At 63.7% G+C, this 57,671-nt stretch carries 42 protein-coding genes and 3 pseudogenes (2 of these 45 cut by a window edge); 16 read left to right on the top strand and 29 right to left on the bottom strand.

The features are described from left to right. From hydA to FJ953_RS02990, 4 genes are all read right to left on the bottom strand, one after another. On the bottom strand, nt 1-1,085 hold the 5' portion of the coding sequence (gene hydA / locus FJ953_RS03005) for a dihydropyrimidinase (RefSeq protein WP_140557476.1). 367 nt of this gene lie to the left of the window's left edge; only the first 1,085 of its 1,452 coding nucleotides appear in the window; it begins with the start codon at nt 1,083-1,085; its stop codon lies beyond the left edge, outside the window. 64 nt (nt 1,086-1,149) lie between these two features. Beyond that, nucleotides 1,150-2,400, bottom strand: coding sequence for a Zn-dependent hydrolase (locus FJ953_RS03000; RefSeq protein ID WP_140623102.1), 1,251 nt, complete (start codon nt 2,398-2,400; stop codon nt 1,150-1,152). After that, entirely contained in the window at nt 2,401-2,814 is a 414-nt protein-coding gene (locus tag FJ953_RS02995) for an endonuclease domain-containing protein (RefSeq protein ID WP_281405103.1), read from the bottom strand. Nucleotides 2,815-2,953: 139 nt separating this feature from the next. Beyond that, nucleotides 2,954-4,282 carry an aspartate aminotransferase family protein gene (locus FJ953_RS02990; protein ID WP_140521238.1) on the bottom strand — a complete coding sequence of 443 codons (1,329 nt, stop codon included), beginning with the start codon at nt 4,280-4,282 and terminating at the stop codon, nt 2,954-2,956. 227 nt (nt 4,283-4,509) lie between these two features. Between FJ953_RS02990 and FJ953_RS02985 the strand changes: the two genes are divergently transcribed. Beyond that, the gene (locus FJ953_RS02985) at nt 4,510-5,145 is read left to right on the top strand and encodes a TetR family transcriptional regulator C-terminal domain-containing protein (protein WP_140495120.1); all 636 of its coding nucleotides are present in this window, start codon (nt 4,510-4,512) and stop codon (nt 5,143-5,145) included. 15 nt (nt 5,146-5,160) lie between these two features. On the opposite strand, the pseudogene FJ953_RS02980 reads toward FJ953_RS02985, so the two are convergent. Further along, nucleotides 5,161-6,032: pseudogene (locus FJ953_RS02980) on the bottom strand (helix-turn-helix transcriptional regulator). 102 nt (nt 6,033-6,134) lie between these two features. Between FJ953_RS02980 and FJ953_RS02975 the strand changes: the two are divergent. Further along, nucleotides 6,135-6,974 carry an SDR family NAD(P)-dependent oxidoreductase gene (locus FJ953_RS02975; protein ID WP_140516716.1) on the top strand — a complete coding sequence of 280 codons (840 nt, stop codon included), beginning with the start codon at nt 6,135-6,137 and terminating at the stop codon, nt 6,972-6,974. After that, complete coding sequence (locus FJ953_RS02970) at nt 6,937-7,692, top strand: SDR family oxidoreductase (protein ID WP_224680255.1); 756 nt, start codon at nt 6,937-6,939, stop codon at nt 7,690-7,692. The genes FJ953_RS02975 and FJ953_RS02970 overlap by 38 nt, the downstream gene beginning before the upstream one ends. 9 nt (nt 7,693-7,701) lie before the next feature. Here the strand turns inward: FJ953_RS02970 and FJ953_RS02965 are convergent, their stop codons facing one another. From FJ953_RS02965 to FJ953_RS02945, 5 genes are all read right to left on the bottom strand, one after another. Beyond that, entirely contained in the window at nt 7,702-8,079 is a 378-nt protein-coding gene (locus tag FJ953_RS02965) for a DoxX family protein (protein WP_140516666.1), read from the bottom strand. A 69-nt stretch (nt 8,080-8,148) separates the two neighbouring features. Beyond that, the gene (locus FJ953_RS02960) at nt 8,149-8,607 is read right to left on the bottom strand and encodes a carboxymuconolactone decarboxylase family protein (protein ID WP_140495113.1); all 459 of its coding nucleotides are present in this window, start codon (nt 8,605-8,607) and stop codon (nt 8,149-8,151) included. Nucleotides 8,608-8,618: 11 nt separating this feature from the next. Continuing rightward, nucleotides 8,619-9,137, bottom strand: a complete 519-nt coding sequence (locus FJ953_RS02955; protein ID WP_140623098.1) for an Rrf2 family transcriptional regulator — start codon at nt 9,135-9,137, stop codon at nt 8,619-8,621. A 109-nt stretch (nt 9,138-9,246) separates the two neighbouring features. Next, complete coding sequence (gene preA, locus FJ953_RS02950; protein ID WP_140495109.1) at nt 9,247-10,560, bottom strand: NAD-dependent dihydropyrimidine dehydrogenase subunit PreA; 1,314 nt, start codon at nt 10,558-10,560, stop codon at nt 9,247-9,249. 2 nt (nt 10,561-10,562) lie between these two features. After that, a complete protein-coding gene (locus FJ953_RS02945; RefSeq protein ID WP_140495107.1) occupies nt 10,563-11,927 on the bottom strand; it encodes an NAD(P)-dependent oxidoreductase in 1,365 nt (454 codons plus the stop codon). 300 nt (nt 11,928-12,227) lie between these two features. Here FJ953_RS02945 and FJ953_RS02940 point away from each other — a divergent pair, with 300 nt between their 5' ends. Next, nucleotides 12,228-13,004, top strand: a complete 777-nt coding sequence (locus FJ953_RS02940; RefSeq protein ID WP_140567426.1) for a VOC family protein — start codon at nt 12,228-12,230, stop codon at nt 13,002-13,004. 73 nt (nt 13,005-13,077) lie between these two features. Here the strand turns inward: FJ953_RS02940 and FJ953_RS02935 are convergent, their stop codons facing one another. Continuing rightward, the gene (locus FJ953_RS02935) at nt 13,078-13,566 is read right to left on the bottom strand and encodes a hypothetical protein (protein WP_140495103.1); all 489 of its coding nucleotides are present in this window, start codon (nt 13,564-13,566) and stop codon (nt 13,078-13,080) included. Between the two features lie 200 nt (nt 13,567-13,766). On the opposite strand from FJ953_RS02935, the gene FJ953_RS02930 reads away from it, so the two are divergent. Next, on the top strand, nt 13,767-14,159 hold the full coding sequence (locus tag FJ953_RS02930; RefSeq protein ID WP_140516674.1) for a DoxX family protein: 393 nt from the start codon (nt 13,767-13,769) through the stop codon (nt 14,157-14,159). Nucleotides 14,160-14,180: 21 nt separating this feature from the next. Here FJ953_RS02930 and FJ953_RS02925 read toward each other — a convergent pair whose 3' ends face one another. Both FJ953_RS02925 and FJ953_RS02920 read right to left on the bottom strand, forming a co-directional pair. Beyond that, nucleotides 14,181-16,607 (bottom strand): FAD-dependent oxidoreductase, encoded by a 2,427-nt coding sequence (locus FJ953_RS02925; RefSeq protein ID WP_140623096.1) that lies wholly within the window; start codon nt 16,605-16,607, stop codon nt 14,181-14,183. Between the two features lie 66 nt (nt 16,608-16,673). Next, nucleotides 16,674-18,212, bottom strand: coding sequence for a trimethylamine methyltransferase family protein (locus tag FJ953_RS02920; RefSeq protein ID WP_140623094.1), 1,539 nt, complete (start codon nt 18,210-18,212; stop codon nt 16,674-16,676). On the opposite strand from FJ953_RS02920, the gene FJ953_RS02915 reads away from it, so the two are divergent. Next, nucleotides 18,211-18,414 carry a hypothetical protein gene (locus FJ953_RS02915; RefSeq protein WP_140623092.1) on the top strand — a complete coding sequence of 68 codons (204 nt, stop codon included), beginning with the start codon at nt 18,211-18,213 and terminating at the stop codon, nt 18,412-18,414. The two genes, FJ953_RS02920 and FJ953_RS02915, sit on opposite strands and share 2 nt — an antisense overlap. Before the next feature lie 16 nt (nt 18,415-18,430). Next, a complete protein-coding gene (locus FJ953_RS02910) occupies nt 18,431-19,021 on the top strand; it encodes a transglycosylase SLT domain-containing protein (protein ID WP_140495095.1) in 591 nt (196 codons plus the stop codon). A gap of 544 nt (nt 19,022-19,565) precedes the next feature. Here FJ953_RS02910 and FJ953_RS02905 read toward each other — a convergent pair. From FJ953_RS02905 to FJ953_RS02880, 6 genes and pseudogenes are all read right to left on the bottom strand, one after another. Further along, a pseudogene (locus tag FJ953_RS02905) lies at nt 19,566-21,767 on the bottom strand (ABC transporter ATP-binding protein); the annotation flags it as partial. 53 nt (nt 21,768-21,820) lie between these two features. Continuing rightward, nucleotides 21,821-22,978: an ABC transporter permease gene (locus tag FJ953_RS02900; protein WP_140495091.1), complete on the bottom strand. Its 1,158-nt coding sequence runs from the start codon at nt 22,976-22,978 to the stop codon at nt 21,821-21,823. Between the two features lie 12 nt (nt 22,979-22,990). Next, a complete protein-coding gene (locus tag FJ953_RS02895) occupies nt 22,991-24,025 on the bottom strand; it encodes an ABC transporter permease (RefSeq protein ID WP_140521245.1) in 1,035 nt (344 codons plus the stop codon). A gap of 149 nt (nt 24,026-24,174) precedes the next feature. Continuing rightward, nucleotides 24,175-25,833, bottom strand: coding sequence for an ABC transporter substrate-binding protein (locus FJ953_RS02890; protein ID WP_140495085.1), 1,659 nt, complete (start codon nt 25,831-25,833; stop codon nt 24,175-24,177). Nucleotides 25,834-26,095: 262 nt separating this feature from the next. Beyond that, nucleotides 26,096-32,149 carry a translocation/assembly module TamB domain-containing protein gene (locus FJ953_RS02885; RefSeq protein ID WP_140623089.1) on the bottom strand — a complete coding sequence of 2,018 codons (6,054 nt, stop codon included), beginning with the start codon at nt 32,147-32,149 and terminating at the stop codon, nt 26,096-26,098. 2 nt (nt 32,150-32,151) lie between these two features. Next, nucleotides 32,152-34,077 carry an autotransporter assembly complex family protein gene (locus FJ953_RS02880; protein ID WP_140623087.1) on the bottom strand — a complete coding sequence of 642 codons (1,926 nt, stop codon included), beginning with the start codon at nt 34,075-34,077 and terminating at the stop codon, nt 32,152-32,154. 273 nt (nt 34,078-34,350) lie between these two features. On the opposite strand from FJ953_RS02880, the gene FJ953_RS02875 reads away from it, so the two are divergent. The 6 genes from FJ953_RS02875 to FJ953_RS02845 all read left to right on the top strand — a co-directional run bounded on the left by FJ953_RS02875 (nt 34,351) and on the right by FJ953_RS02845 (nt 46,483). Continuing rightward, nucleotides 34,351-39,849, top strand: a complete 5,499-nt coding sequence (locus tag FJ953_RS02875) for an alpha-2-macroglobulin family protein (RefSeq protein ID WP_140623085.1) — start codon at nt 34,351-34,353, stop codon at nt 39,847-39,849. Nucleotides 39,850-40,005: 156 nt separating this feature from the next. Continuing rightward, complete coding sequence (pbpC, locus tag FJ953_RS02870) at nt 40,006-42,099, top strand: penicillin-binding protein 1C (protein ID WP_140623083.1); 2,094 nt, start codon at nt 40,006-40,008, stop codon at nt 42,097-42,099. Between the two features lie 558 nt (nt 42,100-42,657). After that, nucleotides 42,658-43,683, top strand: coding sequence for a sulfate ABC transporter substrate-binding protein (locus FJ953_RS02860; RefSeq protein ID WP_140516694.1), 1,026 nt, complete (start codon nt 42,658-42,660; stop codon nt 43,681-43,683). Between the two features lie 21 nt (nt 43,684-43,704). Beyond that, nucleotides 43,705-44,556 (top strand): sulfate ABC transporter permease subunit CysT, encoded by an 852-nt coding sequence (gene cysT / locus FJ953_RS02855; protein WP_140623081.1) that lies wholly within the window; start codon nt 43,705-43,707, stop codon nt 44,554-44,556. Then, nucleotides 44,549-45,430, top strand: coding sequence for a sulfate ABC transporter permease subunit CysW (gene cysW / locus FJ953_RS02850; protein WP_140623079.1), 882 nt, complete (start codon nt 44,549-44,551; stop codon nt 45,428-45,430). The genes cysT and cysW overlap by 8 nt, the downstream gene beginning before the upstream one ends. 12 nt (nt 45,431-45,442) lie before the next feature. Further along, a complete protein-coding gene (locus tag FJ953_RS02845; protein WP_140580039.1) occupies nt 45,443-46,483 on the top strand; it encodes a sulfate/molybdate ABC transporter ATP-binding protein in 1,041 nt (346 codons plus the stop codon). A gap of 2 nt (nt 46,484-46,485) precedes the next feature. On the opposite strand, the pseudogene FJ953_RS02840 reads toward FJ953_RS02845, so the two are convergent. Then, nucleotides 46,486-46,895: pseudogene (locus tag FJ953_RS02840) on the bottom strand (type II toxin-antitoxin system VapC family toxin). After that, nucleotides 46,895-47,170 carry an antitoxin gene (locus FJ953_RS02835; protein ID WP_140562394.1) on the bottom strand — a complete coding sequence of 92 codons (276 nt, stop codon included), beginning with the start codon at nt 47,168-47,170 and terminating at the stop codon, nt 46,895-46,897. Before FJ953_RS02835 ends, FJ953_RS02840 begins: the two are co-directional and overlap by 1 nt. A gap of 168 nt (nt 47,171-47,338) precedes the next feature. Between FJ953_RS02835 and FJ953_RS02830 the strand changes: the two genes are divergently transcribed. Both FJ953_RS02830 and FJ953_RS02825 read left to right on the top strand, forming a co-directional pair. After that, on the top strand, nt 47,339-48,325 hold the full coding sequence (locus tag FJ953_RS02830) for a sulfate ABC transporter substrate-binding protein (RefSeq protein WP_140623075.1): 987 nt from the start codon (nt 47,339-47,341) through the stop codon (nt 48,323-48,325). Nucleotides 48,326-48,583: 258 nt separating this feature from the next. Beyond that, nucleotides 48,584-49,033, top strand: coding sequence for an Rrf2 family transcriptional regulator (locus tag FJ953_RS02825; protein ID WP_006202816.1), 450 nt, complete (start codon nt 48,584-48,586; stop codon nt 49,031-49,033). A 62-nt stretch (nt 49,034-49,095) separates the two neighbouring features. Here the strand turns inward: FJ953_RS02825 and FJ953_RS02820 are convergent, their stop codons facing one another. The 7 genes from FJ953_RS02820 to FJ953_RS02790 all read right to left on the bottom strand — a co-directional run bounded on the left by FJ953_RS02820 (nt 49,096) and on the right by FJ953_RS02790 (nt 57,126). Next, a complete protein-coding gene (locus FJ953_RS02820; protein ID WP_140500149.1) occupies nt 49,096-49,578 on the bottom strand; it encodes a gluconokinase in 483 nt (160 codons plus the stop codon). 69 nt (nt 49,579-49,647) lie between these two features. After that, nucleotides 49,648-50,634 (bottom strand): ABC transporter permease, encoded by a 987-nt coding sequence (locus tag FJ953_RS02815; protein WP_140499839.1) that lies wholly within the window; start codon nt 50,632-50,634, stop codon nt 49,648-49,650. Next, nucleotides 50,631-51,611, bottom strand: a complete 981-nt coding sequence (locus FJ953_RS02810) for an ABC transporter permease (RefSeq protein ID WP_140499841.1) — start codon at nt 51,609-51,611, stop codon at nt 50,631-50,633. Before FJ953_RS02810 ends, FJ953_RS02815 begins: the two co-directional genes overlap by 4 nt. Nucleotides 51,612-51,624: 13 nt before the next feature. After that, on the bottom strand, nt 51,625-53,172 hold the full coding sequence (locus FJ953_RS02805; RefSeq protein WP_140623073.1) for a sugar ABC transporter ATP-binding protein: 1,548 nt from the start codon (nt 53,170-53,172) through the stop codon (nt 51,625-51,627). Nucleotides 53,173-53,251: 79 nt separating this feature from the next. Beyond that, entirely contained in the window at nt 53,252-54,379 is a 1,128-nt protein-coding gene (locus FJ953_RS02800; protein WP_140515835.1) for a sugar ABC transporter substrate-binding protein, read from the bottom strand. A 309-nt stretch (nt 54,380-54,688) separates the two neighbouring features. Then, a complete protein-coding gene (locus tag FJ953_RS02795; protein WP_140623071.1) occupies nt 54,689-55,717 on the bottom strand; it encodes a LacI family DNA-binding transcriptional regulator in 1,029 nt (342 codons plus the stop codon). A gap of 164 nt (nt 55,718-55,881) precedes the next feature. Then, a complete protein-coding gene (locus tag FJ953_RS02790; RefSeq protein ID WP_140500151.1) occupies nt 55,882-57,126 on the bottom strand; it encodes an MFS transporter in 1,245 nt (414 codons plus the stop codon). 198 nt (nt 57,127-57,324) lie between these two features. On the opposite strand from FJ953_RS02790, the gene FJ953_RS02785 reads away from it, so the two are divergent. Next, on the top strand, nt 57,325-57,612 hold the full coding sequence (locus FJ953_RS02785) for a DUF3175 domain-containing protein (protein ID WP_140521564.1): 288 nt from the start codon (nt 57,325-57,327) through the stop codon (nt 57,610-57,612). Nucleotides 57,613-57,645: 33 nt separating this feature from the next. Here FJ953_RS02785 and FJ953_RS02780 read toward each other — a convergent pair whose 3' ends face one another. Then, a protein-coding gene (locus FJ953_RS02780) for a FadR/GntR family transcriptional regulator (protein WP_140623485.1) crosses the window boundary here: on the bottom strand, nt 57,646-57,671 show its final stretch. The gene runs 751 nt beyond the window's last position; the window shows 26 of its 777 coding nt (coding positions 752-777); its start codon lies off the right edge, out of view; it ends in the stop codon at nt 57,646-57,648.

Raw genomic sequence — 57,671 nt, 5'->3', positions numbered from 1 at the left:
GCGACGAATTCGTTCATCGTCAGCCGCCCGGTGTTGACGCCCCTGGTCCACAGCACCGGCATGCGATCCTCGAGGCCGCCCGTGCCGTTCGGGATCTTGGTGAAATTGCCGACGCCGAAGCGCTTCTGGTCCGTGGTGAAGGCGCAGTGGTCGGTCGCCACCACCTGCAACGATCCCGCCTGCAGGCCGGCCCACAGCGAATCCTGGTGTAATTTGTTGCGGAAGGGCGGGCTCATCACGCGGCGCGCCGCATGGTCCCAGTCCTTGTCGAAATACTCGCTCTCGTCCAGCGTCAGGTGCTGGATCAGTGGCTCGCCGAACACCCGCATGCCTTTCTGACGCGCCCGGCGGATGGCCTCGTGCGCCTGCTCGCAGGAAACATGCACGACGTAGAGCGGCACGCCGGCCATGTCGGCAATCATGATGGCGCGGTTGGTCGCCTCGCCTTCCACTTCCGGCGGGCGCGAATAGGCGTGCCCCTCCGGGCCATTGTTGCCGGCGGCAAGCAACTTCTGCGAGAGCGCCGCAACCACGTCGCCATTCTCGGCATGCACCAGCGGCAGCGCGCCGAGCTCGGCGCAGCGCTGGAACGACGCATACATCTCGTCGTCGTCCACCATCAGCGCGCCCTTGTAGGCCATGAAATGCTTGAACGAGGTGATGCCCTTGTCGACGACGGTGGCCATCTCGTCGAACACCTGCTTGCCCCACCAGGTGATCGCCATGTGGAAGGAATAATCGCAGGACGCCTTCGAGGTCTTGTTGTCCCACATCTGCAAGGCCTCGAGCAGCGACTGCTGCGGCGACGGCAGGCAGAAATCGACCACCATCGTCGTGCCGCCGGCTAGTGCCGCGCGCGTGCCGGACTCGAAATCGTCGGCCGAATAGGTGCCCATGAACGGCATTTCGAGATGGGTATGCGGATCGATACCGCCTGGCATGACATAACAGCCGGTGGCGTCGAACTCATGGTCGCCGTGTAGGTCGGAGCCAATGGCGACGATCTTGCCGTGCTGCATCAGCACGTCGGCCTTCCATGTGCGGTCGGCGGTAACGATGGTGCCGTTTCTGATGACTTTGGTCATTTTTCTCGTTCCCTTGTTCCTTCGCGCTTCTTGCGAGCAGCGTTTGGAAATCCAGCTTTCCAGCTTACTCCACGATGACCGCTGTCTCCACCACGGCATGGAACAGCACGTCGGCTCCTGCCGCCGCCCATTCCTTGGAGATCTCCTCGGCCTCGTTGTGGCTGAGACCGTCGACGCAGGGGCACATCACCATGGCGGTCGGCGCGACGCGGTTGATCCAGCAGGCGTCGTGGCCCGCGCCCGAGACGATGTTGCGGTGCGTGTAGCCGAGCCGGTCGGCGGCATCACGGATCGCCTTGACGCAGCCCTTGTCAAAGGTGACCGGATCGAAATGGCCGACCTGCTCGATCTTGTACTGGATGTCGAGCGCCTCGCATATCGTGTCGATGCCTTCGCGGATGCGCCCATCCATGGCGTCGAGCACTTCCTTCTCCGGCGAGCGGATGTCGATGGTGAAGACCGTGCGCCCGGCGATGATGTTGCGCGAGTTCGGATAGACTTCCATGTGGCCGACCGCGCCGACGGCGTCCGGCTGGTAGTCCATGGCAATCTCGTGCACCAGTTCGATCACGCGCGCCATGCCGAGCCCGGCATTGCGGCGCTTGGGCATCGGCGTCGAGCCGGTATGCGCCTCCTTGCCGGTCAGCGTCACCTGCAGCCATTTCAGCCCCTGTCCATGGGTGACGACGCCGATGTCGATGCCTTCGTCCTCGAGGATAGGCCCTTGCTCGATATGCAGTTCGAAAAAGGCGTGGATCTTGCGATCGCCGACCTTCTCCGTGCCCTTCCAGCCGATACGCTCCAGTTCCTCGCCGAATTTCTTGCCGTTCTTGTCCGTATGCTCGTAGACGTCGGTCTGGTCGAGCACACCGGCGAACACGCCGGACGCCATCATCGCCGGGGCAAAACGCGAGCCCTCCTCGTTGGTCCAGTTCGTGACCACGATCGGATGTTTGGTCTTGATGCCGAGATCATTGAGCGAGCGGACGATCTCCAGGCCGCCGAGCACGCCGAGCACGCCGTCATACTTGCCGCCGGTCGGCTGCGTGTCGAGATGGCTGCCGACATAGACCGGCGGCAGGCTGGGATCGGCGCCTTCGCGCCTGGCAAACATGGTGCCCATCTCGTCGACGCCCATTTCGAGCCCGGCCGCGTCGCACCAGCGCTTGAACAGATGCCGGCCCTCGCCGTCCTCGTCGGTCACGGTCTGGCGATTGTTGCCACCGGCAATGCCGGGGCCGATCTTCGCCATCTCCATGATGGAATCCCACAAACGGTCTGAATTGATTCGCAGATTCTCGCCGGGTGCGGCCATTCAAAACCTCTCCAATTGCGTGGCGTTCCCCTCCCCCTCGAGGGGAGGGTGGCCGCGAAGCGGTCGGGTGGGGTCGCCGGACATGCGCTCGACCTTCCCTTTGACCACCTGCGCAACATGCCAAGGGTTGTTTATGACATCGGGCACATCGACGCGAAAGACATCAAAGCCGAGCGAGCGCAGATAGGCATCACGAACGGCATCATGCCGCTTGCCCTTCTCGTGTTCGTGCAGATCGCCATCAACTTCAACGATCAGCTTCACGGCGAGGCAGGCAAAGTCAACGATATAAGGCCCGATCGGACACTGACGACGAAACTTGATGCCGGCCGATTTCAGCTCGCGCAGTTCATACCAGAGCAAGGATTCACCCCTGGTTGCGTGAACTCGAAGCGCGCGCGCCTTTTGGCGCATTTCGTAGCTCACGCGAGTGCGGGGCATCAACGGCAGCCTCGCGGCAACAGATCAGGTCGGCACCCCGTCGCACCGACCCCACCCGACCGCTTCGCGGCCACCCTCCCCTCGAGGGGGAGGGATATCCGCGCCCAGTTCTTCAATCGATCGACCTCAGTACCTCACGCACATGATCGATCAGTTCGTTGATCTGGCCCTTGGTGATGATCAGCGGCGGCGACAGCGCGATGATGTCGCCGGTGGTGCGGATCAGCGCGCCGCGCTCGAACGCCTTGACGAAGGCCGAGAAGGCCCGCTTGGTCGGGCTGCCGGCAATTGGCGCCAGCTCGATCGCACCGATCAGGCCGATGTTCCTGATATCGATGACATGCGGCTCGCCCTTCAGCGAATGCAGCGCGTCTTCCCAATAGGGCGCCAGTTCCTCGCCGCGGGTGAGCAGGCCCTCTTCCTTGTAGGTGTCGAGCGTGCCGAGCGCCGCGGCGCAGGCGATCGGATTGCCCGAATAGGTGTAGCCGTGGAAGAACTCGATCATGTGCTCGGGGCCGGTCATGAAGGCGTCGTGGATTTCCTTCTTCACGAACACCGCGCCCATCGGGATGACGCCGTTGGAGACGCCCTTGGCGGTGGTCATGATATCAGGCGTGACGCCGAAATAATCGGCAGCGAACGGCGCGCCAAGACGGCCGAAACCGGTGATGACCTCGTCGAAAATCAACAGAATGCCGTGCTTGGTGCAGATTTCGCGCAGCTTCTGCAAATAGCCCTTGGGCGGCAGGATGACGCCGGTGGAGCCGGCGACCGGCTCGACGATAACGGCCGCGATGGTCGAGGCGTCATGCAGCGCAACGATGCGCTCCAGCTCGTTGGCCAGCTCCGCGCCATGTTCCGGCACGCCCTTGGAGAAGGCGTTCTTCTCCGGCAGGTGTGTGTGCGGCATATGGTCGACGCCGCCGAGCAGCGTGCCGAACATCTTGCGGTTGGTGACGATGCCGCCGACCGAGATGCCGCCGAAATTGACGCCGTGATAGCCGCGCTCGCGTCCGATCAGACGGGTGCGCGAGCCCTCGCCCTTCACGCGGTGATAGGCGATCGCCATCTTCAACGCGGTCTCGACCGATTCCGAACCGGAATTGGTGAAGAACACGTGATCCATGCCCTTCGGCGCGACGTCGACCAGGCGGTTGGCCAGTTCGAACACGATCGGGTGGCCCATCTGGAAGGCCGGAGCGTAGTCGAGCTCGGCGGCCTGCTGCTGGATCGCCTCGGTGATCTTGGGCCGGCAATGGCCGGCATTGACGCACCAGAGGCCGGCGGTGCCGTCCAGCACCTTGCGGCCGTCGCTGGTCGTGTAGTGCATGTCCTTGGCGGACACGAACATGCGCGGCGCCTGCTTGAACTGCCGGTTTGCCGTGAACGGCATCCAGAATGCACTGAGATCGTTCGGCGTGACTTTCAGCCGGTTGGACATGACCAAGACTTCCCCTTGTAACCTGTTTCGGTACGTCCAACGCTTGGTCTTTGCCGCGCTTTCGTGCTACGCAAATTTTTGACCGATTGGACAAACGTTAGCACCGCCCTGTCGGCGGTCAAGGGATTACTAGCGGAAATGCGGCTCCTGAAGTGCGTTCCACAGGCCGGGGAAAAACTGGTCCAGAGAATTGGGCCAGACCGCTTTCAACACGAGGGCGCGCAACGGTGAACACCAGCACGGAAGCCCCTCGCCGCACCCGCATCCAGCAGGAGAAGCGCGAACTCATTCTCGAAGCCGCGCTCGAGGTGTTCTCCACCAATGGCTTCCGCGGCTCGACCATCGACCAGATCGCCGAAGCCGCTGGGATGTCGAAGCCCAACCTGCTCTATTACTTTCGCCGCAAGGAAGACATTCACGAGACGCTGATGCAGCGCCTGCTCGACACATGGCTGGCGCCGCTCAGGGAACTCGACGACATCGGCGATCCCCTGACCGAGCTCAGGAGCTACATCAGGCGCAAGCTTGAAATGGCGCGCGATTTTCCGCGCGAGAGCCGGCTGTTCGCCAACGAGATTCTGCAGGGCGCACCACGCATCATGCCCTTGCTGACCGGCGAACTGAAGACGCTGGTCGACGAGAAGGCAACCGTCATCAAGGGCTGGATGCGCGCCGGCAAGATCGCCAGGACGGATCCTTGGCACCTGATCTTCTCGATCTGGGCGACGACCCAGCACTATGCCGATTTCGACGTCCAGGTCCGCGCCGTGCTCGGCCCGAACCGCGGCGGCGACGGCCGCTTCGAGGACGCAGCGAGGTTCCTGGAGCAATTATTTCTCGACGGGTTGAAGCCGAAGGCCTGACCCTGCCCTGAAGGCTCACGCGCTGCGCCGCTCGGCCGGCAGCGCATCAAGCAAGCTCTGCAGCTTGGCGATCGAGTTCTGCTCGGCCAGCGGCGTGTAGACGACCAGCCGATGTCGGATCCATCGTCGATCGACAGGCTCATGTGCTCGAAGGCCATGGCGCCGGCCGTCGGATGGCGGACGTGCTTCAGACCCGTCAGCTTTCGCGCTACGTCACGTCGGGGCCACCAATCGCGGAACTCGGGGCTCGAGCGCATCATCAGCGCGATCAGCCGGTCGAAATCGGGATCACCGACATATTTGGCGCTTTCGGCGCGAAACGAAGCGAGCACCACGCGAGCAAGCTCTTCCCAGTCGACGAGCAGGCGACGGTGCTGCGGGCTTGTAAACACCATGTGGACGATGTTGCGGGCGTCGCCTTCCAGCAAGCCATAATCGCCGAACACCGCGGCGGCTGCCGGGTTCCAGGCGAGCACGTCCCAGCGCCGGCCAACCACATAGGCAGGCTGCAGCACAAGGCTTTGCAGCATGTGCAGCAACGGCCCGTCGACCTTTTCGGGCGTCGCCCCACGATGCTCCGGCTGCTGGCGGCCAGCGAGGATGAACAAATGCCGCTTCTCGACAGCGTCGAGGCGCAGCGCCTCGCAGAGCGCCGCCAGCACCTCTACGGAGGGCCTGACATCCCTGCCTTGTTCCAGCCAGGTGTACCAGGTGGTGCCGACACCGGCGATCATCGCCACCTCCTCGCGCCGCAGGCCCGGCGTGCGCCGCCGCGCGCCGCAGGCAATGCCGGCGGCCTGTGGCGAAAGCCTCTCGCGGCGCGAGCGCAGGAAGGCGCCGAGCTCGCGCCGGCGGCTGTCTTCAGCGGAATGAGAAGGAGCATCCATGACCCTATTATAGCAGTACCGATACCAGGATAAAGTTTGAACTGTTTGGCGCGCACCCGCTGCCCCATCTTCTCTCGAGAGCAACGATTGGAGCCTCCAGACATGAACCTGAAAGACAAGATCATCCTGATCACCGGCTCGACCGATGGTGTCGGCCGGGTCGTCGCGCAACGGCTGGGCGCAGGTGGCGCCCGGGTGCTGGTGCATGGACGCGACGCAGCGCGCGGCAAGGTGGCGATCGCGGACATCGAGGCGGCCGGCGGCGAGGCCGAGTTCTTCGCAGCCGACCTCGCCTCGCTGACCGAGGTGCGCCGGCTCGCCGAGGCCGTGCGTGAAAAAACCGCTCGGCTCGACATCCTCATCAACAATGCCGGGGTCGGCACGGCTGGCCAAAACGCCAAAAGGCAGGTCAGCGCCGATGGCTATGAACTGCGCTTCGCCGTCAATTATCTCGCCGGCTTCCTGCTTACGGAGGAATTGCTGCCCCTGCTGAAGGCCAGCGCGCCGGCGCGTATCGTCAACGTCGCCTCGGCGGGCCAGCAGGCCATCGACTTTAGCGACGTTATGCTTACCCATGGCTACAGCGGCGTGCGCGCCTACTGCCAGAGCAAGCTGGCGCAGATCCTGTTCACCGTCGATCTCGCCGAGCAGCTCAAGGGCAGCGGGGTTACTGTCAACGCCCTGCACCCGGCGAGCTACATGAACACGACCATGGTCCGGCAGGCAGGCGTGACGCCATGGAGCTCGGTGGAAATCGGCGCCGACGCTATCCTTAACCTCGCCACCTCATCCGCACTCGAAGGGCGCAGCGGCCTCTATTTCGACGGCCTGCGCGAATCCCGCGCGGACGCCCAGGCTTACGACGCAACGGCAAGACAGCAATTGCGAGTCTTGAGCCTGGACCTTGTCGGCCAGGCAACATCGAAGGAACAACATTCATGACGACAAGATCGAACACACAGTCGTCATCGGCGGCTCGTCCGGCATCGGCCTGGCGACGGCGCGCAAACTGCTCGGCCCCGGCATGAAGGTGACCATCACCGGGCGCAATCAGGACAAGCTCGTCAGCGCATGGAAAAGTCTCGGTGGCGCCGCTGACAAGGCGGCATTCGATGCGTCAAAGCCGAATGAAGTGCGCCACTTCTTCGAGCGTCTCGGCCCGTTCGACCATCTCGTTCTGGCCGCGAGCGGCGGCAAGGGTCTTGGCCCATTCCAGACGCTTGACCTTGCCGATATCGCTGGCGGCGTCGACGAAAAGGTACGGCCGCAATTGTCCTGCCTGCAGGCGGCCCTGCCGACGCTGGACAAATCAGGATCGGTCACCTTCATCTCGGCGGTATCCGCCCAGCTCGCCACGCCGGGCGTCGCCGGCATCGGCGCCTTCAATGGCATGCTCCTGACGGTGGCACCGATCCTGGCCGTCGAGCTGAAGCCGCTGCGCGTCAACGTCGTGGCGCCCGGCGTCATCGACACGCCCTGGTGGGACTTTCTGCCGGACGAGCAGCGGCAGGCGATCTTTGCCGACTATGCCGGCAAGACACCGGTCGGCCGCATCGGCCGCGCCGAGGACGTCGCCTCGGCCATAGCCTTCCTCGTCTCCAACGGCTTCATGACCGGCCAGGTGCTGACCTGCGATGGTGGTTTGCGGTTCGCGGCCTAGCTGCAACCGTCAAAGCGACTGGGCGATCAGTGTCAGGAAGCCGCCGCTCAGCGCGACATTGCCAACAAAACCATTGATACGCGACGCACGCTCCTGTCCCTGATGATCCCAGAAATTGTGGAACATCGGCGTGGCGACGATCAGGAACAGCACCAGCACCGCACAGGCAGTGGCGGTCCAGAAGCCCGTCACCACCAGCACGCCGGCGACGATCTGCAACACGATGCCGGCCCAAAGTGCCAGCCGCGCCTGCGGCACACCGCGCGCGACCATCAGCCCCGTCAAGAAGCCCGCGTTCTGGATGTTGCGCAGGCCGGCGAAGACAAACCCGCCGCCAAGCAACAGCCGGCCGAGAACCAACAAGGCGGCGGGTAAATCGGCAAGCATCAAACGCTCTCCCTTCGAAATAATGGGAGCGCCGCCTCCCTTGGCGGCGCTCCGATCGTGATCGAACAATCAGGCGGCCTTGGCGGCAGGCATCGGATGAATGGCGTGGAACGGAATGCAAAGCCGGTTCCAGGTATTGATCATGCCCAGCGCCACGGAGAGCTTGACCAACTCCTCTTCCGAGAAATGTTCCAGCGTGCGGGCATAGAGTTCGTCCGAAACACCATTGTTGGCGATCAGCGTCACGGCCTCGGTCCAGGCCAAAGCGGCGCGCTCGCGCTCCGAAAACAGCGGCGATTCCTTCCAGGCTGAAACCAGATAAAGCCGCTGTTCGGTCTCGCCGTCGCGCCTCGCCTCGCGGCTGTGCATCTCGACACAGAAGGAGCAGCCATTGATCTGTGAGGCCCTGAGCTTGATCAGGTGCAGCAGGCTTTCCTCGAGCCCGCATTCGTCGACCGCCTTGTTGAGCGCCGATACCGCTTTCATGATCTCGGGCGCCTTGGCGAAGAACTGGAGCCTCTGTCTCATCATCTTTCCTTTCATGTTTGCTTGGTTGAACTGGATTTCTGCTGCCGCTGGTGGCGCTCGGTGAAAGCGCAGCTTGCCGCGACCGACCGCGGATCGGCGCCTTTCATGAAGTCCGCCACGATGTCGGACAGCCTGACCTCGGCCAGCGCCGCGCGATAGGCGCGCTCCGCCTTCAGCATCGCAGCATTGATGCCGCACGGCCTGACATAGGCCGATGCATCGAGTTTCGTCGGGCCGCGCTGGCGGATTTCGCCGCATCGGAAAGCCGGCTCGCGCCCTTCGACCGCCAGCACGATGTCCAGCAGCGTGATGCGTTCGGCCGGTTTCGCCAACCGGTAGCCGCCCGCTGGTCCCGGAACCGATTCCAGGATGCGCGCAGCGGTGAGCATGTTGAGATGTTTCAGGAGATAGCTCGGCGACAGGCCAAACGCCTCCGCCAGGGCCGCACCCGGCATGGTGCTGTCGCCATCGACGCCCGCCAGCGTCGCCGCGCAGTGGATGGCCGCTTCGACGCCATCGCCCAGCTTCATGGTGTTGGCCTCTTGTTCATGGATAATCTATATCGTGGATTTTTATTATCTACAATAGCAAAATGAAAACGGCGCCCGAGGACGCCGCTTTTTCCTTGATTGTTCCGCCCTACTCCGCCGCCACCTTGGCCATTGGGTTGTTCGGGTGCGTGGTCCAGTTGGCGTAGACCGGCGACACAGGCATGCCGGTGCGCTGGTCCATCACCCCGGCGGCCAGCGGCTCCATGGTGATGCAGTTGTCAACCGGGCAGACATTGACGCAAAGATTGCAGCCGACGCATTCGGCCTCGATCACCTCGAAATGCCTGACGCCGTCGACCATGCTGGTGATCGCCTGATGCGAGGTGTCCTCGCAGGCGATGTGGCAGCGGCCGCATTTGATGCAGGCATCCTGGTCGATATGCGCCTTGGCGACATAGTTGAGGTTGAGATACTGCCAGTCCGTGACATTGGGCGTGGCACGGCCGATGATGTCGTCGAGCGAGCGATGGCCCTTCTCGTCCATCCAGTTTTCGAGACCGGCGATCATCTCCTGCACGATCTTGAAACCGTAGGTCATCGCGGCCGTGCACACCTGCACGTTTCCGGCGCCGAGCGCCATGAACTCGGCAGCGTCGCGCCAGGTGGTGATACCGCCAATGCCGGAGATCGGCAGCCCCTGCGTTTCGGGGTCGCGCGCGATCTCGGCCACCATGTTCATGGCGATCGGCTTCACCGCAGGGCCGCAATAACCGCCATGCGAGCCCTTGCCGTCGATGGTCGGCATCGGCGCGAAGCTGTCGAGATCGACGCCGGTGATCGAGTTGATGGTGTTGATCAGCGACACCGCGTCGGTGCCGCCGGCATGTGCTGCTCGCGCCGGCTTGCGGATATCGGTGACGTTGGGCGTCAGCTTGGTGATGACGGGCATGCGCGTGTACTGCTTGCACCAGCGCACAACCATTTCGATATATTCCGGCACCTGGCCGACGGCGGCGCCCATGCCGCGCTCCGACATGCCGTGCGGGCAGCCGAAATTGAGCTCGATGCCGTCGGCACCGGTTTCCTCGACAAGCGGCAGGATCGCCTTCCAGCTTTCCTCGACGCAAGGCACCATGATCGAGGCGATCAGCGCCCGGTCGGGCCACTCCATCTTGACCTGCTTCATCTCACGCAGATTGGTCTGCAAGTCGCGGTCGGTGATCAGCTCGATGTTGTTGAGGCCGAGCAGACGGCGGTCGGCGCCCCAGATCGCGCCGTAGCGTGGGCCATTGACGTTGACCACCGGCGGGCCCTCTTCGCCCAGCGTCTTCCAGACGACACCGCCCCAACCGGCCTTGAAGGCGCGCACGACATTGTAGGCCTTGTCGGTCGGCGGCGCCGAGGCCAGCCAGAACGGATTGGGCGATTTGATGCCGACGAAATTATTCCTGATATCTGCCATGCTCATGCCCTCCCGTTCGAGGTCAGTGCCCGGTGAATGGATTCCGCCGCATCACGCCCTTGCGCCACGGCCGAGACGGTCAGGTCGTCGCCACCGAATATGCAGTCGCCGCCGGCCCAGACCTTGGCCAGCGAGGTGCGCCCTTCCGCATCGACCTTGATGCGCCCGGCCTCGAGCTCGATCGCAGCACCGCTGCCATTGAGCGCAGCGGGGACGAAACTCTGTCCGATCGCCTTGAACACCTGGTCGGCAACGAGGGTCAGCGTCTCGCCGGTGCCGGCAAGACTGTCGCCGTTCATGGCGGTGTATTCAAGCTCGATGGCATTGACCTTGCCGCCTTCGGCAATCACCCGCTTCGGCTGTAGCCAGTGTCGGATGACGACGCCGTTGGCGGCCGCCAGGTCCTGCTCGAATTCGGAAGCATTCATATGTTCCTGGCCGCGCCGGTAGCAGATCGTCACCTCCTCGGCGCCAAGCAGCTTCGACTGCACCGCGGCATCGATCGCCGTCATGCCGCCGCCGATGACGACGACGCGGCGGCCGACCGGCAGGCCGGAGAGATCGCTGGCTTGGCGCAGCTCGGAGATGAACTCGACGGCGTTGGTGACGCCCACGGCGGCCTCGCCATCGGCGCGCAGCGCATTGACGCCGCCGAGCCCCATGCCCAGAAACACCGCGTCATAATTGCGGATCAGGTCGGAGAGCTGATAGTCGCGGCCGAGCGCCTTACCGTTCTGGATATCAATCCCGCCAATCGAGGTGACGTACTCGACCTCGGCTTGGGCGAAATTGTCGACGCTCTTATAAGCGGCGATGCCGTATTCGTTGAGCCCGCCCGCCTTCGCGCGCGCTTCCAGGATTGTGACGTCGTGGCCATGGCGGGCGAGCCGATGTGCGGCGGCAAGGCCGGCCGGCCCGGCGCCCACCACGGCGACCGCCTTGCCTGTCGGTGCGGCACGTGGATAAAATTGCCTGTTCTCGCTCATCGCGATATCGGTGGCATAGCGCTGCAGCCGACCGATCTGCACCGGCTTGCCTTCCGCCACTTCGCGCACGCAGACCTCCTCGCACAGCGTCTCGGTCGGGCAGACGCGGGCGCACATGCCGCCCAGAATGTTCTGGTCGAAAATGGTCTTGGCCGAGCCGATCGGATTGCCCGTGGAGATCTGGCGGATGAACAGCGGAATGTCGATCGAGGTCGGGCATGCGTTCATGCACGGCGCGTCGTAGCAGAAATAGCAGCGGTCCGCTTCGACCAGCGCCTCGTGGTGATCGAGCGGCGGATGCAGGTCGGAAAAATTGTCCGCATACTGATCGGCAGGCAGCCGGCCGCCTGCAATGCCTTCCCTGAACTGGCCTTCTGCCATCGTCAGTTCCCCTTGTTTTCGTTTTAGGGAAGGCTAGCACGTTTTATTTTTTTATCAATTGGTCAATTTTCTACATAAGCCTCTGAAAAGGCTCGAATAAAACATGATAATTTGGTTCACGTTTAATATCATAATGCGCGAATGTCGAACTTTCGAGGAAGGACGGTCCGCTAAGCGGCAGGCCGCAATCATGGCATGCCTGTCGAGCCGCAATTTTTCCTCCGCTGTCGGATTTCCGTCTCGAAGATCGTCCTATGATGGATCGAAGGACGATCGACGCAAAAGGTGAGGAGACCGACGATGCCGAAATCCCCAATGCCCTTCTTCTGGTACGAATTGATGACATCAGACCTCGACGCCGCCGAGGCGTTCTATACCAAGGTGGTCGGCTGGACCGCGCAAGCCTTCGACAAGGCTCCCGGCATGCCGCGCTACATCGTCATGAATGTCGGCGAGCGTGGCGTCGGCGGGCTGATGACGATGCCTGAGGATGCCGCCAAGATGGGCATGCCTCCCGCCTGGCTTGGCTATATCCACACCAGGGATGTCGATGCTGCCACGGCGTCGCTGCAGAAAGCCGGCGGCGCCGTTCATCGCCAGCCCGACGACATTCCGGGCGTCGGCCGCTTTGCCGTCGTCGCCGATCCGCAAGGCGCGACCTTCATGTTCCTGCAGCCGAACGGGCCCGACCAGCCGGTCGTGCCGGCCAGCACGCCGGGCCATATCGGCTGGCACGAGCTTTACACAACCGACTGGAAGGCTGCGTTCGACTTCTATTCCAGCCAGTTCGGATGGACCAATGCCGGCGATTTCGACATGGGGCCGATGGGAACCTATCAAACCTTCGCGGCCGGCCCCGAATCCGGTGGCGGCATCATGAACAAACCCGAACAGATCCCGGTGCCGGTCTGGCAGTTTTATTTCAACGTAACCGCCATCGACGCGGCGGCAAAACGGGTGACCGACAATGGCGGCAAGATCCTGATGGGCCCGATGGAGGTCCCCGGCGGCAGCTGGATCGTGCAATGCCAGGACCCGCAAGGCGCCCATTTCGCCTTGATGGCGCCCGGACGGTAAGGGGCTCAACGTCGCACAGGAGGACGGCCTTTTGACCAAGGGATTGAAGGCCGTCCCCCAGCCTGGCGCCGAGCTATTCCGGCGTCAGCACCGCGACTTTCAGGCCTGCCTTTTTTGCACCGCTGAACTGGACGGTGGCCGGGCCGGGCGCAAGCTTGAACCGAACGCTCTTGCGAATGTCCGGACAGGTCTTGACCCCGCTGTAGCCGGCCAATTTCACGGTATGGCCGTCCTGAATGACATCGATCCAGGCTTCGCCCGACAGGCTTATCTGGATGCCCCCTTCCGGCGGCACAACCATGCTGGCGACAGCGCCGAACGTGCCAGGCGCCGGGGCACGTTCCGGCGGGAGGGCGAATTCCGCCGTCTCGGCCGGCACCAGAACCAGATCGGCGGCAGCGCCGACCGCCAGCGTCGTCCCCGACGCAGCAGAAGGAGGCGCGGCGAACAGCGCCTGCTCGCGCGTTACCGGCCATTTGAAAGCCTCGCAGCCGGCATCCTCGGCCATCGCGAAGCTGGTACCTGCAAGGATTGCGAAAAAGCTGATGACGACTTTTTTCATGGCGAGAGACCCCCAAACGATTTCAACTATCTACAAATCGATACAACCATAGGGATAGTAATGCAACCTTAGGGAGAAAATATCGACGCGTTGCGGAACGTCTCGCATCACCGATTGTTGATGTTAGGTAGCGGGAAGTGAATGGTCCATTTCAGGGCGATAATCTAGGTCGGGCCGGGAGGGCGAAAACGGAGTTTCAGATGGCGCTTTTCGAAGGCTTGGCCCGATACCAGCCACAGGCGCTCGGCGTTCTGCGCATCATGACTGCGCTGCAGTTCATCGAGCATGGCAGCCAGAAGCTGTTCAATTTCCCGGCAAGCGCCGAACCCCACGCCCTCAGCGGGTTGACGCTGACAGCCGGCATTCTCGAGTTCGCCGGCGGCATCCTGCTCGCGCTGGGGCTGTTCACCCGCCCAGTCGCCTTCCTTCTGGCCGGCGAGATGGCGATCGCCTATTTCATGGCGCACATGCCGCGCGGCTTCTTCCCGGTCAACAATGGCGGCGATTTGGCGATCTCGTTCTGCTTCATCTTCCTCTATCTGTTCTTCGCCGGCCCTGGCGCCTTTGCGCTCGACAATCGCCGCGCTGCCTGATGCGAGCCGGATGCGGATTTTTCACGCCCGCATCCGCTCCAAATTGGCGTCGAACAGCGGCACCGGCTGCATGCGTGCGGCATGGCGCTTGCCGAGGATTTCGATCTCGAAGCCTTCGCTCTCCTCGGCGATCTCCTTCGGCACGTAGCCCATGGCCACCGATTTCCTTGAATGATGCGCATAGCCGCCTGACGTCACCCAGCCACGCACCGTGCCGCCGAACCAGATCGGCTCGTCGCCGATGACATCGGCGTCGGCAGCCTCGACGATGAAGGCGCGCAGCCTGAGCCTGCCGCCCTGCTTGCGCTCTGCCAACGCCGCGGTCTTGCCTATGAAATCGGCTTCCTTGCCATAGGCGACAAAGCGATCGAGCCCTGCCTCCAGCGGTCCGTAGATCGGCCGGTATTCGCGCGCCCACGAGCCATAGTTCTTTTCCAGCCGCAGTGCGTTCAGCGCACGGGAGCCGAACAGGCCAATGCCGAACTCCTCGCCCGCCGCCATCAGCGCCTGGAACGCCGCGCGCTGATATTCCGGCGCCACCCAGATTTCATAGCCGAGATCACCGGTGTAGCTGACGCGGCCTACCAGGCACGGCGCCATGCCGATATCCATCTTGCCGATGGCGATGAAGGGAAAGGCGGCGTTCGAGACGTCCGTCCGCGTAACCTTGGCCAGCACGTCCCGCGCCTTCGGCCCGGCGACGGCAAGGCCGGTGAGTTTCGCGCCCGAAGCCTCGATGCGGACAGAACCATCCGCGGGCAGATGCTTTTCGAACCAGCGCATATGGTACTGCTCGGCAATGCCGGAACCGGCGATGAACCACTCCTCGCCGCCGAGATTGGCCAGCGTGAAATCGCCGATGAGCTTGCCGTCCTCCTTCAGCATAGGCGCCAGCGTCATGCGGCCTGGCCTCGGCAGCTTGCAGGCGAGCAGCCGGTCGAGCCATGCAGCAGCCCCCTCGCCTGTCACGCCGTATTTGGCGAAATTCGAAATCTCGGCGATGCCGACGCCCCCGCGAACGTTTGCAACCTCCCTGCCGACATGCGCGAAATCGCTCGAGCGACGCCACGAGAACTCGTCCTTGACGCCTTCGGGCGCGTACCAGAGCGGCACTTCCAGCCCATAGGACACGCCCCATTGCGCGCCCTTGGCCGACAGCAGGTCATAGACCGGCGTGGTCTTCAGCGGCCGTCCGGCGGGCAATTCCTCATTGGGGAAGCGTATCGAAAAGCGCCTGGAATAGTTCTCGCGCACCTTAGCGTTGGTGTAGGCCATCGTCGCCCAGTCGCCATAGCGCGACACGTCCATGGCCCAGATGTCGGCGCCGGGATCGCCCTCGATCATCCAGTTGGACAGCGCGAGCCCAACGCCGCCGCCCTGGCTGAAACCGGCCATGACGCCGCAGGCCACCCAGAAGCCCGGCAAACCGCGCACCGGCCCGACCAGCGGGTTGCCGTCAGGCGCGAAGGTGAAGGGTCCGTTGATGATCTGCTTGATGCCGGTGTTCTGAAAGGCCGGGAAATGCCGGAAGCCGACTTCCAGCGACGGCGCGATGCGGTCGATGTCCGGCTCCAGCAATTCATGGCCGAAATTCCACGGCGTCTGGTGCTCGGACCATGCCTTGTTGGCCTTCTCATAGGTGCCCATCAGCATGCCGCCGCGCTCCTGGCGCAGATAGAGCTCGCCGTCGAAATCGACGGCGTGGATGATCTCGGTGCCGGTCTTGGCGTTCCAGGCGGCGACCTCCGGCATGTCCTCGGTGATCAGGTACATGTGCTCCATGGCCAGCACCGGCAGTTCGAGCCCGACCATGCGGCCGACCTCGCGCGCCCAAAGGCCACCGGCGTTGACGACATGCTCGGCCGCGACCTCGCCCTTGTTGGTGATGACGCGCCACAGCCCGTCGGGACGCCGCACGATGTCCTCGACCTTGGTGAAGCGCTCGACCTCGGCGCCCAGCTTACGCGCAGCCTTGGCATAGGCATGGGTGACGCCGGAGGGATCGAGATGGCCGTCCTCCTTGTTGCGGACAGCGCCGACGAACTGCTTGGGGTCGAGCAGAGGCATCAGTTCGGCCGCTTCTTTCGGCGAGATTTCTTCGAGATCGATGCCGAGATAGCGACCCTTGGCGACGACGCCACGCAGCCAGTCGAGCCGTGCCTCGGTCGCCGCCAGCAGCACGCCGCCGGTCAGATGCACGCCGGTCGCCTGGCCGGAAAGCTCCTCGATCTCCTTGTAGAGGTTGATCGTGTATTTCTGCAGCTTGGCGACGTTGGGATCGCCATTGATCGTGTGCATGCCGCCGGCCGCGTGCCACGTCGAGCCTGAAGTCAGCTCGTCTCGCTCCAGAAGCACTACGTCGGTCCAGCCATGGCGGGCGAGATGGAACAGCACGGAACACCCGACAACCCCGCCGCCAATGACCACGACCTTTGCATGCGATTTCATGGGTTCTTCTCTGATATCAGTGAGTTGGATGGGCTAGATGATTCAAAAAGAGACGTTCGTGGCGCATCACGGCTCGCCCGCCCCAATCGCTTCCTTGCGCTTGGTCACGTAGGCCTCCAGCGCTTCGCGCACGGTGACGTCCATCGGCGGCTCGACATAGTCTTCGAGCGCCTTCTTCCACAACCGCGTCGCGCGCGCGGTTGCGTCGAGGCCGCCGGCTTCCTGCCAGGCTTCAAAATTCTGCCAGTTCGAAAGCATCGGCTGATAGAAGGCCGTCGCATAACGTTCCAGCGTGTGCGGCTCGCCGAAGAAATGGCCGCCGGTCGGCACCGCGCCCAGCGCCTCGACGGCAAGCTCGGCCTCGTCGACCACGATCGGGCGCAAAAACTCCATCATGTACTGGATCATTTCGACGTCGATGATGAATTTCTCGAACGACGCCGTCAGCCCGCCCTCCTGCCAGCCGGCGGCGTGATAGACGAGGTTGCCGTGGCCGAGCACAGCGCCCCACAGCGCCATCAACGTCTCGTAAGCGCCTTGCGCATCGGCGGCGTTGGAGGCCGAGCCCGGCGTTGTTCGGTAGGGCAGCCCGTAACGCCGTGCCAATTGCCCCGACGCGATGTTGGCCTTGGTGTTTTCAGGCGTGCCGAAGGCCGGCGCGCCCGACTTCATGTCGACATTGGAGGTAAAGGCGCCATACATGACCGGCGCGCCCGGACGCACAAGTTGCGTCAGGACTACGCCGAACAGTGCTTCCGCATTCTGCTGCGCGAGCGCACCCGCCAGCGTCACCGGGCTCATCGCGCCCATCAGCGTGAACGGCGTCACTGCCACAGACTGGCCGAATTCGGCCATCGTCATCAGCCCCTCGGCCATCATCTCGTCGAAACGGCGCGGCGAGTTGACCGAGATGATGGTGGCGATGCCGGGATCGTCGCGCAACTGGTCCAGCGTCAGCCCGCGCGCGATCGCCATCATCTCGATCCCGTCCAGCGCCCTGCCCCGGCCGATCGCCGAGACATGGAAGCTTTTGTCGGTCAGCGTCAGATTGGTGAAATAGGTGTCGAGATGGCGCGAATTGGCCGGCAATTCGACCGGCGCGCAGACCTGGTTGCCGAGCATGTGCACGCAGTTGAAATGCTGCGCCAGCCGGGTCAGGTCCGCATAGTCGCGCAAATTGCCGGGGCGGCGGCCCCGCGCCATGTCGTGCACATTGGGCGGCCCCGCAACGAGCGTGAAATTGATTGTGTTGCCGCCGAGATGAACGGCGTTGGCCGGATTGCGCGGTGTAAGGGAATAATTGGACCGCGTCGTCTTCAGCGCCTCGTCGACCATGCCGCGGTCAATGCGCACGTTCGCCGACGCGTGGTCCACACTGGCACCGGCCTGCTCGAACAGCGAGAGCGCCCGCGGGCTCATCACCTCGATGCCGAAATTCTCCAATATGTGCATCGACGCCTGGTGGATCGCCTCGATCTGGTCGGGCGACAGCAAGGCCATCGGCGGATAAGGATTGGTCACCCGCCTCGCCGGCAGCTGCGGGATAGGCCCTGGTCCCCGGTTGCTGGTGCGCTCGGCGCCGCGCTTGCGTCTTGGTTCGTTCATGCCAGGCATCAAAGCCTCGACAAACCGCGCCAGCTGTCAGAAATACGCCGTTTGCGGGCGCGATTTTAACCGAGGCGGCATTTTCGAAACATCGATTTATGAAAAGCGACAAGATATGTCGGGTGATCAATATGGCATTTTTCTGAAGCGCCCGCATCGGCGGCCCGTTAACGAGGGCAGCAAGATTCCCTTTATGATTTGAGCCTATTGCTCTGCCGATGCGTAGGTCAAGTTTTAGTAAAATTGTAGCGGTTGGTATGCTGCTGGCACTTTCGGCCTGTGCGACGGCCCCCAGCCACATCAACAATGTCTGCGCCGTCTTCGACCAGAATGACGGCTGGTTCGACAATTGGCAGTCGGCCGCCGAACGCGCCGAGCAGAAATACGGCGTGCCCGTCCCCGTGCTGATGGCGACCGTGCGCAAGGAATCCGGTTTCAAGAGCAACGCCCGGCCGCCGCGCACCAAACTGCTCGGTTTCATCCCCTGGAAGCACGTCTCGTCGGCCACCGGCTTCTCGCAGGCGCTGGACGGGACCTGGTCGCAATATCAGAGCGAAACGGGCAACTGGGCGGCCCGCCGGACCAAATTCTCCGACGCCGTCGATTTCGTCGGCTGGTACCATTCCAAGACAGCGGATACCTACGGCGTCGCCCGCAACGACACCTACAATCTCTACCTTGCCTACTATCTCGGCTGGACCGCCTATGGCCGCGGCAATCGTGGCGATTCCGGCGTCCAGAGCTATGCCCGGGCCACCGACAAGATGGCCCGCGACTATGCCGAACAGCTAAGGCAGTGCGGCAGCTAAAGGGCTCCCGCTACAACGACAGCATCTGTCAGCGCGGCTTCCTGCCGAACACCTTGATGTATTCCGCCTCGCCGCCCTTGGCGAGCGCCTTCGCCTGCTTGACCCAGTCCTCGCGCTCGATGCGGCCCTGGAATCTCAAATGGTCGTCGACCCACTCCCGTTCGGCCTTCTTCCACGAGGCAATTTGAGCGTAGGTGAAGATACCGAGGCCATTGAGGATGGCTTCCGTCTTCGGACCTACGCCGGATATCAATTTCAAGTCGTCCGGCTTGGCAGGCTTGGAGATGCCGGCGGGTCGGTTCCTGTCGGCCGCGCCATCACGCGCCGCGCCTGGTCTGGCCGCACGGCCGCTAATTGGTGCGACACGCGCATTCTCTGCCTGGCGGCCCTCGCCAAGCGTTCTCGGCGTGAAAGGCGCGGAGGTCGCGTTGGCATCGGTCGCCGGTGCACCTGTTTCGGAGACCTCGTCGCGCACCTCGTGGCGGCGGGCTCGCCACACGGCTTCTGTCTCCTCGGCGTCCTCTCCCACCGCGCTGGCTTCCGCACTGGCGGTCTTGCCATGTGGTCGGCTGGGCGGCTGACCGGCAAAGCCCGGACCGGCACCATGCGGCGCGTCGTCCGGCACGCCCTCATGGTCGGCATGCTGCTTGTCGAACTTGATCACCGGCTCCATCGTCGCCAGAACGTCGTCCGAGAGCCAGCACAGGCTCATGTGCCCGTCGCCCAGGTTCTTTACCGGCGGCACCTTGGTTTCGCAGAGATTATCCGGCACCAGTCTCTTGTAGCCGCAGCGCGTCTGGAATGGACAGCCTGTCGGCGGGTTCATCGCCGAGGGTATGTCGCCCTCCAGCACGATGTGCTTCTTGACCACGCTGGTGTCGGCGATCGGGATCGCCGAAAGCAGTGCCTCGGTGTAGGGATGATAGGGCGGCGCGAAGATCTGGTCGGTCGTACCTTGCTCGACGATATAGCCGAGATACATGACGACGACCCGGTCGGCGATATAGCGCACGACCGACAAATCGTGGCTGATGAACAGCATCGTCGTCTTGTTCTTGCGCTGGATGTCCATCAGCAGCTCGGTCACCGCCGCCTGCACCGACACGTCGAGCGCCGAGACCGGTTCGTCGGCCACCACCACCTTGGCATCGCCGGCAAAGGCGCGCGCCACGCCGATGCGCTGCTTCTGGCCACCCGAAAGCTGGCGCGGCTTGCGGCTCTCGAAGGCGCGCGGCAGCTTCACCAGGTCAAGCAATTCCAGCATGCGCTTGCGCCGGTCGGCGACGGTCTTGCCGACGTTGAACTTTTCCAGTGTGCGGATGATCTGCGAGCCGACCGAATGGCTGGGGTTGAGCGTATCGAACGGGTTCTGGAACACCATCTGGATCGACGACACCGTGTCGACGCTGCGGCTCTCGATGCCGGTCGACTGGATTTCCTTGTTGGCGAGCGTGACCTTGCCGGAGCTCGCCGTCTCGAGCCCGAGCAGTACTTTGGCCAGCGTCGATTTTCCGCACCCGGATTCGCCGACAATGGCGACGGTTTCGGATTCGCGCGCCGTAAACGAAATCGTCTCGTTGGCCTTGACGACGCGGCCCTCGCTTGAGCCGAACACCTCGCTGCCGCCAACCTTGTAGTATTTTCTCAAGTCCTCGATCTTGAGTACCGGTGCGCCAGGCACGACCTTCTCATTGACCTTTTTGGCGCCGGGCGGCAGGGCGTCCCAATCGATTTCGTTGAAGCGCACGCAGCGCGAGAAATGACCTTCATGTCCCGCGACTTCGATCATCGGGATTTCGGCGGCATTGCAGACGCCCTCGACGAAATGGTGGCAGCGCGGACCGAAATTACAGCCCTTCGGCCTTTCATGCGGCAGGGGCAGCTGGCCGGGGATCGAGATCAGCGGCCGCGAGTTCTTGTCGGCGCCCGGCAGTGGAATCGAGCGGAAAAGGCCCTGCGTATAGGGATGGCGCATCCGGTCGAACACGTCCTTGATCTTGCCGGTCTCGACGGCCTCGCCCGAATACATCACCGTGATGCGGTCGCAGGTCTCCAGGATCAGGCCAAGATTGTGCGACACGAAGATCATCGAGGTGCCGAACTTCTCGCCCAGCCCCTTGACCAGTTCGACGATGCCCGCCTCCACCGTTACGTCTAGCGCCGTCGTCGGCTCGTCGAGGAGAAGCAGCGCCGGCTTCGACAGCAGCGCCATGGCGATGACGATGCGCTGCTGCTGGCCGCCCGAAAGCTGGTGCGGATAGGAGCGCATCATGCGTTCCGGATCGGGAAGCTTCACCGAGCGCACCATTTCGAGCGCACGTTTATAGGCCTCCTCCTTCGACACCTTGTCGTGGATCAGCGGCACTTCCATTAGCTGCTGGCCGATCTTCATCGCCGGGTTCAGGCTCGCCATCGGCTCCTGGTAGATCATGGCGATCTTGTTGCCGCGGATGCTGCGCAGCTCCTCCTCGGAGAGCTCGCCCATGTCCTTGCCCTGGAACTTGATCTTGCCGCCGACAATCTTCCCGATGTTGGAGAGGTCGCGCATGATGCCGAGCGACACGGTCGACTTGCCGCAGCCGGATTCGCCGACAATGCCCATCGCCTCGCCGGGCATGACCGTGCAGGAAAAATCCATCACGGCCGGTATCTCGCCCTTGCGGGTGAAGAAGGAGATCGACAGGTTCTCGATCTCGATGATCGGCCCATTGTTCGGCCTGGCCGGATTTCGAACTGCCTCGTTCATGGGTCGCTCCAATCCTTGGTTCTTCCGGGCAAGTAGGGTCGAGGACCCCGCCATCAATCCTTCATCGATTGCTCGCGCAGGGAATCGGCGAGCAGGTTTAGCCCCAGCACGAACGACATCAGCGCGATCGTCGGCGGCAGTGCCGGGTGGATGAAGGAACGCAGCAGCCGGCTGGCATCCTTGATCGCAGTGCCCCAGTCGGGACTTTCCGGCGCCAGCCCGAGGCCGAAATAGCCCAGCGTGCCGAGCAGGATGGTTGTGTAGCCGATGCGCAGGCAGGCATCGACGATCAGCGGTCCGCGCGCATTGGGCAGGATCTCCCACAGCATGATGTACCATGGCGACTCACCGCGCGTCTGGGCCGCCGCCACATAGTCCCGCGTCTTGATATCCATGGTCAGGCCACGCACGATGCGGAACACGCCCGGGCTGGAGGCGAACACCACCGCCACGAAGATGTTGAGCTGGTTGGGATCGATATGCACGATCTTCAGCGGGTCGGCATCGAACACCAGGCCGGCATAGATCCAGCCGCCGACCACCAGCGTCAGTCCGAGCAGGATGTAGATCCGGTCGGAACGGTTCTTGTAGCGCGTCCAGAACAGCACGCAGAAGAAAATAATCGGGAACAGGAAGAAAACGCCGGCCAGCGCGTAGGGGATCGGCGTGTCCATGATGCCCGGCGTCACCAGGAGGTAGAACAGCAGGATAACCGGGAAGGCCAGCACGAGATTGGCCAGGAACGACAAAACGGTATCGATCTTGCCGCCATAATAGCCGGCCGGCAGGCCGAGCGTGATGCCGACCATGAGCGCGAAGCCGGTCGCCGCCGGCGCGATGATCAGGACGATCTGGCTGCCATAGACCATGCGTGAAAAGACATCGCGGGCGAGCTTGTCGCCACCGAATAGATAAGCGAGGCCCGATTGCGGTTCGATGGCTCCGGGCAGTGTATCCTTCATGATGGGAATCTGGCCGAGCGGATCGAAAGGCGAGATGGTCGAGGCGAAGATCGCCGTGAACAGCCAGAACAGGCAGATGGCCACCCCCGCTATGCCGACGCCGCTGTCGAACAGTTGGCCGTAGAGAGCCAGCTTCTTCTTGTAGAGGAAGCTCGCGCCCATGACGATGAGAAGCGCGAGCCAGACCGGCCAGAAGCGCCAGAGCACTTCGAGGACGACGGTGGAGGCGCCGATATATTGGGCTTGCATGCGCCGTCTCCCCTACTGGACCCGAATGCGCGGATTGAGGAACGCGTAGCCGACATCGGAAATGAGCTGCGTGATCAGGACGATGAACACCGAGACCAGCGAGCAGCCGAGCAAAAGGTCGATGTCGTTGTTGCCTGCGGCCTCGACCAGCGTGTAGCCGAAGCCCTGATAGCGGAACATCACCTCGACGATGACGACGCCGGTGAGCAGCCACGGAAACTGCAGCATGATCACGGTGAAGGGCGCGATCAGAGCGTTGCGCAGCGCGTGCTTGACCACCACGCTTTTGAAGGAAAGACCCTTCAGCCGGGCGGTGCGGATATATTGCTGCGTCATCACCTCGACCATCGAGGCACGCGTCATGCGCGCGATGTAGCCGATGCCGTAGATGGCCAGCGTGATCACCGGCAGCGTGAAGTTATAGAAGGTGATGCCCTGGCTTGCCGATGCGGCGGATCCGTTCAGCCAGCCAAGCCAGGAGGCGAAGATGACGGTAAAGATGACGCCCGATACATATTCGGGCGTCGCCGTCGAGGCGATCGAGGCGACCGACAGCACCCGGTCGGTGCGCGACCCCTCGCGCATGCCGGCCAGGATGCCGATCAGCAGCGAGACCGGCACCATCACCGCCAGCACACAGAACATCAGGATGCCCGTGGCGCCAAGCGCAGGGAATAGCTTGGCCCCCACCGTGGTCTTGAATTTGGTCGAGCAGCCGAAATCACCCTGGAGCACGCCGGAGAACTTCGGCTCGGCCGGATCATTGCAGAAAGAGAAGCGCTGCGCCGGCTTACCGGTCGCCGGATCGGTTACCGGCTGCTTGGGCACGACGCCGAGCCACTGGCCGTAGCGCACGAAAAAGTTCTGCCGGTAGCCGTGATTGACCAGCCAGCTTTCCAGCTGTTCGGCCGAGGTGTGCATCTCGGTCTGGCTGATCGCCAGCTTCTTCAGGTTGGGTTCCAGATTGACGAGGAAGAAGACGACCAGCGTCAGGCACAGCATCGTGAGCAGTATCGTGCCGATGCGTCTGGCGATGAATGAGAACATTGTACCCCCCTGCCGGCCGGGTTGGGGTCAGATAGGTTCAACCCTGTATCAAAAACCTTGTGACGTCACGCCGCCGCTGCATCCAATGCAACGGCGGCGATGCCGCGGGAGCGAAAGGCGCTGGCGCCCCGCTCCCGACAGGCTGTGGGTCACGCCTGATCGAGCCAGACCTTGCCGAAGTCGTGCTCGTAGGTGGGGTGCATCGAGTGGTTCTTCACCTCGGGCTTGATGTTGATGTAGAGCTTGCGCCAGTAAGGCTGGATGATGATGCCGGAATCCTGCAGCATCTGCTCGATGTCCTTCATCACCACCTTGCGCTTCTCCGCGTCGGCGATCCCGAGCGCCTCGTTGACCTTCTTGTCGAAGTCCGGATTGGCGTAGGCCGTCTCGTTCCAGGCTTCACCCGAGCGGTAGGCGATGGCGATGACCTGGATGCCAAGTGGACGCATGTTCCAGTTGGTTTCCGAGAACGGATATTTCGTCCAGTCGTTCCAGAAGGTCGAGCTCGGCAGCACGGTGCGCTTCACCTTGATGCCAGCCTCGCGCAGTTGGGCCGCGATCGCGTCCGTGGTGTTCTTGTGGTAGTCCTCGTCGTTGCTGATCAGCTCGTGTTCGAAATCGATCACGCCGGCTTCCGTCAGCATCTGCTTGGCCTTGGCGATGTCGCGCTTGATTTTGGGCAGCTCGACATATTCGGGATGGATCGGCGCGACATGGTGGTTCTCGGCCGGCGTGCCGGCATTGCCGTAGCCGAGCTGCAGCACCACCGAGTTGTCGACGGCCAGACACATCGCCTGACGCACTTTCTGGTCGCCATAAGGCTTGGCGTTGACGTTGAAGCGCGACACCACGGTGGCGGCGGTCACGACCTCGGAAGGCGGCGCGCCGACGTCTGCGATGATCTTGACGTAGTCGGCGGTCGTCTCATGGTTGGTCTGAACTTCGCCCGATTCGAAGGCCGAAACCGTTGCGGCCGGATCGGTGCCGTAATCGATGAACTCGACGCCATCGAGGAAGGCTTCGCCCTGCCACCACTTGCCGGTCTCGCGGCGCTTGTAGACGACCTTCTGGCCGACGTCGTAGGAGACGAGCTCGAACGGACCCGTACCGATCGGGCAGTTCTTGAAGTTGGCGCCCTTCTCGTCGAAGCTCTTGTGCACCACCAGTGCCGGATAATCGGTCAGGTTGGGGATGATGGCGATATCGGGTTTGGTGAGCTTCAGCTTGACGGTCATGTCGTCGACCTTGATGACCGACCCTTCGCGCAATTTCTTGGTCTTGTCATCGACGAGGCTGCCGAGACGGCCCGGCATGGAGTTGCCTTCCGCGGCCTTGTCGGCCCAGCGGGTGAAATTGTAGATCACGTCGTCGGCGGTGAACTTGTCACCATTGTTCCATTCGACGCCCGGCCGCACATGCAGCGTGTACTCGGTGGCGTCGTCATTGATGTCCCAGCTTTCCAGGAGATAGGGCGCGAATGTGTACTGGTGGGTGTATTTCACCAGCGGCTCGAGCGCCTGCCTCTCGGCATTGGAGATTTCCGACCAGTCGGCCGTGCGCGGATCCTTGGGATCCTTGACCGACATTGCCACCTTGAGCACGCCGCCTTTCTTACCCTGCACGTCCTCGGCCTTGGCCGGCGTCGGGGCGGCGAGCCCCAGAAGGCCATAGGCCATGGCCGTCGAAGCGCCGAAGACGCTGGCGAGCGCGAGGAATTCGCGGCGATCGACCTTACCCGACTTGGCCTCTTCGGCCATGGCCAGGATGTGATCCGGAACGCTATCGCCATTACTCTTGTAGATTGTCATGACTAACTCCCATTGTTGGCTTTCCGCCGATTAACATTCCGCATCCAGGCCATGATGTCAAAGACGGCATGGTTGGGAACATATTGACGAATGTGCAACTTTGGAGGGGGAGCGGTTCGCGTGATAGCGACAGTCTTGGCGCAAAATTGCTAGTGCGCGACGGATTTCCACTAAATCTCTTCAGGCGATTAAACTGAGACATTGGCGCGGTTTGCGACAGGACCAGCCCTCGCCAGGATGAGGGCCAGCCCAAGTCTCCGCTTCAATATTCCTTCTCGTAGAAGATGCCGCCCTTGGCTTCGCCGGCGTCCGTCGCCTCGCCGCGCAGTTTGACGCCACGTCCCACGTTGAGGTCGATCGTGGCCTTGCCCGAGCCCGGCTTGTCGCCTTTCTGGATCGTCACATAGGTGCGGTCGTTGAGGTACTTGCCGGCAGAAACCGCCGTGCCGCCCTTTTCGTCGGTGGTGACATCGAGATCGTCGACGCCGATCGCGCTGCGCAGGTTTTCCAGCAGCGACGTCGAGCCGCCGACACCGGCGAGTTGCCCGGCGGCTTCGGCCAGTTGCGCGATCTGCAGCGGCGACAGGTTCGACATGGACCGCCCGAAGATCAGTTGCGCCAGCACCTCGTCCTCGGGCAGCGCCGGCACCGAGGTGAAGGTGAATTTCGGATTGGTCGCCTCGCCCGACACCACGATGGTGACGGTTGCGCTGCTCGTGGTCGTTGTCGCGGTCAGGTTGAGATAGGGCACCAGCGAGCCGGAAAAGCCGACCGTGCCCTCGGTGAAGGTCAGCCGCTTGCCGAGAATCGACAGCCGCCCGCGTTGCAGCGTGAAAGTGCCGACCGCTTGCGGCGATGAGGCCGGACCGGTCAGCCTGAGCGAGCCGCCGAGTTCGGCGTCCACGCCCCTGCCCTGGATGAAGATCTGGTTCGGCGCGTTGACGGTGACATCCAGCACAAGGCCGCTGCCACCCGTCTTGCCGCTGGTCGTGGCCGGGCGCAATGCCTTGTCCTGCGCCCTCACCGCGCCGGGCGCGTTCTTGTGTTTGACATCGAGCGCCGAAAGCGAACCTGGCAATTTGTCCGGAACGGTGATCACGGTCTTGGCAAGGTTGACGGTGCCGGCAATCACCGGCGCCGACGTCAGCGGCCCTTTGATCGTCAGGTCGCCGCCAAGATTGGCGGTGACCACCCGCCCATCGGTGTAGCGGCCGTCGGTGAGCTTGATCGACAGATCGGCCGGGAACCCCTGCGCCGGATTGATACCGACCGTGCCGCTGGCCGACAGGCTGCCGCGCGTCGACAGCGTCCCGGTCAGCCGGTTGATCCTGGCGACGCCATTGCCGATGGAAATTTCGGCTGCGATGTCGTTGACCGCAAGCCCGGAACGCGCGTCGAGCAGGCGGGCGCCCGACGTGCTGATGCTGCCGCCGATGACCGGCGATGTCGCGGGACCGCGTACCTGCACATTGACACTCGCGGTCCCCGTCAGCGACAGGCCTTGCGCGGCGAGCTTCTGACTGAGGATGCCGAACGGCACGGCGCCGTTGAAGTCGAGCGCGAGCGCCGGCGTGCCTGATGTCGTCACCGTGCCGCCCCCCTTGAGACCAAGGCCGGCCCCATCGCTGACATTGGCGTTGAAGGTCAGCTTGTTGCCGGCAAAGGTGCCGGAGGAAGAAACACTCACCGCACCGACCCCCGCGCCGCGGGTCTGCGAAGTCTGCACGCCGGCAGCGTCGAGGTTGAACGCCACACTGGGGCTGGCTGGTGCCCCGGTGACCTTCACCGTGCCCGAAATCGAACCGGCGGCATCGAGACCCCGCGAAAAACTGTTGGCAAGCGAGATCGGCACCCGCGCCAGCGCCGCGTTGATGTCGAGCGCCTGCCCGATCTTGCCGGTCACCGTCGCCGTGCCGCCGCCCAGATTGAGCACCAGCCTGTCCAGCGTCGTCGTGCCATTGGCGATGGTGACGATCGAAGCCTGCGCGATGGCAGCCTTTATGCCTTGGACGGTCGCCTCGCCGGAAGCAAGCTCTATGGTCGTCGTGCCGTTGGCCGCCTTCACGCGGCCCGCGGCCCTCGCCGGAATTCCTTTCACCGTCGCGCCGCCGGAAAAGCCGGTCCAGTCGCCGTCACGCTTCAGGTCGACATCGATGCCGCTGATCACCGTGCCGCCCGACGTGACGGTGTCGGCATGGATTTTTCCGGAGATGACCGGAGCGGCGAGGTAATTGGCGATCAATGCGTCGATCGACACGGCCTTCGCCTGAAGATCGCCGCGCGTGACCGAGGCGGTCGTAGCCTTGATGGCGACCTGCGGTGCGGCACCGTTCTTCGAGAACGCAATCGTGCCGCGCACATCGCCTTCCGCTTTTTCCAGCGCCAATGCGGCAAGCGGTCCTATATCGGGCAGGTCGAGAGAGATCGTGCCTTCGGGTATGAACTTGTCGTCCAGCGCCAGGTCGCCGGAAATCCTGTTTTGGCCCAGCGACAAAAGCAGGCCATTGATGGCGCTCTTGCCGTCCGCGGTCGCCAGCACCGCACTGCCTTGCAAGGGTTGGCCCGCGACATTGCCTGTCAGCTGCACATTGGCCGCCGGCTTGGCCGCGTCGGCTTTGCCGGTGGCGGTTAGTCTGAGCCCGGTGATCTCGCGCGACGCCACCGAAAGCTTGTCGCTGTCGACGGTCAGCGACAGATCCGGCGCGGTCGCCGGGCCCTGCGCATTCAGCGCAAAGGCGATAGCGCCTTTGGCATCCTTCGACAGCAGCGAAACATCGCCCAGCACGCCCTTGATGTCGGCGGCCAGCGTATTGTCGGCAAGGCTCGCCTGCCCCTGTGCGGTCAGCGCGCCGGAGGCCAGCGTCAATCCGCCTATGGCGATATTACCGTTGGGCTCGCGCTTCAGCGTGGCGCTCAACTGCGCCCGTTCGCCAAGCATGCCGCGTGCTGCGGCCGGCAGGGCCGACGATGGAGCATCCGCCTTCAGCTTGAGGTCGATGGCGCCGTCACGCAGCGACACCAGGCCGGCGACCTGGCTGTTGAGCGCGTCGCTTTTGAGCGAGCCGCTGTCGATGGCGACAGCGTCGGCTGACAGGCGCCCGCTGAGCGCGGCCGTGACCTTGCCGGCGATCAGCGGCGCGATGGTGGGATTGTCGAGCCCAACCCTATCCACCGAAACTGTGCCCGAAACCGGCCCGGCGCGGTTCTTCAGATCGAACGCATCCGAGTGCAATACCAGGCTCAGTCCGTCCACCTTCGCCGGTCTCGTGGCGATCGAGGGCAGGATCGCGGACATATCCAATCGGGCCCGCGTGCTCTCGCCCGCCACCTTTGCCGACAGCGACCGGACCTCGATCTTGATGGGACTCTCGGCGCTTCCGACCGTGAGCGGCAGACTTGGACCGGATGAGACGAGGTCAAGGGCGAAATCGCTGGCGCCGTTCGGATTGATCGTGCCGGCGGCTTGACCGGAAACCTTGTCACCGGAGAGCGTCGCGTGGTCGAGGACGACGCCGCCGGCCATGGTGTAGCTGCCGGCCGCGTCGACTGCGAGCTGCCCAAGCCCGGTCTGACGGGTTTGGCTTGTTTCGACATCGGCCAGTTGCACATTGAACCGGACGTCCGGAGCCGACGGCGAGCCCGTTACCTCAGCGCTGCCATCAAGCGTTCCAGCGGCATCGAGGCCGGGCGAAAAGCCGTCGGCAAGGGCAGCCGGCAAGGCGGAGACCTTTGCCGCGAGATCGAGCGTCTGGCCGGCTGTACCGGACAGCGCCACCGAGCCGCCGCCGACATCGAGCGCCAATTTTTCGATGCTGGTGGCGCCGTCGGCGATACTGAGCGTCGACGGCTCGGCAATTGCCGCCTTGATGCCGCGAATCGTAGCCTCGCCCGAGGCGATCTCGACGCTGGTGACGCCATCGGCGATCTTCAGGCGCCCCGCCGCCTTCGCTGGAATGCCGGATACCGTGGCGCCGCCGGCAAAATTCGTCCAGTCTCCGTCGCGCTTCAGATCGACGATGATGCCGCCGACTTGGGTGGTCCCTGACGTCACAGCATCGGCCTTGATCGAGCCTGAAATCGCCGGCGCCTTGAGATAGTTGGCAATCAGGGCATTGACGGCGATTGTGCTGGCCGTCACCTCGCCGCGCGCAATCGACGTGCTCTTCGCGTCAATGGCAACGGAGGGCGCGTCGCCACTCTTGGCAAAGCGGATGGTGCCGTTGATGTCGCCGGTCACCGCCTGGCCGGCCAGCGCCGCAAGCTGATCGATTGCAGGCGCAGAAAGAATGAGCGTGCCCAGCGGCATGAACTTGTCATCCAGTGCCAGATCGCCCGACACCTTGTTGTCACCCAGCGACACCGCAAAGCCATTGATCGAGCGCTTGCCTTCGCTCGTCACCAGCGCCGCCTTGATGTCGAGCGGCTGGTCGTTGACGGCGCCGGTCAGCGAAACATTGGCGGAAGGGCTAGCAATGTCGGCCTTGCCGCTCGCGGTCAGCTTGATCGACTTCACCGTGCGGCCCGAGGCCGTCAGGCTATCGCTGTTGGCGGAAACCGTGAAATCCGGCGCGGTCATGGCGCCGCTTGCCGACAGGGCGAAATCGACACCGCCCTCGACCGGGACGCCGACCGTCGGCGACAGCACCGAAACATCCCCCAGCCTGCCTTTGATATCGGCCAGGATGTCGGTACCTTGCATGCTGGCGGTACCGCTGGCGCTGAGCGAACCGGACGTGAGTTCGATCGAGTTGGCGGCGAACGAGCCCTGCGGATCGCGCGACGCTGTGGCCGAGAACTTCACCCGCCCGCCGAGCACCGAGGCGATCTGCTGCGGGAAGGCGGTCGCCACGGCATCGGCATTCATCTTGAGCTGCATCGACAGGTCGGCGAGCGCCACGGTCGCCGTCAGCGAGGCATTGAGCGCATCGGACCGGAGCGTGCCCTGATCGATGACAATGGCGTCCTTGCTGAGGGAACCAGCCAGGCCGACGTCGACCTTGCCAGTGACCAGCGGCGCCAGCGTCGCGACGTCGGTTTTCAGGCCACCGGCCCCAAGCTTGACGGTAACCGGCCCGGTGCGGTTCTGGATGTCGAACCCGTCGGAGTGTATCTGCGCCGCCAGGTCGTCTAGCCGCGTCCCGCCGACGACGATCGAAACGAAGGAGGCGCCGATATCGACGATCGGCGCCTTGCCGTCGCCGAACGCCCGGGCGGTGGCATTCTTGATCGCCAGCGTGATCGGCTGCGCCTTGCTGCCGACGCTAACCACCACGGGTGGCCCCTTGGCGGCGAGTTCGACCGAAAGATCGCTGGCTCCGGCGGGATCGACGATACCGGTCGCGGTGCCGTGCACGGCATCACTGTCGATGTTGGCCCGGTCGACACTGATCCCGCCCGCCGTCGTGGCAGTGCCCGCCATATCGAAGCTGGTCTTACCGGCAAACAATGGTTTCAGGTTCTCCGGCAGGAAGCGGGCGAAATCGCCGTCGCCCTTGGCTTCGAGATAGTTACCCTTGTCGGTGAGCTGATGGCGGCCGGTGAGCTGGGTTACGATCCGATGATCGACAAGGAAGGTACCGACGCCACTCCAGTTGGCCAGCGGCCCGGTGCCCGAGACGACGATGTCGACCGGCGGCGTGTCCGGCAGATTGAGCAGATTGGCGATGATGCCGCCGGCCGGTTCCGACGCCTTGAGGTTGAGGTCGAGCTTGTTGTCCGCTGGCGCGAAATGGATCTGCGCGTCGACATTGCCCTGTTTGCCGTCATGGCGGGTAATGTTGAGCACCGTCTCGACCGACAGCGGTGCGGCGTCGGCCTTCACCGAGGCCTTGGCGGCGAGTTCGGCGATGCCGCTGCCGGCCAGTTGTTGGCCGAGCGCGACTTCCGGCAAGTCGATCTGCTTGATATCAATGGAAACCGGCAGCGTCGTCGCGCCGCCTTGCGCCGGCTGCTGCGTGCCGGCCACCGGCAGACGCGCAAGCTCGATGCGCTCCGCCGCGATGCGGTCGGCGCTGAAGTTTTTGGACAACAGTGCCAGCGGCGACCAGTCGATGGCCACCTTGCGCGCCACCAGCCAGGCGCCCTCGCGGTCCTCCAGCACGACATGGTCGACACTGAGCGCGCCCGACCAGATACCGTCGATGCCGCTGACGGTGACCTTACGCTCGTCGCTCGAGGCCAGGCGCGAAATGATGCCGGCGAGATTGTCGCGTCCACGCTCGGTCTTGGTCAGCACGAAAAGCGCGCCGATGGCGCCTGCTACCACGATCAGCAGCGTGTAGAGAAAAATGCGAAGGATGCGCCAGACCGTCTTCATGTTCAAAACGCTTGGCCAATGCCGGCATAGATGCCGAAATGAGGGTCGCCTGGGTCGCGGTTGAGCGGCACGGCGGCGTCGATACGCAGCGGCCCGAATGGCGTCACATAGCGCAAGCCGACGCCGGCGCCCACCTTGACGTCGGAAAAATCGGGGAACGACTTGGTCGATACCGTGCCGGCATCGACGAACGGCACGATGCCGATCGTGTCGGTGATGGCGATACGCATTTCAACCGAGGTCTCGAAGAAGGACAGGCCGCCGATCGGCTGGCCGGTGAAATCCTTGGGGCCGATGCCCTGATAGGCATAGCCGCGCACCGAGCCGCCGCCGCCGGAATAGAAACGCCGGTCGGCAGGCACGTTCTGCAGGCTGGTGCCGACGATCGAGCCAAGTGCGACACGTTCCGCCAGCACGAATTTCGAAGCGGTATCCAGCGACTGATAGGCCGATCCCTCGCCCTTCAGCTTGAGGAAGGCGGCACCGCTCAATATGTCGTAGCTCGGCTCGGCATAGGCCAGCAACCTGAAGCCCTTGGTCGGGTTCAGCCTGACGTCCCTGTTGTCATAGACATATTGCAGCGGGATGCTGGCGATCAGGTATTTATGTTTGCCAAAGGAATCGTGGATGCGTGAATAGTCGAGCGCGACCTCGGCCGACACGGTTTGGTTCTTGGTCAGTTCATAGGACAGGCCGGTGTTGCCCTTGACCGAGAAATGGTCGTAGGCGTCGGGATGTTCGAGCACGGTCTTGATGCCGGCGAAGAATTTAGATGCCGGCCCGATCACGCCGGGTTTCTCGAACATGATGCCGGCATTGTAGTTCAATTCGGACAGGTCATTGCTGCCGATGCCGCTGATGGCTCCGTCGATGCGCAGCTTCTCGGCCCGGCCGAACAGGTTGCGATGGCCCCAATACCCCTCCAGCCCCAGCCCTTCCGTATTCGAGAAGGTGCCGCCCAGCCCGAAATAACGCGGCTTGCGCTCGCTGACCTGGACGCCGATCGGAATGTTGCCCTCGGCATCGAGCTTGTCGGCCTCCTTGAAAGTCACGCTGTTGAAGACCTCGAGCGCCAGCAGCCTGTCGCGCGCATCGTCGATCTCCTGAGGCGAGTACTGCCGGCCACGTTTCAGCCCGGTCATGTATTCGGTGAAGTCGCGGTCGACCTTCTCGGTGCCTTCCACCGTGGTCGCGCCATAGCCGGCGACTGGCCCGGCAGCAACCGTCAGCGTCACGTCGAGGGTCGACGTGTCATGGTCGGCGACGATGTGCCTGCTGGTCACCTCGGCCAGCGGCCTGCCCTGCCCCTTCAGCGTGCGCACGATCAGCGCCTCGGCCTTGAGCACCGCGCCAGACCCAGCGTCGCCGCCTGATATCAGGCCGTAATCGGCGCTCATCAGTCCAGCGGCGTCACCCTCCAGCCGGATATCGCCGAGGGTGAATTTGGGACCCGCGGCGATGTTGATAGCCACGGGAATGGGCTGCGGACCCTTGAATTCGGCGTCCGGCGGCAATTCGTCCAGCGGCTTGCCCTCGATGGTGATGGTGACGACGCCTTCGTAGCGGGCATCGGCGTAGAGCGCCGCCACAAGCTGTTCTCGATCGCTGCGCGCCTTGGCCATCAGACCGAGCGAGCCGGAGACGGGATGGTCTTCGTCGCTCTTCAGCGCCGAGGCGTTTTCGAGCTTTTTCACCAGGTCCTTGTCGGCGTCGGGCGCGGAGATGGTCACGGCGTAGCGCATCGGATCGACGATGTCGGCATCCTCATCGCTCGATGAGCCCCACAGCTTGATGCCGAAGATTTCGAAGGCGGCCGCCGGTCCCAGCCCGGCGATCAGCGAGCAGCAGATCACGGCCAGAAGCAGCGCGCGCGAAAGCACGCGCTTTGGCTCGGTACCCCCTGACATCTGCCTTTCATACGCCGGCATTAAGACAACCTACTTTACAAACCTAAAATTGGAATGAAGTTCTGAAGCGCTCGTAAAGGGGCCACAATCCAATTGTCTGAAATAGGACGGGCTTGGAATTCACACCTTTTGCGTTGCCGCAAGAATGCGTGATCCCCTGTCCTATGGAGGTACTACCGGCTGTTGGCCGGAAAGGAAACCGTTGGCAGGCGGAACCCTGCCGCGTCCTCATGTTGACAAGCCTGAGTGAAGCTTGAACATGCCCGGACGTCTGCAAATTGTCTGGAGGGTGTTATGGCAATGCGCGCGGCTCGTGGTCTGTCTTTCCTGATCCTTCTCTTCTTCGCCTGGGCCAATGTCTTAGCTTTGGGTAGCGTCGCGCAAGCGGCCGAAGCACGGCGAGTCGCAACGACCGACAATTCCGACTATTTCGGTTTCGACCTCCGGTCCGACCAGAATGTCACGCTCGATCAATGCAAGACCACCTGCCTGGGCGATCCCGCCTGCCGCGCCTTCACCTATAACACCAAGGCCAAATGGTGCTTCCTCAAATCCGATTATAACCAGCTGAAGCCCTTCAACGGCGCGGTCGCGGGCAAGGTCGTCAATATCGACGGCGACCCCGACATCGGCGCGCCGCCGGAACTCGCCTTCTTCCCCAACTGGATGGCCGACCAGGCCCAGCAATACCGTAACAGGCTGCTCGGCCCGGCCTATGACAGGCCGACCGAGGGCATGGCCGCGCTGACCACGGCGGCCGAGCAGGCGGTGCTCACCGGCGATCATCGCACTGCCGTGCAGAAATACGAGGCCGCGGTCTCTGTCATGCCCGACGATGGCCAGCTCTGGCTCAACCTGGCGCGCGAAACGCTTGCCGTGCAGCCGGCGGCCAACACATCCGAGGCCTCCACCTTGCCGGCAAACGGTACGTCGGCCGCCTTCAATGCCTACAAGCTCCTGCGTACAGCCAGGACCCGCGCGGAGACGCTGGCTCTCATCGGCTCCGGCCTCGACAAGCGCGACCTCTATCGCCCCGCCCTGCAGGCCTATGAAGCCAGCCTTGCCCTGGTGCCCTCGCCTGCGGTCCAGGCCGACTATTCCGATCTCAAGGCTCGCAAGGGTTTCCGCGTCATCGACCACACCGTCGATGCCGACACCAGCGCACCGCGCATCTGCGCCCAATTCTCCGAGGAATTGGTCAAGACCGGCGTCGATTACGCACAATTCGTCACCGTCGACAACCAGCCGCCCAAAGGCGTTGAAGCCAAGGACAAGCAGATTTGCGTCGAAGGACTGGAACACGGCCAGCATTATGACGTGACCTTCCGCGCCGGCCTGCCGGCCGCCATCGGCGAAGTGACCGCCGCGCCCGTCGTGCTGTCGATCTATGTGCAGGACCGTGCGCCTTCGGCCCGCTTCACCGGCGACAGCTTCGTGCTGCCGGCCGGCGCGCGCCGTGGCATCCCCGTCGTCACTGTCAACATGAACGCCGCCGAGATGAAGCTCTATCGCATCGGCGACCGCTCGCTGGCCCAGCTTCTGTCCGGCTACCAGTTCCTGCATCAGCTCGACAGCTACGACATCTCAAACATTTCCGAGCAGATGGGCGAGCCGGTCTGGGAAGGCCAGCTCGACATCGCCAACGACCTGAACAAGGAGGTCACCACCTCCTTCCCGGTCGACGAGGCGCTGCCGCGGCGCAAGCCCGGCGTCTATGTGCTGACTGCCCAGGCCGTCAACGACAAGAGCGACGACTACAACTCGATGGCCACGCAATGGTTCGTCGTTTCCGATATCGGCCTCTCGACCTATACCGGTCAGGACGGGCTCAATGTCTATGCCCGTTCGCTGGGCAGCGCCAAGCCGATAGCGGGCGCCGAACTGACGCTGGTTGCCCGCAACAACGAGATCCTCGGCACCGCGACTTCGGATGCCGATGGTCATGCCGTGTTCAATCCCGGCCTGACGCGCGGCGACGGCGGCATGGTGCCGGCCGTGCTGATGGCCAGGCAGGGCGATAACGACTTTGTCTTCCTCGACATGGCCCGCGCCGGTTTCGACCTGTCCGACCGCGGCGTCACTGGACGCGCAGCGCCGGGCGCGCTCGATGTCTACGCCTGGACCGAGCGCGGCATCTACCGCGCCGGCGAGGAGGTGCATGTTGCGGCTCTTGCCCGTGACGGCGCCGCCAAGGCGGTCGAGAACCTGCCGCTGACCTTCATCTTCTCGCGCCCGGACGGCGTCGAGGATCGCCGCGTCGTCAGCGATGGCGCGTCAGCCGGCGGGCACGCCGTCGATCTGCCGCTCCAGCCAAATGCCATGCGCGGCACCTGGTCGGTATCGATCTATACCGATCCCAAGCAACCGGCCGTCGCCAGCCAGATGTTCCTGGTCGAGGATTTCGTGCCGGACCGCATCGAATTCGACATGAAGGCCGACAAGCAGGAGATCGCGCAGGGCGAAACCGCCAACATCACCGTCGACGGCCGCTTTCTCTATGGCGCACCGGCTGCTGGCCTCGCGCTCGAAGGCGAACTGACCCTGTCGACCGCGCGTGACTGGGACCGCTTCAACGGCTATTCCTTTGGCCTTGCCGACGAGCAGTCGTCGGAACCGACCGTCACCCCGTTCACCGATCTTCCGGTGGTCGGCGAGGATGGCAAGGCGACCTTCCCGGTCTCCGTCGAGCAACTGCCGTCGACCACGAAGCTCATCGACGCCAAGGTGACGGTCCGTATGCGTGAGACCGGCGGCCGCGCAATCGAGCGCTCGCTTAATATCGGCATCCGCCCGCAAGGCCACATGATCGGCATCCGGCCGGACTTTGCCGATGATGAAGTGCCGCAGGGCGGCACGGCGAAATTCAGCCTGATCGCCGTCGACCCCGACGGCCAGCGCGAGGCGCTGAAAGGTGCGCAATGGTCGCTGGTCAAGGTCGAGCGCAATTACCAGTGGTACCGCTCCAACAACTCATGGAATTACGAACCTGTCACCTTCACCAAATCGATCGCCAATGGCCAGGTCGACCTTGGCGCAGACGGCGAGGCGACAGTGTCGATCCCGGTCGACTGGGGCCGCTACCGGCTCGAGGTCGAGACGGCGGATCCGGAAGGACCCGCGACCAGCTATGAGTTCGATGGCGGCTGGTATGTCTCCTCCACCACCACCGAAACGCCTGATGGTCTCGAGATCGCCCTCGACAAGGACAATTATGCAGCCGGCGAAGTGGCCAGGCTCAAGGTCTCGCCGCACTTTGCCGGCGAACTTATGGTCAACATCGGTTCCGACAAGCTGTTGAAGACCGTCACGGCGTCGGTGCCGGCCGGCGGCGGCACGGTCGACATCCCGGTCGGCGACGACTGGGGCGCCGGCGCCTATGTCACGGCAACCCTGTTCCGGCCTGGCGACGCGCAGGAAAGCCGCATGCCGGCCCGCGCCATCGGCGTGAAATGGCTGAAGGTCGATCCGGGCTCGAAGAAGCTCGCCGTCACCCTTACCCCGCCGGACAAGACCATGCCGCGCCAGCAGCTGTCGATCCCGGTCGCGGTCGCCGGCGTAGAGCCCGGCAGCAACGCCTATGTCACTGTCGCCGCCGTCGATGTCGGCATCCTCAACCTGACCAACTACAAGGCGCCGGATCCTGAGAATTGGTTTTTCGGCCAGCGCATGCTGGGCATGGAAATCCGTGATCTCTACGGCCGCCTGATCGACGGCTCTCTCGGTACTATGGGCAAGCTCAGGACCGGCGGCGACGGCGCCAACATGCAGGCGCAGGGCAGTCCGCCGACCGAAAAGCTGGTCGCCTTCTTCTCCGGCCCGGTGCAGCTCGATGCCGACGGCAAAGCACGCGTCGACTTCGATATTCCGCAGTTCAACGGCACGGTTCGCGTCATGGCCATCGCCTGGACCAAGGAAGCGGTCGGCCACGCCCAGTCGGACGTGATCGTGCGCGATCCGGTGGTGATCACCGCCGGCCTGCCCCGCTTCCTGGCGCCCGGCGACGCCGCCGTCATGCGGCTCGACATTGCGGACACCGACGGTCCGGCCGGCGACTATGCGCTGTCGATCGACACGACGGGGGACCTCTCAACGGGCGACAAGCCCCTGCCCCAGAAACTGACGCTGGCGCAGGGCAAGCGCCAGACCCTGACCGTGCCGCTGATCGCACAGACGGCAGGCAATGCCTCGCTCACCATCAAGCTAGCGCACGCCGATGGCACCAAGGTCGAGCAGATGCTCTACGTGCCGGTCCGTCCGGCACAACTGCCGGTCACCACCCGCATGGTGGTCGACCTCAAGGGCGGTGGCGGCGCGCTGCGCGTCGACAAGGAGCTTTTGGCGGCAAGCCTGCTCGACGGCGCTTCGGTCAGTGTCGGCGTTTCGCAGGCGGCGGCCTTCGATGTGCCTTCGCTCCTGATGACGCTCGACCGCTACCCCTATGGTTGCGCCGAGCAAACCACCAGCCGGGCGATGCCCCTGCTCTATGTCAACGAAATGGCCTCGGGCGTCGGCATGGAGAGCGATCCCGAGCTGCATGGCCGCATCCAGGACGCGATCTACAAGGTGCTGAGCTACCAGGCTTCGGGCGGCAGCTTCGGCCTGTGGGGCCCGGGCTCCGGCGATCTATGGCTCGACGCCTATGTCACCGACTTCCTGACCAGGGCGCGCGAGCAGAAATACGATGTGCCGGCGCTCGCCATGAACCAGGCGCTGGGCAATCTGCAGAACTCACTCGGCTACGACCAGAGCGTACAGGACCGTGGCAGCGAGATCGCCTACGCACTCTACGTGCTCGCCCGCAACAAGAAGGCCTCGATCGGCGATCTGCGCTATTACGCGGATACCCAGATCGAGGCCTTCACCAGCCCGATGGCCGTTGCTCAGCTGGCGGCGAGCCTGGCGCTGTATGGCGACACACAACGTTCGGAAGCGACGTTCAAGACCGCCCTGCAGCTCGCCAAGTCGAGCACTGCCTATGACTACTATCGCTCCGACTACGGCTCGGCGCTGCGCGACGGGGCGGCAATGCTGGCGCTTGCGGCGGAATCGAAGCCGGTGCCGTCGGTCGTACCGGAGCTGATCAAGCTGGTGACCAGGGAACGCGCCGAGGTCCGCTGGACCAGCACCCAGGATGAATCCTGGATGCTGCTGGCGGCCCGCGCCCTCGGACAAGGCAATGATTCGATCACGCTTTCCGTCAACGGCGCACCGCATTCCGGCGGCTATTCCAGCCAGATCAACGGCAGCGATCTGGCCGACAGCCCGATCACCATCGCCAACACCGGCAAGACCCCGCTGCAGGCCGTCGTCACCACCCTGGCATCGCCGGTGCAGCCCTTGCCGGCCGGGGGTGACGGGTTCACCATTGAGCGCACCTACTACAAGCTCGACGGCACCGAAGCCAATGTGACGGAGGCAACCCAGAACGAACGCTATGTCGTCGTGCTCAAGGTCAAAGAACAGAACAACTGGCCTTCCCGTCTGCTGATCACCGACCTTTTGCCGGCCGGCTTCGAGATCGACAATCCGGGCCTGGTCTCCAGCGCGCAATTGTCGAACTTCTCCTGGCTGGCGCAGACCGACGCCGCGCATCTGGAATTCCGCGACGACCGTTTCGTCGCCGCGTTCAACCCCAGTGACGGCGACCACGACCACAATCTGACGCTCGCCTATGTCGTGCGGGCCGTGACGCCGGGCACCTACGCCCATCCGGCGGCAACGGTCGAGGACATGTACCGGCCGCAATATTCGGCTCGCACCGCCACCGGCATGATGGAGGTCAAGGCGCCGTAAGGTGCCGATGGTGGCGATCATGAACACGGCGACAGCGCTGCCCCTCATCCGCCTGCCGGCACCTTCTCCCCGTGAAAAACGGGGAGAAGGGTCAAGCTCCAACGTTGACGCCCCCCTCTCCCCGTTCTTCACGGAAAGAGGGTGAGGGGCAGCGCCATGCTCTCGAAAAAATTCCTCCGCCGCATCGCCATCACCGCAGTTTCCTGCGGCGGTATCCTTGCCCTTTCCGTTGCCTCCCTGTGGCAGCTCGACCGCGCCTTCCCGCCTCCGCTTCCTGAAAAGCTTACCGTCTCGACGGAAGTCCAGGACCGCGACGGCCAGCTTTTGCGCGCCTTCGCCACGCCTGACGGCTATTGGCGGCTCGAAACCCGCCTCGACCAGGTCGACAACCAGTTCGTCGACATGTTGGTCACCTATGAGGACAAGCGCTTCTGGAACCATGAAGGCGTCGATGTGCTGGCGCTTGCCCGCGCCGCCGGCCAGTTCGCCACCAGTGGCCACATCGTGTCCGGCGGCTCGACGCTGTCGATGCAATTTGCCCGCCTGATCGAGCCGCGCGACAGCCGCAGCCTCGGCTCCAAGCTCAAGCAGATGCTGCGCGCCATCCAGATCGAGCGGCGGCTGTCCAAACGCGAGATCCTCGAACGCTATCTGACGCTGGCGCCCTATGGCGGCAATCTCGAAGGCGTGCGCGCCGCTTCGCTCGCCTATTTCGGTAAGGAGCCGAAGCGGCTCACCGTCTCGGAAGCCGCGCTTCTCGTCGCCCTGCCGCAACTGCCGGAGAAGCGCCGGCCCGACCGCAACCTCGCGATCGCGCACGCCGCCCGCGACCGCGTGCTGTCCCGCATGGCCTCGGCTGGCCTGCTTGGCGAACGCGAGGCCGCGCGCGCCGCGCTCGACGATGTGTCTGGCCTGCGCCGTAGCTTGCCGGCGCTCGCCGCGCACGCCGCCTATGCGATGCTGCCCAAGGCGGTTCCCGGCCAGCCGCTCAAGCTGACGATCCGCAAGAGCGTCCAGGAAGGGCTGGAACAGGTAGCGCGCGACGCAGCCGCCAAGCTTGGGGCGCGTCTCTCCGTCGCCATGGTGCTGGCCGATTCCCGGACCGGCGATATTCTGGGCGAAGTCGGCTCGGCCAATTTCTTTGACGCCAGCCGCTCCGGCTGGATCGACATGACCAAGGTCGTGCGCTCGCCGGGCTCGACGCTGAAGCCGTTCATCTACGGCCTCGCGTTCGAACAGGGACTGGTGGCACAGGAAATGCTGATCGAGGACAGCCCGGCCGATTTCGGCGGCTACCGGCCGAAGAATTTCGATATGGGCTACCAGGGCGACGTCAGCATCCGCGAGGCGCTGCAATTGTCGCTCAACGTGCCGGCGATCCGCGTGCTCGACGCGGTCGGTCCCGCGCGGCTGACGGCCCGCTTTCGCCAGGCTGGGGTAAACCCGATCCTGCCGGTCAACGAGGCGCCGGGCCTGGCCATCGGCCTCGGTGGCGTCGGCGTCACGTTGCGCGATCTCGTCCAACTCTATACGGGCCTTGCCAATGGCGGCAAGACGCACACGCTGCATGATGGCACCGAGCCGGCCGATGCCGAGCGCACCACCGCGACCATCCTCGATGCCCAGGCGAGCTGGCAGATCATCGACATTCTGTCGGGCGTCAAGCCGCCCGAGGGTGCGTTGCAGCGCGGCATCGCCTACAAGACCGGCACCTCCTACGGCTACCGAGACGCCTGGTCGGTCGGCTTCGACGGCCGTTACGTGCTGGGCGTCTGGGTCGGCCGGGCCGATGCAGGCGCGGTGCCTGGCCTGTCCGGCTATGTGTCGGCAGCCCCAATTCTGTTCGAGGGCTTTGTCCGCTCGGGTCTCGCCACCGTGCCGCTGCCGGGCAAGCCCCCCGGCGCCTTCACTCCTCGACGTAACGACCTGCCTGTGACGTTTGCCCGCTTCGGCGCCGGGTCCGACGGCCTGGTTCAGGCCTCGACCCCCACAGAGCCCGCGCCGACCATTATCTTTCCGCCCGACGGCGCCCGCGTCGATCTCGCCACCAACTCGGCCGACGCCTCGCCGCTGGTACTGAAGCTGCAAGGCGGGCGCGCGCCGTTCCGCTGGCTGGCCAACGGCAAGCCGCTGACCGGCATCGACCGCCGGCGCACCGCGACATGGCAACCGGACGGCACCGGCTACTCGACCCTGACCGTAATCGATGCGGCGGGACGCGCGGCAAGTGTGAAGGTGTTTGTTGAATAAGATTGCGCAAGCGATTCAGGGGATTGCGCTTCTTCGCCTGAGGTACGGCGCCTCGCGACAATACTCGCGACGCTAGTTCCTTTACCCGCAATCTCCTCCCAGCCCGCGCCGACGCCCTGCCCGCCGACTTCGTCCGCGTTGCCGGCCCCTCGATCGCCAGGATATCCGTTACGCCGGAACGGACAATTTTCCTGTACCGCAAGCGAAGCGACGGCAAACCGCAAGCTGCTGCTCGGCGCGATGCACTCGGCCGGATTCAAGAACTATGCACGCGAATGGCGGCACCTTCACGCTGAACCACGATCCCTCCGCCAAGCAGCGCTTCGATTTCCCAGTCCAGCCGGATAGCGTGCCGACCAAATGCCACAGCCTTGCTTCGGCACCGCTTGTTCCTAGATAGATCGATGGGGATTCGCCAAGGGGACGTTTGAGGAAAATGTTTCTCCGCACCGCGAAATCAGGTCCAAGATTTTCTCCAAAACGACAAAAAAGGCAACATTTAATGCATCTAAATTCTACCAATTCGGTAGATTTGACGTGGGTTCAACGGAGGCAGAAATGACCAAACCTCGTTTCAGGAGACTGCTCGGCGCACTGGTCGCCACGTCTGTCCAGTTCGGCACGCTCGGTTTCGCGTTCGCCGATACCACCATTCTCAACGTGTCGTACGATCCGACACGCGAGCTCTACAAGGCTTATGACGAGGCCTTCGCCGCTCACTGGAAAGCCGAGACAGGGGAAACGGTCACCATACAGCAGTCGCACGGTGGATCGGGCGCACAGGCCCGGGCCGTGATCGACGGCCTCGACGCCGACGTGGTGACGCTGGCGCTCGAAGGCGATATCAACGCCATCGTCTCCAAGTCGAAAAAGATCAATCCGGACTGGCGCACGAAATTCGAGAACAATTCGGCACCCTACACCTCGACCATCATCTTCCTCGTCCGCAAAGGAAACCCCAAGGGCATCCACGACTGGAACGACCTGGTCAAGGACGGCGTCCAGGTGATTACGCCCAACCCGAAGACATCGGGCGGCGCACGCTGGAACTATCTCGCCGCCTGGGCTTATGCCAACGCCAATGACGGTGGCGACGAGGCCAAGACGAAGGAGTTCGTCGGCAAGCTCTATGCCAACGCTCCGGTGCTCGATACCGGTGCGCGCGGCTCGACGGTGACCTTCGCGCAAAAGGGCCTGGGCGACGTGCTGATTGCCTGGGAAAACGAGGCCTATCTAGCGCTCGACGAGTTCGGTGCCGAAAATTTCGATATCGTCTATCCACCGACCTCGATCCTGGCCGAGCCGCCGGTCGCTTTGGTCGACGCCAATGTCGATGCCAAGGGCACGCGCAAGGTCGCCGAAGCCTATCTGGGCTGGCTCTATTCCAAGGAAGCGCAGACGATCATCGCCAAGAACCACTATCGTCCGGCCAAGCCCGATCTGGTGCCGGCAGAGGACCTGGCCAAGCTACCGCCGATCAAGCTGGTCACCATCGACGACCCACAATTCGGCGGCTGGAAGAAAGCACAGCCTTACCATTTCGGCGATGGTGGTATATTCGACCAGATCTACAAGCCCCAGTAAGCAGTCGATATTCAGGACGATATGATCACAGCACCCGCTCGGGCGGGTTGGCGGTTTCGACAGCCGAGCGTCATTCCGGGTTTCGGATTGGCGCTCGGCTTCTCGCTTGCCTACCTTACCCTCATCATCCTCATTCCGCTGTCGGGGCTGGTCTGGCGCTCCGCGGCGCTGGGCTGGACCGATTTCTGGGCGATCGCCACCGACCGCCGCACCATCAACGCGCTCCGCATCAGCTTCGGCACCGCCTTTGTCGCGGCCGCCGTCAATGTCGTCTTCGGCACGCTGGTCGCCTGGGTGCTGGTGCGCTACCGCTTTCCCGGCCGCCGCATCGTCGATGCCATGGTCGACCTGCCCTTCGCGCTGCCGACGGCGGTGGCCGGCATCGCGCTGACCACGCTCTACGCGCCCAATGGCTGGATCGGCAAGCTGTTGCTGCCGCTTGGGCTCAAGGTCGCCTACACCCCGCTCGGCATCGTCATCGCGCTGGTCTTCATCGGCCTGCCCTTCGTCGTGCGCACCGTGCAGCCGATCATGGAGGAGATCGACAAGGAGGTGGAGGAGGCCGCCGCCACGCTCGGCGCCAGCCGCTTCCAGATCGTCACCCGGGTGCTGTTCCCGGGCCTGGCGCCGGCCATCGTCACCGGTTTCGCGCTGGCCTTCGCGCGCGGCGTCGGCGAATACGGCTCGGTCATCTTCATCGCCGGCAACCTGCCCTACAAGTCCGAGATCGCGCCGCTTTTGATCGTCATCCGGCTGGAGGAGTACAATTACCCGGCGGCGACCGCCATCGCCGCGATCATGCTGGCGCTGTCGTTCCTGATGCTGCTCATCGTCAACCTGGCGCAGACATGGAGCCGCAAGCGCTATGGCTGATCCGGAGATCAAATCCTACGAGCCGCATCACGACAGCCGCTCGGCGGCGGTGACCGAAAGCCGCCCGGCGCAGGCCGTGCTGATGGCGATCGCCTTCGCCTTCCTCGGCATCTTCCTGCTGTTGCCGCTGATCATCGTCTTCAACGAAGCCTTCGCCAAGGGCGTCGGCGCCTACACCGAAGCGCTCGGCAATACCGACACGCGCTCGGCGATCCGGCTGACGCTGCTGGTGGCGGCGATCTCGGTGCCGCTCAATGTCGTCTTCGGCATCTCGGCCGCCTGGGCGATCGCCAAGTTCGAGTTCAAGGGCAAGGCCTTCCTGACCACGCTGATCGACCTGCCGTTCTCGGTCTCGCCGGTCATCTCGGGCCTGGTCTACGTGCTTCTGTTCGGCGCCCAGGGGCTGCTCGGCGCCTGGCTGAAGGCACATGGCATCGTCATCCTGTTCGCCGTGCCCGGCATTGTGCTGGCCACCATCTTCGTCACCTTCCCCTTCGTGGCCCGCGAGCTGATCCCGCTGATGCAGGAGCAGGGCAATGGCGACGAGGAGGCCGCGCTGTCGCTCGGCGCCAATGGCTGGCAGGCCTTCTGGTATGTGACGCTGCCCAACGTCAAATGGGGGCTGCTTTACGGCGTGCTCTTGTGCAATGCGCGCGCCATGGGCGAGTTCGGCGCGGTCTCGGTGGTGTCGGGCCATATACGCGGCCTGACCAACACCATGCCGCTGCATGTCGAAATCCTCTACAATGAATACAACGCCGTCGGCGCCTTTGCCGTCGCCTCGCTGCTGGCCGGCCTGGCGCTGGTGACGCTGGTCCTGAAGACACTGCTCGAGATGCGTTACGGCGCCGAGATCGCCGCGCGTGGCCACTAGAAGGTTTTTTAGATGGAAGTTCGCGTTGCCAATGTGCGCAAGGAGTTCGAGCGGTTTCCCGCGCTCCATGACGTGTCGCTCGACATCAAGTCGGGCGAGCTGATCGCGTTGCTGGGACCATCGGGCTCGGGCAAGACGACGCTGCTGCGGCTGATTGCCGGGCTGGAGCGGCCGACGCGCGGCAAGATCTTCTTCGGCGACGAGGACGCCTCGCACAAATCGATCCAGGAGCGCAATGTCGGCTTCGTCTTCCAGCACTACGCGCTGTTCCGGCACATGACGGTCTCGGACAATATCGGCTTCGGCCTCAAGGTCCGGCAGGGCTCGACGCGGCCGCCGGCGCAGGAGATCCGCCGCCGCGCCTCCGAACTGCTCGACCTGGTCCAGCTCTCGGGCCTGGAAAAGCGCTATCCGGCGCAGCTTTCCGGCGGCCAGCGCCAGCGCGTCGCGCTGGCCCGCGCCATGGCGATCGAACCCAAAGTGCTTCTGCTCGACGAGCCGTTCGGCGCGCTCGACGCGCAGGTGCGCCGGGAACTGCGCCGCTGGCTGCGCGACATCCATGACGCCACCGGCCACACCACCGTCTTCGTCACCCACGACCAGGAAGAGGCGCTGGAGCTTGCCGACCGCGTCGTGGTGATGAGCCAGGGCCGCATCGAGCAGGTCGGCACCGCCGACGACATCTATGACAGGCCGAACTCGCCTTTCGTCTATGGCTTCATCGGCGAATCGAGCTCGCTTCCCGTCAAGGTCGAGAATGGCGAGGTCTGGCTCGCCGATCGCCCGATCGGGCTGTCGGCGCCAGACGCCGCCAGCGGCAATGCCAGGCTGTACTTCCGTCCGCACGACGTCGAATTGCTGAGCGGCTGCTCTGGCTGCATCGCCGGCACGGTGGTCGCCAGCCGCCGCGTCGCCGGCACCCGCCGGGTGGAACTCGAGATCGGCGGCGAACGCCAGCGCGTCGAGATCGAGCTGCCCGTCGACCATCCCGCGGCGCAGAAGAGCCGGGTAGCGTTCCGCCCGGGCCGCTGGAAGCTGTTTCCGGCTGCTTAATATTAGACCGAGCACCACTCCAGCCAGTTCTCGATCTTGAGGTTGCGGATTCGGATGAACTCGCCCGTATTGGCCGTTACCAAAGTGATGCCCACAGCGCAGGCGTGCGCAGCAATAAAAAGGTCGTATGGCCAATGGGTTGGCCGGCGGCCTCCAGCTCTGCACGAAGGGCGACATACTCTGCATCCGCCGGCACATCGAGCGGCAAGACCGGAATCTCAGCCAGCAATTGCTCGACTTTTTTGAGCAGCTTGGTTGATCCCTTCCTGGCACAGCCATATCGCAATTCCGAGGCCACCACGATACTTGTGCAAATGGCGTGGTCTCCCTCGCGCTCCACTGCATTGGCGGCTTTGCCAGCCGGATTTCGGATCATGTCACTGATGATGTTGGTGTCCAGCATGAACCGCATCAAAAAATGTCCTCGGATTCGACTGGCGCATCATTGATTTCGGGAAGATCGTCCTCGGGGCCGAGCGGCGGCTCGTTTGCCCATTGGGCGAGCAACGCGCCGAGCCCAGCTTTGCGGATCGGCTCAATGACAAGGCGGTCGCCTTCACGGCTGATCAGGACCTTCTCGCCGGGGAGCTCGAACTCGACAGGAATGCGCACCGCCTGGCTGCGGTTATTGCGAAACAGCTTCGCCTCCTTCGACGGCCGCGTTGTTGAATGGCGGTGTTGGGGCATGGTTGCCTCCCTTTGTATAGGCATATTGGGCGGAACAAAATTCTAATGACAGCGTTCATGACGACATTTTTTCTTACGGTGGCACCGCGAAACTATTGCACGTGCCTCGTCGGGCAAGTGGCGCAGGACTATGGTGAGGTGATTAAGCACTACACGGAGCCTTATTTCATGAAGCGATTTCTCCTCGGCGTCGCCACCGTCGCCGGCCTGTTCCTCGCATCTTCCCAAGCCTGGTCTGCCGACAAGCTGCTCAACGCCTCCTATGACGTCGGCCGCGAACTGTTCGTCCAGGTCAACAAGGCATTCATCGAGAAGCACCCGGGCGTGAGCATCGACCAGTCGCATGCCGGCACCTCGGCTCAGGCACGCGCCATCGCCGAAGGGCTCGGCGCTGATGTCGTCACCTTCAACCAGGTCACCGACATCGACTTCCTGGTCAAGAAGGGCCTCGTCTCGCCCGACTGGCAGAAGGATTTTCCCGACAACGCCTCGCCCTTCTATTCGCTGCCGTCCTTCCTGGTGCGGGCGGGCAACCCCAAGCACATCAAGGATTGGAACGACTTGGTGCGCGACGACGTGCAGGTGATCTTCCCCAACCCGAAAACCTCGGGCAATGCGCGCTACACCTATCTGGCGGCGACCGCCTACGCCAAGGAGGCCTTCAAGGGCGACGACGCCAAGGTGAAGGAATTCATCACCAAGTTGTTCAACAACGTGCCGATCTTCGACACGGGCGGGCGCGCAGCCACCACCACTTTCGTGCAGCGCGAGATCGGTGACGTGCTGATCACGTTCGAATCCGAAACCCGCGGCATCCGCAAGGAGTATGGCGACGACAAATTCGAGCAGGTCACGCCTTCCGTCAGCCTGCTGGCAGAATTCCCGGTGGCGATCGTCGACAAGGTCGCCGACGAACATGGCACGCGTGATCTGGCCAAAAGCTATCTCGATTTCCTCTATACGCCCGAGGGGCAGGACATCGCCGCTGACAATGGCCTGCGCGCCCGCGACACGGCCGTCGCCGCCAAACACAAGGCCGACTTCCCGGACGTGCGCCTGCTGACGGTGGAAAACGTCTTCGGCGGCTGGGACAACATCCAGAAAGAGCATTTCGCCGCCGGCGGCCTGCTCGACCAGGCCTATGGCAGCCGATAAGGTTTTCGCGGCACGATAGCACGTTACGGTAAGCAAATCAGGAAAGCCGGCGCTTTGCCGGCTTTCGCCGTTTGCGGCAAAATATGGCAAATACGACGCCAGCCGCGCAAAAGGTTACGAAGAATCAACGCGTTTGCGCCTAACGTGCCGACAAATCGGCTTGTTCGCGAAACGGCAGCGCTCCACAAGCCCCGTCATCATTTGCACACAAACAGCCGCCAGATGCGGATTGTTGGGGCTTCATGGGTTGACTCGGGCATGCTGACTAAAAAAGGCAAATACGGCCTCAAGGCCCTCGTGCATCTGTCCGGCTTGCCGGTTGGCCAATTGGCCTTCGTCAACGACATCGCGGTCGCCAACAACATCCCGAAAAAATTCCTCGATGCCATTCTGGGCGAGCTGCGCAATGCCGGCTTCGTCCAGAGCCGCAAAGGCAAGGAAGGCGGCTATCGCCTCGCCCGCCCGGCCTCGGAGATCAAGATCGGCCATGTCGTGCGTGTGCTGGACGGGCCGCTGGCGCCGATCCCATGCGCCAGCCGCACGCAGTATCAGCGCTGCGAGGATTGCGACGAAGCGACGTGCCAGGTCCGGCACATGATGCTCGAGGTGCGCCAGGCAATCGCCGAGGTGCTGGACAACCGCAGCCTTGCCGCCATGCGCGATGCCGACAATGATGATTTTCCGGTCGAGTTGACGTCCCAGATCTAGATCCTGCGCATGCGCCGCGCTTGCCGGCGTAAGTCGCATGCCGGTATGGCGCCGATCAAGGTTCAGAACCGCCGCGTCACGCGCACCGCCTCGGCTACGAGATCGACGATCGGGTGCGTCGCATCGAGCGTCAGCGCCCGCTCATCCGCCGCCGGCGGCTCGAGAATGGCGAACTGGCTGTCGACCAGGCTTGCCGGCATGAAATGACCCTTGCGGCTGGCGACCCGCAGCCTAGCCATCGCCGGATCGATCTCCAGATAGAGGAAGACGATGTCTCGGCAAATGCCACGCAGGCGCTCGCGGTAGCTTCGCTTCAACGCCGAGCAGGCAGCGACCACGCCCCGCCCCTCACCGGCCGACGCTGCGATGCGCTCGCCGATTGCATCGAGCCAGCCTTCGCGCAGTTGATCGGTAAGCGGCTGACCGCTTGCCATGCGGGCGACGTTCTCGGGGGGATGAAGACGGTCACCCTCGATGAAGACCGCGCCCAGCGCGGTTGCCAGCGCTGCACCGACGACCGATTTGCCGCATCCGGCGACGCCCATTGCCACGATGACCGGCGCCGGCCCGTTGGTGCCTGTCGGCGATTGAACTGTCCTTTCCGCCACGATGGTCTAGCGGCTTGCCGGCGCGCGGCCGTAGAGCAGCAGCATGGCGACGATGACGACGCCGTAGATGATCTGCCTACCCGCCTCCGGCATCTGCATGACCGACAGTATGGATTGCAGGAGCGTGATCAGGATGACGCCGGCGACAGTGCCGAGATAGGAGCCGCGCCCGCCAAGGATCGAGGTGCCGCCCAGCACGACGGCCGCGATCGACGGCAGGAGATAGGCGTCGCCCATCGACTGCGCCGCCTTGGAGGCGTAGCCGGCAAGCAGCACCCCGCCGAAGGCGGAGAGCCCGCCGGAGACGGCAAAGGCGATCATCACCACGCGCCTTGTGTCGATGCCGGAGAGGTAGGCGGCACGCTCGCGGTTGCCGATGCCGTAGACGGTGCGGCCAAAGCCGGTGCGGGTCAGAACGAACACCATTGCGGCGCCGATCAGCGCCCAGATGATGACCGCGTTGGGAACTCCCGGAATGGCAAAGCCGGTAGCCAGGTAGCGCATGGCGCCGGTGGCCGAATCCTGGGGCGAGAAGCCGCCGGTGTAGACCACCATCAGCCCTTGCGCGACGGCGTTGGTGGCGAGGGTGATGATCATGGAGGGAATGCGCAAATAGGCGACGCCGATGCCGTTGACGATGCCGATCAGCACCCCGCACAAGATGCCGAATGGAATGGCCAACGCAACGCCGGCCGGGCCATAGGCGGCCGCAGCGCAAGCCATCATCGCGCCCGCCGCCACCGACCACGGCACCGACAGGTCGATCTGGCCGAGCAGGATGACCAGCATCATGCCGGTGGCGATGACGCCGAGAAACGAGGCCACCTTGAGCTGCTGCAAGAGATATTCAGGCGACAGGAAGCTGCGCGAATAAAGACTGCCCAGCAGGAGCAGGACCACGATGCAGGCAAAGGCCGTCAACACCGCGGGATCGGCGCGGCGAATGAATTTCGGCATGCGGCCGGCGAGGCCACCCAATGTCGTCTCGCTCACAGGAACCACTCCAGCCGGTTGCGGACCCGAAACAGGGCGAAGGCGCCGAGGCTGACGGCGATCAGCAGGATAACGCCCTGGAACAGCGGCTGCCACAGCGGATCGAAATCGAAGACGAACAACAGATCGCCGATGGTGCGGAAGGCGAGCGCGCCGAAGATCGCGCCAATGGCACTCCCCTTGCCGCCGAACAGCGAGACGCCGCCCAGCACCACGGCGGCAATGGAAAACAACGTGTAGGAGTTGCCGCTGGCATAGGCCGCTTCGCCCGTATAGGTGAAGAACGTCAGGAACAGGCCGCCGATCGAGGCCAGCAGCCCCGCCAGCGTATAGGCTGCGAACTTGCCGCGCCGGATGGGCACGCCTGACATGTAGGCCGCCATTTCCGACGACCCTGCCGCATAGGCCGCGCGGCCAAGCACCGAGCGGCTGAACGGCACCCAGATCACCAGCACGACGGCCAGGAGCACAACCATGCTGGCCGGCACCACGTCAAACACACGGCCCGTCAGCGCGTCAGCCAGATCCTCGTTGACCGATCCGCCCGGGAACGGCCGCAGTAGAAGCCCGATGCCATAATAGACCGCGCCGGTGGCGATCGTGGCGACGATCGGCTGCAGCCGCCCGTAGATGACGATGGCGCCGTTGATCGCCCCGCACAGCAGTCCGACGGCCAGTACCGCCAACACGCCAAGCGCCGTCTGCACCGGCGTGCCCACCACCAGCCACGAGGCCAGGCAGTTGGTCAACAGGAAGATCATGCCGACGGAAAGGTCGATGCCCGCGGTGATCACCACCAGCGTCTGCGCCATGGCGACGAAGGCCAGCAGCACGCCCTTGTTGGCCGCCGTCTGCACGACATTGGCGGTGAAGCCGGCCGGATGGTTCGCGGTGTAGATGACGAACATGACGATGAAGATGCCAAGCGCCAGCAGCGTTCCGCGCTGCTCCGCCAACCAGTAGCGCCAATCCTTCACGCCAAAATCCCTTTCACGCGTTCGCTCCCCGGTTCACCGGGCTATCCCCGCCAGGCATGTTGAGCGCGCTTGATATCAGAGCCCGTTCGGTGATTTCGGCGCCCACCAATTCGCGCTTGACCGCCCCGTCATAGAGCACCAGCACACGGTCGCAGCAGCCGATCAGCTCGTCATAGTCGGTCGAATAGAACAGGATTGCCGCCCCCGCGTCCGCCAGCTTGCGCATCAGCTGATACAGCTCCTGCTTGGTGCCGACATCGATGCCGCGCGTCGGATCGTTGAGCAGGATGATGCGCGGCTGGCGCATCAGCCATTTGGCGATGACGACCTTCTGCTGGTTGCCGCCCGACAACGCGCCGACCGGAATGTCGAGCCCGGCCGTCTTGATGGCCAGCAGGCCGACCATGTCGTCGATCAGCCGCTGCTCGGCGGCGCGGTCGATGATACCGCCCTTCGACAGCCGATCGAGCGCGGCGAAGGACAGGTTCTCGCGCACCGTCATCGGCAGCATCAGGCCTTCGGTCTTGCGATCCTCGGGAATGAGCGCCATGCCGATGCCGTTCTCGCGTGCGGCGGCGGGGCTGGCGATGCCGACCGGCTTACCGTCGACCAGGATCTGGCCGGAAAGGCCACGCAGGACGCCGAAGAAAGCGAGCAGCAATTCGCGTTGGCCCTGCCCGTCGAGGCCGCCGAGGCCGACCACCTCGCCTGCCCTGACCGACAGCGAGATGTTGTGCAGGCGATCCGTCCAGGAGAGCTTGCGGGCTTCGAGCACCGGCGCGGTGACGGCCGGCGCGAATGTCGGCTTGGGCGGGAAGATATGGCTGTATTCGCGCCCGATCATCAGTTCGACGACTTCACTGTCGCTCTTCGAGCCGGCGGGATAGCTGGCGACATTGCGGCCGTTGCGGAACACCGTGCACTGGTCCGCCAATTCGGCGATCTCGTTCATGCGGTGCGAGATGTAGAGCAGCGCCAGCCCTTCCGAACGCAGCCGCTTCAGCACGGCGAAGATCTTCGACACATCCGCCGCCGTCAGTGCCGAGGTCGCCTCGTCGAGGATCAGGATGCGTGGCTTCCTGGCCAATGCCTTGGCGATCTCGACCATCTGCCGGCGTGACAGCGGCAGGTCCTTGACCAGCGCCAGCGGATGAATGTCGGATGCTCCCGCACGCGCCAGCGCGTCCTCGGCGATGCGCCGCTGCGCCTTGCGGTCGATCATGCCGAAGCGTTTCGGCGGATCGGATATGACGATGTTGTCGGCGACGCTGAGTTCGGGAATCAGCGACAACTCCTGGAAGATGCAGACTATGCCGGCCTTGTTCGCGGCGCCCGGCGAGGCGAAGGTCGCCTCTCGCCCGTCCAGCACCATGCGGCCCTCGTCGGGCGCAACGACGCCCGCCATGATCTTGATCAGCGTCGACTTGCCGGCGCCGTTTTCGCCGAGGATGGCGTGGATGCTGCCGGCCTCGACCGACAGGTCGGCCTTCTCCAGCGCCCGCACGCCGCCATAGCGCTTCGATATGCCTTCCATGCGCAAGAGCGGAGCCGCACCGTCCATCAACCCTCCCAGGGCGCTCGAACATTCAAGAACCGGCGCCGCGGCTTAGCCGCGGCGCCGAAACGATATCCACTGGAAACTACTGATTTTCCTTGGTCTGACCCATGATTTCCTGGGCGCTGAAGTTGATGCCGCAGGTCGGGAAGGAGTTGCCGACGAAGAAATTGTCCGACTCTTTCGGGAAGTAATCCGTGCCTTCCTTCATGTTCGGATCTTCGGCGATCGCCAGCGGCAGCTTCACCTCTTGCGGCACCACTTCGCCTTCGAGCGCTGCAATCGCGGTCTTGATGGCGACGGCGACCTGGGCCGGGCCCGAGCCCGCGGAAGAGCACTTCAACCCGTCGGCCGAATGCGCCGCGCAGAACTTGCGGAAGCCGTTTTCGGTTTCACCGCCAAAGGGCACAAACGGATGCTTGGCGTCGATCATCGCCTGCACGATGCCGGTGTCGCCGCCCTGGCCGGTGATGCCGTCGAATGGCCCGTTGGTGGCGATCGCGTCGGCGGTGACCTTCTGTGCCACGCCGTCGTCCCACTTGCCGGCGACTTCGGTGACGTCCCATTTCTTGCCGGAAGCGTCGAGCACCTCGTGGATGCCGTTGTGGCGATCGGTATCGACGGAGGTGCCGGCAACGCCGCGCACTTCGAGAATCTTGCCGCCATTCGGCACCTTCGCGACCAGCCATTTGGCCCACAATTCGCCGAGGCCCTTCTGGTCCACATTGACGTTGATGGCATCCTTGGTGTCGAGGATGTTGTCGAAGGCGACCAGCACGATGCCAGCCTGCTTGGCGCGCTTGATGACCGGGCCGAAGGCAGTCGGGTTCTGCGCGTCGGTGACGATCGCGTCATAGCCGGAATCGATGAAGTTGTTGATCGCCGAGATCTGCGCCGGCACGTCCTCGCCGGTCGAGACGACCTTGAATTCCTTGATCTTGGCTTTGACGTCCGGCTGGGCGGCATAGGCCTTTGCGGTCTGCACCATCTGGATGCGCCAGGTGTTGGCGATATAGCCATTGGCGAAGGCGATGCGGTATGGGCCTTCCTTTTTGGGATATTTGAAGAATTTCGTGTCCGCGCTCCAGGGCGCGAAGCAGTCGGCTTGGGCGGCCGGGCCCGGCACGATCTCGGGGCCGGCGGCCATGGCGGCCGAGTTGAGCATGACGAATGCGCTGGCGGCAACGATGCCACCTACCAGTGACTTGATCATCGATAATCCTCCCATTTTGTAATTCTGACGTCGTTTCGCGATGTGAATTTCGCACGGTCGGCTCCGGCTCCTCCTGCCTTGCCGTACCTGCCTTTCCGATAGCCAATGGTCTAGGCGATGCCTCCTCCCCCGTCGTTCCCAGGTTGCTGGGAAAATAGCATATTATACATAATAAACAAGAATTAGTTGTCGCTTATGTATAATAGACAGGCGCCGTACCGTTGCATTTCTCTTTCCTGTCCGACGACGACGGTAGCGCTACCATGAACGGTGTGTAAAGCGCCCTTTCTCTTGATCGCGAAAGCGTGTTCAGCGCGCCGTGCTCTCGCGGCGCATGAGTTCGAAACCGAGATCCACGACGCGCTGCTGCGGAGGCTTGCCTCCTATCGCCGCCAGCGCCATGGCCACTGCCCGCCGTCCGATCTCGTAGCGGGGCGTGCGGATGCTGGTGACGGAGGGAAACGCCACCTGCATCATGTCGAGATCGTTGAAGCCGACGATGCCGATCCTCTTGGGCACACCGATCGAAGCGCGATGACACTCGAACAACGCACCTAGCGCGATGTCGTCATTGTTGCAGAATACGCCGTCGAGCGTCGGCATCTTGGCCAGCGCGTCGCGGAAAAGTTCGCGTCCCAGCGTCACACTGGACGGCACCGGCGTGGTGGTGATCAGTCGTGGATCGAACAGGCCGGCTTTCTCCACCGCCATGCGGTATCCGGCCAAGCGCCGCTGCGAGCGCGGATCCATGCGCGCGCCGATGAATCCGATGCGGCGGTAACCCGCTTCGAGCAGATGCTCAGTCGCCGCCCTGCCCCCGTCCAGATGCGAGAAGCCGACCATCATATCGACCGGATCCGGGCCGGTTTCCATGACCTGCACCACCGGGCAGCCTGCGTTCTCCAGCAGTTTTCGCGAGGCCGGAGTCTGGTCGATGCCGGCCACGATCAGCGCCGCCGGCCTTTGCGGCCCGAACACCTGCAGCAGCCGTTCTTCCTCGAGGCCGGAATAGTGGGTGTTGCCGAGCTGGATGCGGAAGGCGCTATCCGACAGGCTGTCATAGATGCCACGCACCACCTCGGCAAAGACGTTGTTGGTAAGCGACGGCACCAGCACGCCGAACACCTCGGCGCGGGCCGAGGCCAGCGCCCGCGCGTTGGGATCCGGCACATAACCGAGCTCGTCGACGGCGGCCTGGATCTGGCGGCGCAGGTCCTGCGAGACCCGCTCCGGCTCGCGCAAGGCGCGAGACACGGTGATGGCGCCTACGCCCGCCTTGCGCGCGACGTCTGATATGGTCGGGCGGCCGCCGCCTCGGCGCGAGCGCGGCTTGATCAAGGACAGGCTCCATGCGGTGCGTGGCCGCCAAGGCGCTGCCGCAATACGATCGACGTTGCTGTCGCCATTTCACCAGCCTGTGCCGCACCACTCACCTCTGGCGTCGCGCAGCCCCGGCCCGTTGTCAAGCCGAGGCGCTTGCGGGCGAGTGCTTCCGCTTTGCCTCAGGCCATCGCCGTCGCGCCGCGTCTTGCCTTCCAAAGCACCAGCACCATCACCAGGATGTTCAGCAGGTTCCAGGCGATGCCGTTCAGGAATGCGGCGGCGTAGGAGCCGGTCAGGTCGTAGATCCAGCCCGACATCCAGCCGCCGATCGCCATGCCGAAAATGGTCGCCATGATGACGATGCCGACGCGTTGGCCGGCCTCCCTGGCGGGCATGTATTCCCGCACGATGATCGCATAGCAGGGCACGATGCCACCCTGCGACAGGCCGAAGACCAGCGAAACGACATAGAGCGAGGCAAGCCCGTCGAAGGGAATGTAAAAGAACAGTGACAGGCATTGCAGCACCGAGCCGATAAGCAGGGTCTTCACTCCGCCGATGCGGTCGGCAACGAAGCCCGAAGCCACGCGGCTGACCACGCCGGCCGCCATCATGATCGACAGCATGTCGGCGCCATGCGCGACGCCGTAGCCAAGATCCATGCAATAGGCCACGATATGCACCTGCGGCATCGACATCGCCACGCAGCAGCCAAGACCAGCAATGACGAGCAGCACCTGGAGTGCCGTTGGCGACAACGAGATCGGCTGCACCAGCCGGCTGCCCGCGGAACCGGCGGCCGCGATCGGGGCGCCGCGCCGCAGCATCAGCACCAGCGGCACCATGGTCGCCAGGCAGAAGATGCCGATGGCCACATAGGTGAAGCGCCAGCCTTCCGCCTTCATCAGGGGTGGCATGACGGTAGGCCAGATCGTTCCGGCGAGATAGCTGCCGGCCGCGGCCGCCGCCACGGCGACGCCGCGCCGGCGGTTGAACCAGTGCGAGATGTCAGCGATCAGCGGCCCGAAGATCGCCGATGTACCGACCCCGATCAGCAGGCCCTGGGCGAGCGTGAACTGCAGGATCGAGGTCGACAGCGCCGCCAGCAGGAAGCCGGCAACCAGCGCCATCGAGGAAACAAGCGCCGGGATCCAGTAGCCGACACGGTCGATGGCGCGCCCGACCAGAACGTTTCCGGCGGCAAAGCCGACCATGGTCGCGGTGTAGGGCAGAGCGGCGTCGGCCCTGTCGACGCCGAACTCGGCCTGCACGGCCGGCAGCACCACGACCACGGCCCACATGCCGACGCCGCCGACTGTCGACAAAAGCATCGACACCGCCAGCCGTATCCATGCATGCGAGCTGTCGACGACCGCATTGCCGGCTGCTGGTGAGGAGAAGATCGAGGCCAAGCTGTTTCCCATTCCGTCATCGACATTGACCATTGTCGCGGTCATGCGGCCTAGCGGCCGACGGTCCTTCCACCACTATCGGCGCATTCGCGGCGCCGAGCAGCGCCACGTGGGTAATTCCATGGTTCCAGGGTTCGCCGGTTCCGGGCTCACCGGAACGTGCGACGATGAAGGACGTTTTGCAATCGGCTCAACGCGAAGGAGATTGCCATGACCGCGAAACGGAAATGGTCGGCTGAGGTGACCGAGCACAGCAATGCCATGGATCTCGAAGACCATGTCTTCGAATCCCACGACCCGAAGAAGATCGCGGCTTCGCTCAAGCGGTCGGCCGAACACAGCGACCGGCGCAAGGCCGAACCGTTCCAGTCCGCCATGTCGATGCTGAACTTCTACATCAACCGTGCCGGCAGGAACCTGCCGGCGAAGCAGAAGAAGGTGCTCGAGGACGCCAAGGACGAACTGCGCGCGGCGTTCGGACGTGAGAAGGAAGAGTAGGCAGCAAGCCGCGTGACGGGTTCCTGGAACGGCTTATCGTGACCTGATCACGCCGTCTG

The sequence above is a fragment of the Mesorhizobium sp. B2-3-6 genome (assembly GCF_006442305.1).
In the GTDB taxonomy this organism is placed as follows: Bacteria; Pseudomonadota; Alphaproteobacteria; order Rhizobiales; family Rhizobiaceae; genus Mesorhizobium.
The sequence above is the reverse complement of the archived record's forward strand: the minus strand, read 5'-3'. Positions and strand labels throughout refer to the sequence as shown.

Bases quoted from the DNA above. Each gene is read 5' to 3' on its own strand.
- FJ953_RS03000 (WP_140623102.1), bottom strand. From the start codon at position 2,400: ATGGCCGCACCCGGCGAGAATCTGCGAATCAATTCAGACCGTTTGTGG.
- FJ953_RS02995 (WP_281405103.1), bottom strand. From the start codon at position 2,814: ATGCGCCAAAAGGCGCGCGCGCTTCGAGTTCACGCAACCAGGGGTGAA.
- FJ953_RS02990 (WP_140521238.1), bottom strand. From the start codon at position 4,282: ATGTCCAACCGGCTGAAAGTCACGCCGAACGATCTCAGTGCATTCTGG.
- FJ953_RS02975 (WP_140516716.1), top strand. From the start codon at position 6,135: ATGAACCTGAAAGACAAGATCATCCTGATCACCGGCTCGACCGATGGT.
- FJ953_RS02965 (WP_140516666.1), bottom strand. From the start codon at position 8,079: ATGCTTGCCGATTTACCCGCCGCCTTGTTGGTTCTCGGCCGGCTGTTG.
- FJ953_RS02960 (WP_140495113.1), bottom strand. From the start codon at position 8,607: ATGAGACAGAGGCTCCAGTTCTTCGCCAAGGCGCCCGAGATCATGAAA.
- FJ953_RS02955 (WP_140623098.1), bottom strand. From the start codon at position 9,137: ATGAAGCTGGGCGATGGCGTCGAAGCGGCCATCCACTGCGCGGCGACG.
- preA (WP_140495109.1), bottom strand. From the start codon at position 10,560: ATGGCAGATATCAGGAATAATTTCGTCGGCATCAAATCGCCCAATCCG.
- FJ953_RS02945 (WP_140495107.1), bottom strand. From the start codon at position 11,927: ATGGCAGAAGGCCAGTTCAGGGAAGGCATTGCAGGCGGCCGGCTGCCT.
- FJ953_RS02940 (WP_140567426.1), top strand. From the start codon at position 12,228: ATGCCGAAATCCCCAATGCCCTTCTTCTGGTACGAATTGATGACATCA.
- FJ953_RS02935 (WP_140495103.1), bottom strand. From the start codon at position 13,566: ATGAAAAAAGTCGTCATCAGCTTTTTCGCAATCCTTGCAGGTACCAGC.
- FJ953_RS02930 (WP_140516674.1), top strand. From the start codon at position 13,767: ATGGCGCTTTTCGAAGGCTTGGCCCGATACCAGCCACAGGCGCTCGGC.
- FJ953_RS02925 (WP_140623096.1), bottom strand. From the start codon at position 16,607: ATGAAATCGCATGCAAAGGTCGTGGTCATTGGCGGCGGGGTTGTCGGG.
- FJ953_RS02915 (WP_140623092.1), top strand. From the start codon at position 18,211: ATGCCAGGCATCAAAGCCTCGACAAACCGCGCCAGCTGTCAGAAATAC.
- FJ953_RS02920 (WP_140623094.1), bottom strand. From the start codon at position 18,212: ATGAACGAACCAAGACGCAAGCGCGGCGCCGAGCGCACCAGCAACCGG.
- FJ953_RS02910 (WP_140495095.1), top strand. From the start codon at position 18,431: ATGCGTAGGTCAAGTTTTAGTAAAATTGTAGCGGTTGGTATGCTGCTG.
- FJ953_RS02900 (WP_140495091.1), bottom strand. From the start codon at position 22,978: ATGCAAGCCCAATATATCGGCGCCTCCACCGTCGTCCTCGAAGTGCTC.
- FJ953_RS02895 (WP_140521245.1), bottom strand. From the start codon at position 24,025: ATGTTCTCATTCATCGCCAGACGCATCGGCACGATACTGCTCACGATG.
- FJ953_RS02890 (WP_140495085.1), bottom strand. From the start codon at position 25,833: ATGACAATCTACAAGAGTAATGGCGATAGCGTTCCGGATCACATCCTG.
- FJ953_RS02885 (WP_140623089.1), bottom strand. From the start codon at position 32,149: ATGAAGACGGTCTGGCGCATCCTTCGCATTTTTCTCTACACGCTGCTG.
- FJ953_RS02880 (WP_140623087.1), bottom strand. From the start codon at position 34,077: ATGCCGGCGTATGAAAGGCAGATGTCAGGGGGTACCGAGCCAAAGCGC.
- FJ953_RS02875 (WP_140623085.1), top strand. From the start codon at position 34,351: ATGGCAATGCGCGCGGCTCGTGGTCTGTCTTTCCTGATCCTTCTCTTC.
- pbpC (WP_140623083.1), top strand. From the start codon at position 40,006: ATGCTCTCGAAAAAATTCCTCCGCCGCATCGCCATCACCGCAGTTTCC.
- FJ953_RS02860 (WP_140516694.1), top strand. From the start codon at position 42,658: ATGACCAAACCTCGTTTCAGGAGACTGCTCGGCGCACTGGTCGCCACG.
- cysT (WP_140623081.1), top strand. From the start codon at position 43,705: ATGATCACAGCACCCGCTCGGGCGGGTTGGCGGTTTCGACAGCCGAGC.
- cysW (WP_140623079.1), top strand. From the start codon at position 44,549: ATGGCTGATCCGGAGATCAAATCCTACGAGCCGCATCACGACAGCCGC.
- FJ953_RS02845 (WP_140580039.1), top strand. From the start codon at position 45,443: ATGGAAGTTCGCGTTGCCAATGTGCGCAAGGAGTTCGAGCGGTTTCCC.
- FJ953_RS02835 (WP_140562394.1), bottom strand. From the start codon at position 47,170: ATGCCCCAACACCGCCATTCAACAACGCGGCCGTCGAAGGAGGCGAAG.
- FJ953_RS02830 (WP_140623075.1), top strand. From the start codon at position 47,339: ATGAAGCGATTTCTCCTCGGCGTCGCCACCGTCGCCGGCCTGTTCCTC.
- FJ953_RS02825 (WP_006202816.1), top strand. From the start codon at position 48,584: ATGCTGACTAAAAAAGGCAAATACGGCCTCAAGGCCCTCGTGCATCTG.
- FJ953_RS02820 (WP_140500149.1), bottom strand. From the start codon at position 49,578: ATGGGCGTCGCCGGATGCGGCAAATCGGTCGTCGGTGCAGCGCTGGCA.
- FJ953_RS02805 (WP_140623073.1), bottom strand. From the start codon at position 53,172: ATGGACGGTGCGGCTCCGCTCTTGCGCATGGAAGGCATATCGAAGCGC.
- FJ953_RS02800 (WP_140515835.1), bottom strand. From the start codon at position 54,379: ATGATCAAGTCACTGGTAGGTGGCATCGTTGCCGCCAGCGCATTCGTC.
- FJ953_RS02790 (WP_140500151.1), bottom strand. From the start codon at position 57,126: ATGGGAAACAGCTTGGCCTCGATCTTCTCCTCACCAGCAGCCGGCAAT.
- FJ953_RS02785 (WP_140521564.1), top strand. From the start codon at position 57,325: ATGACCGCGAAACGGAAATGGTCGGCTGAGGTGACCGAGCACAGCAAT.